General features: G+C 40.3%; 56 protein-coding genes and 1 riboswitch (2 of these 57 running past the window's edge). Of the genes, 44 read left to right on the forward strand and 12 right to left on the reverse strand.

The features are described 5' to 3' along the window. The 11 genes from VK91_RS01900 to VK91_RS01950 form a co-directional block, all read left to right on the forward strand. A protein-coding gene (locus tag VK91_RS01900) for a P1 family peptidase (protein WP_048390224.1) crosses the window boundary here: on the forward strand, positions 1 to 955 show its 3' portion. It extends 104 nt beyond the left edge of the window; 955 of the gene's 1,059 nt are visible here — the last part of the coding sequence; the start codon falls outside the window, past its left edge; its stop codon occupies positions 953 to 955. A gap of 287 nt (positions 956 to 1,242) precedes the next feature. Continuing rightward, entirely contained in the window at positions 1,243 to 1,974 is a 732-nt protein-coding gene (locus VK91_RS01905; protein WP_048390226.1) for a M15 family metallopeptidase, read from the forward strand. Then, positions 1,971 to 2,765, forward strand: a complete 795-nt coding sequence (locus tag VK91_RS01910; protein WP_048390228.1) for a M55 family metallopeptidase — start codon at positions 1,971 to 1,973, stop codon at positions 2,763 to 2,765. Before VK91_RS01905 ends, VK91_RS01910 begins: the two co-directional genes overlap by 4 nt. Positions 2,766 to 3,060: 295 nt before the next feature. After that, on the forward strand, positions 3,061 to 4,890 hold the full coding sequence (locus VK91_RS01915) for a peptide ABC transporter substrate-binding protein (RefSeq protein ID WP_231595544.1): 1,830 nt from the start codon (positions 3,061 to 3,063) through the stop codon (positions 4,888 to 4,890). A gap of 84 nt (positions 4,891 to 4,974) precedes the next feature. Continuing rightward, a complete protein-coding gene (locus tag VK91_RS01920) occupies positions 4,975 to 5,919 on the forward strand; it encodes an ABC transporter permease (RefSeq protein ID WP_048390232.1) in 945 nt (314 codons plus the stop codon). Then, positions 5,919 to 6,893, forward strand: a complete 975-nt coding sequence (locus tag VK91_RS01925) for an ABC transporter permease (RefSeq protein WP_048390234.1) — start codon at positions 5,919 to 5,921, stop codon at positions 6,891 to 6,893. Before VK91_RS01920 ends, VK91_RS01925 begins: the two co-directional genes overlap by 1 nt. Continuing rightward, positions 6,886 to 7,959 (forward strand): ABC transporter ATP-binding protein, encoded by a 1,074-nt coding sequence (locus VK91_RS01930; RefSeq protein WP_048390236.1) that lies wholly within the window; start codon positions 6,886 to 6,888, stop codon positions 7,957 to 7,959. Before VK91_RS01925 ends, VK91_RS01930 begins: the two co-directional genes overlap by 8 nt. Further along, positions 7,952 to 8,899 (forward strand): ATP-binding cassette domain-containing protein, encoded by a 948-nt coding sequence (locus VK91_RS01935; RefSeq protein WP_048390238.1) that lies wholly within the window; start codon positions 7,952 to 7,954, stop codon positions 8,897 to 8,899. The genes VK91_RS01930 and VK91_RS01935 overlap by 8 nt, the downstream gene beginning before the upstream one ends. Then, positions 8,896 to 9,828 (forward strand): LD-carboxypeptidase, encoded by a 933-nt coding sequence (locus VK91_RS01940; RefSeq protein WP_048390240.1) that lies wholly within the window; start codon positions 8,896 to 8,898, stop codon positions 9,826 to 9,828. The genes VK91_RS01935 and VK91_RS01940 overlap by 4 nt, the downstream gene beginning before the upstream one ends. A 7-nt stretch (positions 9,829 to 9,835) precedes the next feature. Beyond that, the gene (locus VK91_RS01945; protein ID WP_048390242.1) at positions 9,836 to 10,648 is read left to right on the forward strand and encodes a serine hydrolase; all 813 of its coding nucleotides are present in this window, start codon (positions 9,836 to 9,838) and stop codon (positions 10,646 to 10,648) included. Then, a complete protein-coding gene (locus VK91_RS01950; RefSeq protein WP_048390244.1) occupies positions 10,617 to 11,447 on the forward strand; it encodes an SH3 domain-containing C40 family peptidase in 831 nt (276 codons plus the stop codon). The genes VK91_RS01945 and VK91_RS01950 overlap by 32 nt, the downstream gene beginning before the upstream one ends. On the opposite strand, the gene VK91_RS01955 is transcribed toward VK91_RS01950, so the two are convergent. The 3 genes from VK91_RS01955 to VK91_RS01965 all read right to left on the reverse strand — a co-directional run bounded on the left by VK91_RS01955 (position 11,444) and on the right by VK91_RS01965 (position 14,244). After that, a complete protein-coding gene (locus VK91_RS01955) occupies positions 11,444 to 11,860 on the reverse strand; it encodes a hypothetical protein (protein ID WP_048390246.1) in 417 nt (138 codons plus the stop codon). The two genes, VK91_RS01950 and VK91_RS01955, sit on opposite strands and share 4 nt — an antisense overlap. Before the next feature lie 106 nt (positions 11,861 to 11,966). Continuing rightward, the gene (locus VK91_RS01960; RefSeq protein WP_048390248.1) at positions 11,967 to 12,725 is read right to left on the reverse strand and encodes a glucosaminidase domain-containing protein; all 759 of its coding nucleotides are present in this window, start codon (positions 12,723 to 12,725) and stop codon (positions 11,967 to 11,969) included. A 130-nt stretch (positions 12,726 to 12,855) separates the two neighbouring features. Beyond that, on the reverse strand, positions 12,856 to 14,244 hold the full coding sequence (locus tag VK91_RS01965; RefSeq protein WP_048390250.1) for a hypothetical protein: 1,389 nt from the start codon (positions 14,242 to 14,244) through the stop codon (positions 12,856 to 12,858). 146 nt (positions 14,245 to 14,390) lie between these two features. Between VK91_RS01965 and VK91_RS01970 the strand changes: the two genes are divergently transcribed. From VK91_RS01970 to VK91_RS22330, 11 genes are all read left to right on the forward strand, one after another. Continuing rightward, positions 14,391 to 15,449, forward strand: coding sequence for an AAA family ATPase (locus VK91_RS01970; RefSeq protein WP_048390252.1), 1,059 nt, complete (start codon positions 14,391 to 14,393; stop codon positions 15,447 to 15,449). Positions 15,450 to 15,452: 3 nt separating this feature from the next. Continuing rightward, on the forward strand, positions 15,453 to 17,249 hold the full coding sequence (locus VK91_RS01975) for a VWA-like domain-containing protein (protein ID WP_048390254.1): 1,797 nt from the start codon (positions 15,453 to 15,455) through the stop codon (positions 17,247 to 17,249). A gap of 93 nt (positions 17,250 to 17,342) precedes the next feature. Then, the gene (locus tag VK91_RS01980; protein WP_048390257.1) at positions 17,343 to 18,299 is read left to right on the forward strand and encodes an ABC transporter ATP-binding protein; all 957 of its coding nucleotides are present in this window, start codon (positions 17,343 to 17,345) and stop codon (positions 18,297 to 18,299) included. Continuing rightward, positions 18,289 to 19,809 (forward strand): osmoprotectant update ABC transporter permease/substrate-binding subunit OpuFB, encoded by a 1,521-nt coding sequence (gene opuFB / locus VK91_RS01985; RefSeq protein WP_048390259.1) that lies wholly within the window; start codon positions 18,289 to 18,291, stop codon positions 19,807 to 19,809. The genes VK91_RS01980 and opuFB overlap by 11 nt, the downstream gene beginning before the upstream one ends. Positions 19,810 to 19,927: 118 nt before the next feature. After that, positions 19,928 to 20,566: a DUF2975 domain-containing protein gene (locus VK91_RS01990; protein WP_048390261.1), complete on the forward strand. Its 639-nt coding sequence runs from the start codon at positions 19,928 to 19,930 to the stop codon at positions 20,564 to 20,566. An 11-nt stretch (positions 20,567 to 20,577) separates the two neighbouring features. Then, positions 20,578 to 20,796: a helix-turn-helix transcriptional regulator gene (locus VK91_RS01995; RefSeq protein ID WP_004229412.1), complete on the forward strand. Its 219-nt coding sequence runs from the start codon at positions 20,578 to 20,580 to the stop codon at positions 20,794 to 20,796. A 25-nt stretch (positions 20,797 to 20,821) separates the two neighbouring features. Beyond that, positions 20,822 to 21,145: a multidrug efflux SMR transporter gene (locus VK91_RS02000; protein ID WP_048390263.1), complete on the forward strand. Its 324-nt coding sequence runs from the start codon at positions 20,822 to 20,824 to the stop codon at positions 21,143 to 21,145. Positions 21,146 to 21,158: 13 nt separating this feature from the next. Then, a complete protein-coding gene (locus tag VK91_RS02005; protein ID WP_048390266.1) occupies positions 21,159 to 21,521 on the forward strand; it encodes a multidrug efflux SMR transporter in 363 nt (120 codons plus the stop codon). 212 nt (positions 21,522 to 21,733) lie between these two features. Beyond that, positions 21,734 to 22,384 carry an HAD family phosphatase gene (locus VK91_RS02010; protein ID WP_048390268.1) on the forward strand — a complete coding sequence of 217 codons (651 nt, stop codon included), beginning with the start codon at positions 21,734 to 21,736 and terminating at the stop codon, positions 22,382 to 22,384. A gap of 149 nt (positions 22,385 to 22,533) precedes the next feature. Then, complete coding sequence (locus VK91_RS02015; RefSeq protein WP_036081468.1) at positions 22,534 to 22,965, forward strand: hypothetical protein; 432 nt, start codon at positions 22,534 to 22,536, stop codon at positions 22,963 to 22,965. A gap of 79 nt (positions 22,966 to 23,044) precedes the next feature. After that, positions 23,045 to 25,237 carry a YheC/YheD family protein gene (locus tag VK91_RS22330; protein WP_082148101.1) on the forward strand — a complete coding sequence of 731 codons (2,193 nt, stop codon included), beginning with the start codon at positions 23,045 to 23,047 and terminating at the stop codon, positions 25,235 to 25,237. A 76-nt stretch (positions 25,238 to 25,313) separates the two neighbouring features. On the opposite strand, the gene VK91_RS02025 is transcribed toward VK91_RS22330, so the two are convergent. Beyond that, positions 25,314 to 26,525 carry an ATP-grasp domain-containing protein gene (locus tag VK91_RS02025; RefSeq protein ID WP_048390271.1) on the reverse strand — a complete coding sequence of 404 codons (1,212 nt, stop codon included), beginning with the start codon at positions 26,523 to 26,525 and terminating at the stop codon, positions 25,314 to 25,316. Positions 26,526 to 26,665: 140 nt separating this feature from the next. On the opposite strand from VK91_RS02025, the gene VK91_RS02030 reads away from it, so the two are divergent. Beyond that, positions 26,666 to 28,060 carry a UDP-N-acetylmuramoyl-tripeptide--D-alanyl-D-alanine ligase gene (locus VK91_RS02030; protein WP_048390274.1) on the forward strand — a complete coding sequence of 465 codons (1,395 nt, stop codon included), beginning with the start codon at positions 26,666 to 26,668 and terminating at the stop codon, positions 28,058 to 28,060. A gap of 141 nt (positions 28,061 to 28,201) precedes the next feature. Then, positions 28,202 to 29,587, forward strand: a complete 1,386-nt coding sequence (murF, locus tag VK91_RS02035; RefSeq protein WP_048390276.1) for a UDP-N-acetylmuramoyl-tripeptide--D-alanyl-D-alanine ligase — start codon at positions 28,202 to 28,204, stop codon at positions 29,585 to 29,587. A gap of 333 nt (positions 29,588 to 29,920) precedes the next feature. Here murF and VK91_RS02040 read toward each other — a convergent pair whose 3' ends face one another. Beyond that, positions 29,921 to 30,862, reverse strand: coding sequence for a C40 family peptidase (locus VK91_RS02040; RefSeq protein WP_231595546.1), 942 nt, complete (start codon positions 30,860 to 30,862; stop codon positions 29,921 to 29,923). Between the two features lie 241 nt (positions 30,863 to 31,103). Next, complete coding sequence (locus VK91_RS02045) at positions 31,104 to 31,469, reverse strand: VOC family protein (RefSeq protein ID WP_048390278.1); 366 nt, start codon at positions 31,467 to 31,469, stop codon at positions 31,104 to 31,106. A 705-nt stretch (positions 31,470 to 32,174) separates the two neighbouring features. Beyond that, positions 32,175 to 32,367, forward strand: a riboswitch (cobalamin riboswitch). A gap of 29 nt (positions 32,368 to 32,396) precedes the next feature. On the opposite strand from VK91_RS02045, the gene VK91_RS23155 reads away from it, so the two are divergent. From VK91_RS23155 to VK91_RS02080, 9 genes are all read left to right on the forward strand, one after another. Continuing rightward, positions 32,397 to 32,519: a hypothetical protein gene (locus tag VK91_RS23155; protein WP_004229388.1), complete on the forward strand. Its 123-nt coding sequence runs from the start codon at positions 32,397 to 32,399 to the stop codon at positions 32,517 to 32,519. A gap of 62 nt (positions 32,520 to 32,581) precedes the next feature. Next, on the forward strand, positions 32,582 to 32,749 hold the full coding sequence (locus VK91_RS22795; RefSeq protein WP_167444835.1) for a hypothetical protein: 168 nt from the start codon (positions 32,582 to 32,584) through the stop codon (positions 32,747 to 32,749). An 85-nt stretch (positions 32,750 to 32,834) separates the two neighbouring features. Further along, the gene (locus tag VK91_RS02050) at positions 32,835 to 33,464 is read left to right on the forward strand and encodes a TetR/AcrR family transcriptional regulator (protein WP_231595547.1); all 630 of its coding nucleotides are present in this window, start codon (positions 32,835 to 32,837) and stop codon (positions 33,462 to 33,464) included. A 15-nt stretch (positions 33,465 to 33,479) separates the two neighbouring features. Further along, positions 33,480 to 34,499, forward strand: coding sequence for a 2,3-butanediol dehydrogenase (locus VK91_RS02055; RefSeq protein ID WP_048390279.1), 1,020 nt, complete (start codon positions 33,480 to 33,482; stop codon positions 34,497 to 34,499). A 177-nt stretch (positions 34,500 to 34,676) separates the two neighbouring features. Then, positions 34,677 to 36,038, forward strand: coding sequence for a PepSY domain-containing protein (locus VK91_RS02060; RefSeq protein WP_048390281.1), 1,362 nt, complete (start codon positions 34,677 to 34,679; stop codon positions 36,036 to 36,038). A 179-nt stretch (positions 36,039 to 36,217) separates the two neighbouring features. Further along, entirely contained in the window at positions 36,218 to 37,696 is a 1,479-nt protein-coding gene (locus VK91_RS02065; protein WP_048390284.1) for a cell wall metabolism sensor histidine kinase WalK, read from the forward strand. Continuing rightward, positions 37,674 to 38,360 (forward strand): response regulator transcription factor, encoded by a 687-nt coding sequence (locus VK91_RS02070; RefSeq protein ID WP_048390285.1) that lies wholly within the window; start codon positions 37,674 to 37,676, stop codon positions 38,358 to 38,360. The genes VK91_RS02065 and VK91_RS02070 overlap by 23 nt, the downstream gene beginning before the upstream one ends. A gap of 115 nt (positions 38,361 to 38,475) precedes the next feature. Beyond that, positions 38,476 to 39,186 carry an ankyrin repeat domain-containing protein gene (locus tag VK91_RS02075; protein WP_082148102.1) on the forward strand — a complete coding sequence of 237 codons (711 nt, stop codon included), beginning with the start codon at positions 38,476 to 38,478 and terminating at the stop codon, positions 39,184 to 39,186. A gap of 697 nt (positions 39,187 to 39,883) precedes the next feature. Further along, complete coding sequence (locus tag VK91_RS02080; RefSeq protein ID WP_048390288.1) at positions 39,884 to 40,966, forward strand: hypothetical protein; 1,083 nt, start codon at positions 39,884 to 39,886, stop codon at positions 40,964 to 40,966. Positions 40,967 to 41,076: 110 nt separating this feature from the next. On the opposite strand, the gene VK91_RS02085 is transcribed toward VK91_RS02080, so the two are convergent. From VK91_RS02085 to VK91_RS02100, 4 genes are all read right to left on the reverse strand, one after another. Beyond that, complete coding sequence (locus VK91_RS02085; RefSeq protein ID WP_004229368.1) at positions 41,077 to 41,682, reverse strand: response regulator transcription factor; 606 nt, start codon at positions 41,680 to 41,682, stop codon at positions 41,077 to 41,079. Then, positions 41,679 to 42,791, reverse strand: coding sequence for a sensor histidine kinase (locus VK91_RS02090; protein ID WP_048390290.1), 1,113 nt, complete (start codon positions 42,789 to 42,791; stop codon positions 41,679 to 41,681). Before VK91_RS02090 ends, VK91_RS02085 begins: the two co-directional genes overlap by 4 nt. 13 nt (positions 42,792 to 42,804) lie before the next feature. After that, positions 42,805 to 43,932, reverse strand: coding sequence for a DUF418 domain-containing protein (locus VK91_RS02095; RefSeq protein WP_048390293.1), 1,128 nt, complete (start codon positions 43,930 to 43,932; stop codon positions 42,805 to 42,807). A gap of 152 nt (positions 43,933 to 44,084) precedes the next feature. Beyond that, the gene (locus tag VK91_RS02100) at positions 44,085 to 44,717 is read right to left on the reverse strand and encodes a class I SAM-dependent methyltransferase (RefSeq protein WP_281217076.1); all 633 of its coding nucleotides are present in this window, start codon (positions 44,715 to 44,717) and stop codon (positions 44,085 to 44,087) included. Positions 44,718 to 44,926: 209 nt separating this feature from the next. Between VK91_RS02100 and VK91_RS02105 the strand changes: the two genes are divergently transcribed. Further along, positions 44,927 to 45,169 carry a hypothetical protein gene (locus VK91_RS02105; RefSeq protein ID WP_004229360.1) on the forward strand — a complete coding sequence of 81 codons (243 nt, stop codon included), beginning with the start codon at positions 44,927 to 44,929 and terminating at the stop codon, positions 45,167 to 45,169. Positions 45,170 to 45,219: 50 nt separating this feature from the next. On the opposite strand, the gene VK91_RS02110 is transcribed toward VK91_RS02105, so the two are convergent. Then, positions 45,220 to 46,269 (reverse strand): NAD(P)/FAD-dependent oxidoreductase, encoded by a 1,050-nt coding sequence (locus VK91_RS02110; RefSeq protein ID WP_048390298.1) that lies wholly within the window; start codon positions 46,267 to 46,269, stop codon positions 45,220 to 45,222. A 147-nt stretch (positions 46,270 to 46,416) separates the two neighbouring features. Here VK91_RS02110 and VK91_RS02115 point away from each other — a divergent pair, with 147 nt between their 5' ends. The 10 genes from VK91_RS02115 to VK91_RS02160 all read left to right on the forward strand — a co-directional run bounded on the left by VK91_RS02115 (position 46,417) and on the right by VK91_RS02160 (position 57,189). Then, a complete protein-coding gene (locus VK91_RS02115; RefSeq protein WP_048390300.1) occupies positions 46,417 to 47,205 on the forward strand; it encodes an ABC transporter ATP-binding protein in 789 nt (262 codons plus the stop codon). A 13-nt stretch (positions 47,206 to 47,218) separates the two neighbouring features. Further along, complete coding sequence (locus tag VK91_RS02120) at positions 47,219 to 48,145, forward strand: iron-hydroxamate ABC transporter substrate-binding protein (RefSeq protein ID WP_048390303.1); 927 nt, start codon at positions 47,219 to 47,221, stop codon at positions 48,143 to 48,145. A gap of 23 nt (positions 48,146 to 48,168) precedes the next feature. Further along, positions 48,169 to 49,170, forward strand: a complete 1,002-nt coding sequence (locus VK91_RS02125; RefSeq protein ID WP_048390305.1) for an iron ABC transporter permease — start codon at positions 48,169 to 48,171, stop codon at positions 49,168 to 49,170. Then, the gene (locus VK91_RS02130) at positions 49,163 to 50,170 is read left to right on the forward strand and encodes an iron ABC transporter permease (RefSeq protein ID WP_048390307.1); all 1,008 of its coding nucleotides are present in this window, start codon (positions 49,163 to 49,165) and stop codon (positions 50,168 to 50,170) included. The genes VK91_RS02125 and VK91_RS02130 overlap by 8 nt, the downstream gene beginning before the upstream one ends. 157 nt (positions 50,171 to 50,327) lie before the next feature. Next, positions 50,328 to 51,269 carry an NERD domain-containing protein gene (locus tag VK91_RS02135; protein WP_048390309.1) on the forward strand — a complete coding sequence of 314 codons (942 nt, stop codon included), beginning with the start codon at positions 50,328 to 50,330 and terminating at the stop codon, positions 51,267 to 51,269. A gap of 298 nt (positions 51,270 to 51,567) precedes the next feature. Then, positions 51,568 to 51,987, forward strand: coding sequence for a MarR family winged helix-turn-helix transcriptional regulator (locus tag VK91_RS02140; RefSeq protein ID WP_048390311.1), 420 nt, complete (start codon positions 51,568 to 51,570; stop codon positions 51,985 to 51,987). Positions 51,988 to 51,998: 11 nt separating this feature from the next. Continuing rightward, positions 51,999 to 53,198 carry an MFS transporter gene (locus VK91_RS02145; protein WP_048390313.1) on the forward strand — a complete coding sequence of 400 codons (1,200 nt, stop codon included), beginning with the start codon at positions 51,999 to 52,001 and terminating at the stop codon, positions 53,196 to 53,198. Positions 53,199 to 53,360: 162 nt separating this feature from the next. Continuing rightward, positions 53,361 to 54,230 (forward strand): iron uptake system protein EfeO, encoded by an 870-nt coding sequence (efeO, locus tag VK91_RS02150; RefSeq protein ID WP_048390316.1) that lies wholly within the window; start codon positions 53,361 to 53,363, stop codon positions 54,228 to 54,230. A 9-nt stretch (positions 54,231 to 54,239) separates the two neighbouring features. Continuing rightward, positions 54,240 to 55,499 carry an iron uptake transporter deferrochelatase/peroxidase subunit gene (gene efeB, locus VK91_RS02155; protein WP_048390318.1) on the forward strand — a complete coding sequence of 420 codons (1,260 nt, stop codon included), beginning with the start codon at positions 54,240 to 54,242 and terminating at the stop codon, positions 55,497 to 55,499. Further along, on the forward strand, positions 55,474 to 57,189 hold the full coding sequence (locus VK91_RS02160) for an FTR1 family protein (RefSeq protein WP_048390319.1): 1,716 nt from the start codon (positions 55,474 to 55,476) through the stop codon (positions 57,187 to 57,189). Before efeB ends, VK91_RS02160 begins: the two co-directional genes overlap by 26 nt. A gap of 41 nt (positions 57,190 to 57,230) precedes the next feature. Here VK91_RS02160 and VK91_RS02165 read toward each other — a convergent pair whose 3' ends face one another. Beyond that, positions 57,231 to 57,671, reverse strand: partial view of a pentapeptide repeat-containing protein gene (locus tag VK91_RS02165; protein ID WP_048390321.1) — the 3' portion only. 414 nt of this gene lie beyond the right edge of the window; only the last 441 of its 855 coding nucleotides appear in the window; the start codon falls outside the window, past its right edge; the stop codon is at positions 57,231 to 57,233.

A 57,671-nucleotide genomic window follows, 5' to 3' on the forward strand; every position in this document is an offset into this window, starting at 1 on the left:
ATTGGATGAGCCATTAGATCAGAATGGGGCCTATGCGTGTACAGGCGTTACAGCTATTTTACCGCATGGAGGCAATGTATTTCAGCAAAAGGTAACAGCGGCAAGCTATGTACTAAATGGCTTTGGGAAAACAACGGGACTTGTGCAAGTGAATGAACTAGGTGTACTGGAATCGCCCATTATGTTAACCAATACTTTTGGCGTACCCGCTGTGACACAAGGTACATTAAGCTATATGCTTGATAGGAATGAAGACATTGGACTGACAACAGGAACCATTAATCTCGTTGTGGGCGAGTGTAATGATAGTTATCTTAATTCGATTCGAGCTTGTCCAGTGACACCTGCGCATGCCATAGAAGCCATTCGTCAAGCCTCTACAAAGACGGCACAGGAAGGCGCTGTTGGTGCAGGAAAAGGGATGATGTGTTTCGGCTACAAAGGAGGAATTGGTTCTTCCTCTCGCATCGTCAAAGTAGAATCAAATGAAGTGAACTATACAGTAGGCTGCCTAGTTCTTAGTAACTTTGGACAAGACAGGGAGTTTTTAGCCGAGCATTACAAAGTCTCAACTATGCAAAACCAATCTACTCTATCACCAACAGATGGCTCCATTATCATTGTCCTTGCGACAGATGCCCCGCTAAGTAATCGACAATTAACACGTGTCATTAAACGCTGTGGTATCGGTTTGGGACGGACAGGCAGTCATTTTTCACATGGTAGTGGCGATATTGTGATTGGCTTCACGACGGCACATTGTATTCCTCATACCGCTGATCAGCTTATTGAGACTAGAACTCAGCTTCGTGAGGATCATCCCATCATGAATCAACTGTTTACAGCCGCAGCGGAAGCGACAGAGGAAGCGATACTAAATTCATTATCCCAAGCTAAGACAACAACTGGCCGCAATGGACATACTGTACAAGCTTACTCCTTTCAACAGGCATAAAAGAAAAGGCTATTGAAACAGCAATTGTGTTTCAATGGCTTTTTTTAGGCCACCAAACAGTTTTCGTTAATTTTTTAGCATGAGCGAGCTATAAGATGAATAAAATCCTTAATTAGAGGATATAAGTGGTTTTTCGACCCGTCAATTGCTGGAATATGTATCATTGTAAGAATATATCCATTATTTTGTAATTATTCTTTTTTTATCTAGTCAATGGTAGAGAGATATGATAACATTCAACTTAAAAAACTGAATTATCTAACTATTTAAAGGAGGGTTCTGTTATTATGAACCTTTTTCAACCGATAGCACCCTCTCTAAATGGAAGCCCCTCGCCATCACCAGTTGTCTGTGAAAACAATGAGCCGCTTATCCAGCTTACAGGTGCTCATCCTAGGATATTTATGGAACCCATCTACTATCAGCAACAGATTTCTAATAGTTTACGAGTTATTCATGTAAGAGAAGGAGTCTATGAGCGTTTGCAACAGGTGTTAACATTATTACCTCAAGAGTATTGCTTATTACTTTATGATGGCTATCGTCCATTTCAAGTACAGCAGCATTTGTTTAGCCATTTTTCTCAGCAATTAGCAAAAAGGATGCCGCAGTTAACATCACAAGAGATTGTGCAGGCGACCAAAAAATATGTAGCATTTCCAAGTAAAGATGCAGCCCATTTAGCCCCCCATTTAACAGGGGGTGCCATCGATGTAACACTGGCTGATGTTCATGGTAAAGCCCTCGATCTTGGGACAGCGTTTGATGAAATGAATGAAAAATCCGCGACCCGTTATTTTGAACAACATACGCATGAAAATCCGCTTGCCTGTCAGTACCGACGTTTGCTGTATAACTGTATGACACTTGCTGGATTTACGAACTATGCGGAGGAATGGTGGCATTATGATTATGGCAATGTGGCATGGGCTAGACGTGTTCAAGCGCAGGCAGCGCATTACGGAGCAGTACACGCAACAATTCAAAATCACCATGTAAAGGAGTTTCGATTTCTATGAAAGTTTATATTAGTGCAGATATTGAAGGGATTACAGGTACAACTTCGTGGAGTGAGACCGAGTTAAACGCACCTGACTATCAGTTTTTCCAAAGACAAATGACACGTGAAGTAGAAGCTGCCATTGAAGGAGCGATAGCGGGGGGCGCAACCGAAATTTTAGTAAAGGACGCACATGATTCAGCCCGCAATCTAGACATTTCCAATTTACCAATCAACTGTAAAGTTATCCGTGGCTGGACATACGACCCTATGTGTATGGTAGCGGGTCTCGATAAAAGCTTCGATCGTGCTATTTTTATCGGCTATCACAGCAAGGGTGGCAGTGAGCGTAACCCACTAGCCCATACACTTTGCACATACGCGGATGTCAAAATCAATGGCGAATATGCGAGTGAATTTCTGATCAATACGTATGCAGCAGCCTTACACGGTGTTCCTGTGTCCTTTGTGAGTGGGGATGTGGGGTTAACAGAAGAGATTCAGGCCGTAAACGAACACATTGTCACATTTGCTACTAAGGAAGGAATCGGCAATGCGACGATTAGTGTCAGTCCACAACTAACTATCATGGAAACCAAGCGACTGGTAGAGTCTTCTATGAAGGTTCCTCGTACCGCATTACAGGTAACGTTGCCAGAACATTTTAGGGTAGAGCTTATTTATCGTGATCATACACGAGCCTATCGTAATTCATTTTATCCAAATGCCAAATTCAAACCGCATAATACCGTGGAGTTCATGACCCATGATTTTTATGAGGTGCTGCGTATCCTGCAATTTTTAACATGATGGAAAGGTTTAGGGGGATTTTACATCAAGTGAGGATGCTAATTCATGAAAGGTGAGAAGTGATCAAAAAAGTGGTGGACCCGCTCAAAAAGCAGTGGGACACGCTGTCTGAGTGGTTTGATAGTTGATAGAACCAAAAATTTAATCTCATAACTGTGACAATGAGTATGTACCGTTGTTCATTTCATCGATAGATGGTCGATTTAGACAGACCTAGCTTATGTTTGAATGATCCTATTGAAGATGCAATCCATCCTACCAATAGGATTTTCATTATAAAAAGATGACTAGGGGGATGCTTGTGAGAAAATATTGGTTGCTGTTCGTATGTCTGGTCGTATTATTTTGTGTAGCCTGTAATGACAAGTCAGCGAGTGAAAAAGCATCGGAATATCGAGTGGTGTATTCAGGGGAAATTAAAACGTTAAATTATTTAAAGACGTCAGAAACAAATGAATTTGCGGTAGCTGCGAATATGGTGGATGGGCTCATTGAATATGACAACTATGGGGTGGTCCAGCCAGGATTAGCGAAAGAGTGGTCTGCGAATGAGGATGCTACGGTGTGGACATTCAAATTGCGTGATGACGCAAAATGGGTGACACATGAGGGCAAGGAATATGCAGATGTTGTGGCACAAGACTTTGTGGATGGCTTACACTATGTGCTTGATGCTAAAAATGAATCGTCGACAGCTTGGATTGCGACGGTGGTGAAAAATGGGGAAGCCTTCTATAATGGCGAGATGAACGATTTCAAGGAAGTAGGCATAAAGGCGCTAGATGAACATACAGTAGAATATACTTTAGAGGCGCCGACACCTTATTTTCTTTCTATGTTGAATTATGTTTGTTTCTTCCCTGTGAATGGCAAGTTCATTGCGGAAAAGGGAGAGGATTTTGGCACAACACGTGAAAACTTCCTCTATAACGGTGCCTATATTTTAGATAAATTTGAGCCACAAAATGAACGCGTTCTTGTGAAAAATGAAACGTACTGGGATAAAGACAAGGTGCTGATTGACCGTATTCGCTATAAATACAATAAAGAAGCGGCAACTGTGGCGCCTGAGCTCTTTTTACGTGGCGAAATCGATTCGGCTAGTATCCCGACCTCCATCATTGATGAATGGTTTAAAGATGAAAAGAAAAAATCTCAGGTTCGTCAAACACAAAATAACTTCTATACCTACTTTTATGCACTCAACTTCAACCCACAATTTGACGCACAATACGAACCTGATAACTGGAAAATCGCCGTCAATAATAAAGATTTCCGCAAATCCTTATTCCATGCGCTTGACCGTGTCTCCGCGATGCTAACGGTTGAGCCATATAATCCAGCAGATTTGCTGAGCAATACCATTACACCGAAAAACTTTGTTGATGTGGAAGGAGTGGATTATACACAACTAGCACCCCTTACATCCATTTCCAATGAGGATTCCTTCAATAAAGAGCTGGCCTTAGAATATAAAGAAAAGGCAAAAACAGCGTTAGCAGGTAAGGCCACATTCCCTGTAAAGGTTTTAATGCCTTATAACGCTGGTATGCCAGATTGGGCTAATCGCTCTCAAGTAGTCGAGCAGCAAATGGAAAAACTACTAGGGACAGATTATGTCGACATTATTGTAGAGGCTGGTCCATCGACAGGCTTCTTATCAGAGGTACGTCGTCCAGGTAAATTTGCGCTCTTAGAGGCGAACTGGGGTCCTGATTTTGCAGATCCATCTACGTATACAGATCCTTTCACAGTAGATGGTACTTACAATAAACCAGAATTAGCAGAGGGCTATAAAGAGGCGAATGGTAAAACAACTTATCAAAATCTTGTGGATCAAGCGAAAGAAACAATTGACACAGCCAAACGCTATGAGCTATTTGCGAAGGCAGAAGCGTTTTTAATTGAGGAAGCCTTTGTTATTCCATATTCAGTTGGTGGTAGTGGCTATATGGCATCTAAATTAAATCCATTCGAGGCGCAATATTCGCCATTTGGTGTAACGGCAGAGAAATTTAAAGGCCAGCAAGTGCTAGAAAAGCCAATGAGTAATGAAGAATTTAAAAAAGCGCTAGCCGAGTGGGAGCAAGAACGTGCGGAAGCACTAGCCAATGCTGAAAAGTAGTAGAATTTCGTAGATGAAAAAAGGAGATACCGAAAAGAATAGTCGGCATCTCCTTTCGTCTTTTTGACAAAGGAGGATGGCGCGATGTTGCAGTATATAGGAAAACGACTCTTACAATCCGTTTTAACCCTTTTTATTATCATCACCATTGTCTTTTCATTATTACGGCTAATGCCAGAGGAAGGCTATTTAGGAGCAGCAGCTGATAAAATGTCACCTGCTCAGCAGGAAGTTTACTTAACAAGTCTCGGCTTGCGAGACCCAATCCTTGTCCAACTGGGGAATTTTTACAAGAATTTACTGCAGGGGGATTTGGGTAAATCAGTGACTTATCGTACCGATGTCCCAGTAGTGACGATTATTGCAGATAAAATCACGTATTCTCTGCTCTTTGGTTTAGGAGCAGTCGCTTTATCACTCCTGATTGGTGTGCCGTTAGGAATAATGATGGCCTATCGTAAGGGACGTTGGCTGGATCGACTTGGGACAGGCTATATCGTATTTGTTGTTGCAGTCCCTGCAGCGGTTTATTACTTAGTTATTCAAATGTATATTACAGAACTCTTTCAATTACCGATGCTGTTTGATGAATACAGGCCGATTACTTGGATTCTTCCACTTACGTCAATGGCATTGGCTCCAACTGCCTCCTACGCGATGTGGATGCGACGCTATATGGTGGATGAACTGAACAAGGACTATATTAAGCTGGCTAGGGCAAAGGGCGTAAAGGAGCGGACACTGATGTTCAAGCATGTATTACGTAATGCCTTTATTCCCATGGCACAATATTTACCTGCAACGATTCTGTTTACGATTACAGGCTCGATTTATATAGAGTCGTTGTATTCCATTCCAGGGATGGGGGGCTTACTTGTGGATGCTATTCAGCGACAGGATAATACGATTGTGCAAGGCCTAGTGTTAGTGTTCTCTTCCCTTGGTATTATTGGCCTTATTTTAGGGGATATTGCCATGGCACTTGTCGACCCTCGTATTAAATTAGGCAAGGGAGGGGGTGTGCGTTAATGGGGATGTATACAGATGAAATCAATAATATTTCAAATAAATCACGTGAAACCTTATTTGAATTTGCCGAAGTGGACGCAAGACAGGCGGAGGAAACGGGCTATTCAAATTATTCTTATTGGCGGTCTACATGGCAATCCTTTTTGAAAAATCGCCTGGCCGTTTTTTTATTAGTTGGGGTGATCATTATTGTTGGCTTTACGATTCTACAACCCTATTTACCCGCGCAAAAATCACCAACTGAAATTTACTTGGATGAACAAACAGGGATGCAGGCACGTAATATTGCACCTAGTGCAGAATTTTGGTTTGGCACGAATTCAATCGGTCAGGATTTATGGTCTCGTATTTGGGCGGGGACGAGAACCTCACTCTTTATTGGCTGTGTTGTCGCCTTAGTGGAGGCAGTGGTGGGCATTACAATTGGCACGCTATGGGGCTTTTCACGGAAATTAGAAGCGCCTATTACACAGCTTTATAATGTTGTCGATAATATCCCCACAACCATTGTGCTCATTTTAATGTCCTATATCTTACGGCCAAGTATTTCAACCATTATTATTGCCATGTGTATTACGGGGTGGGTGGAAATGGCGAGGTTTATCCGCAATCAAATTGTTATTTTGCGTGACCGCGAATACAATCTAGCCTCAAAGTGCTTAGGCACACCTGATTATCGTATTATCCTAAAAAATCTATTACCTTATTTAATTTCTGTCATTATGCTACGCATGAGCTTAGCGATACCCTTTGCAATTGGGGCCGAAGTCTTTTTGACGTATATTGGTTTAGGGCTTCCGATCAGTGAGCCATCCTTAGGAAATTTAATTAATGAAGGACGTGTCCTTATGATGTCACCAGATCTAAGGTATCAACTTATTTTCCCAAGTATTGTGCTAAGCGTTATTACGATCGCATTTTATATTATTGGTAATTCCTTTGCAGATGCAGCAGATCCGAAAAACCATGTATAAGGAGAGGAAGCGAGTGACATTGAAAAAATCAAGCATATTAGGCATCCAAAATTTAGTGATTCAGTTTACGCTACGTGGTCGAATTTTAACAGCGATTCGCGGTATTTCACTCGACCTTTACAAGGGGGAGAGCTTAGCCATTGTGGGTGAATCAGGTTCGGGTAAATCCGTGCTGATGAAATCCATTATGGGCTTGCTCGATAAAAATGGTCGTATTAAGCAGGGGCAAATTATTTACAATGCACAGGATTTAGGAAAGTTCACAACAGAGCAAGAATGGCTAGGGATTCGTGGTAAGGAAATAGCGATGGTGACACAGGATCCGATGACATCGTTAAACCCGCTCAAAACCATTGGAAAGCAAATTGAAGAATGTGTGGTTATGCATCAAGGCTTAAGAGGTAAGGAAGCCTATGCAGAAACACTAAAACTGTTAACAGATGTCGGCATTACCGATGTGCAAAAGCGCTATAAGCAATACCCTCATGAATTTTCAGGAGGGATGCGCCAACGTATCGTTATTGCGATTGCCATTGCGTGTAAGCCGAATATTTTAATATGTGATGAGCCCACAACAGCTTTGGATGTAACCATTCAGGCACAAATTTTACAGCTCTTAAAAAGTCTTCAGCAAAAATACGGCTTAACAATCGTCTATATTACGCACGATTTAGGCGTAGTCGCAAAAGTGGCTGACCGTATTGCCGTGATGTACGCGGGCGATGTCATCGAGGTTGGGGAAACACATGAAATTTTCTTTCATAGTAAGCATCCTTATACGTGGGCGCTTATTTCCTCTTTACCACAGCTTGGCTCAAAAGGGGAACAATTGTATTCCATCAAGGGCACACCTCCGAATCTTTTTCAGGAAATAAAGGGAGATGCCTTTGCCCCACGCAATCCATATGCATTGAAAATTGACTTTATCGAGCGGCCACCTTTTTTTCAGGTCAGTGATACCCACTATGCTCGTACATGGTTATTAGACCCACTTGCACCAAAGGTAGAGCCTCCAGCAGCCTTAAAAGCATTTTTTGCAGAGGGGAGGCAGTATGCGAATGACTGATAAAGAGGTGCTTGTAGAAGTAAAAAATTTATCTGTTGTTTTTGGCAAAGGAAAAAATAAGTTTACAGCCATTGATGATGTCAGCTTTCAAATTTTTAAAGGCGAAACATTTGGCATTGTAGGTGAGTCAGGCTCAGGGAAGACAACGATTGGTCGAGCGATTATGCGCATCAATGAGGTCACAGAGGGACAAATTTTGTACCATGGCAAAAGTATCCAGGGGAAAATCCCGAAAGATTGGGATAGAGAAATTACGCAAAAAATCCAAATGATATTCCAGGACCCTATGGCATCTCTGAATGAACGAGCAAAAGTAGATTATATTGTCTCAGAGGGCTTATACCCTTCGAAAAAATATAAAGATGAGGCAGATCGGCAACAAAAGGTGCGCGATGCGTTATTGGACGTTGGGCTACTTCCAGAGTTCTCAAGCCGCTTTCCGCATGAGTTTTCAGGAGGTCAACGACAACGTATTGGCATTGCTCGTGCGTTAGTGATGGAGCCAGAGTTTATCATTGCAGATGAGCCAATATCCGCCTTAGACGTATCCATTCGAGCGCAAGTATTAAATTTATTAGCAAGCCTTCAACAGCGAAATCATTTAACGTATTTATTTATTGCCCATGATTTATCGATTGTCCGTTTTATTACGGATCGTACGGCGGTCATTTATAAGGGGAAGATTGTGGAGCTAGCGGAAACAGAAAAGCTTTTCGCTCATCCGCTGCATCCATATACAAGGGCTTTGTTATCAGCAGTACCAGAGCCGAATCCCTATAAAGAGCGGGAGAAAGTTGTAGAAGTGTATGATCCGTCACAGCATCGCTATGAGGAAAATCCCCCCTCATTTGTTGAAATAGAGGAAGGTCATTTTATTTTAGCCAATGAAGAGGAACTGACCCATTATCGTACTTCACTGAAAAGGGAGGAAAAGATATGATTTGTCCAAAGGCATTGAAAAAGGGTGACACAATTGGTCTTATTAGTGCTTCTGGAGCAACGCCACCCGAAAAGCTGCAACCTGCTATTGCTAGTATCGAAAAGCTAGGGCTCAATGTGGTCGTTGGGGAGACCTGTCACGCAAGACATGGCTATTTAGCAGGCACAGATGATTTACGGGTAGCAGATGTTCATCGTATGTTTGATGATCCGATGATTGATGGTGTTTTTTGTATACGTGGGGGCTATGGTGCGACGAAAATTTTAGCTCAATTAGACTTTGACTTGATAAGTGCCAATCCAAAAGTATTTGCTGGCTATAGTGATGTGACCGCTCTACATATAGCTTTTAATCAGCTATGTGGCTTTGTAACCTATCATACGCCGATGCCATCCACAGAATTTATTAGACAGGAGATGGATGACTATACTTGGCAGTCGTTCATTCAGCTGATTATGGAGAATGAAAGAAAGGCGTACTACTTAAATAATCCTTCTCACCAGCCCATGTCTACACTGGTTCCTGGGAGCGCTTCAGGTCAACTCATCGGTGGCAATTTAACATTAGTGACAGCTTCACTTGGCACACCCTATGAAATTGATACACGAGGTAAAATTCTGTTTTTAGAAGATATCGATGAAACGGAGCAACGGGTGGATCGTATGCTGACACAATTAAAACTGGCAGGAAAGCTAGATGACGTGGCAGGCATTTTATTGGGCGCTTGGACAAATTGCGAACCTGAAAATCCCGAAAAGCCAGCTCATAGCTTATCATTACAAACTATTTTTCAAGAAATTCTAGTGCCTTTAGGGAAGCCTATGATTGCAGATTTGGCATGTGGTCATTGTTTACCAACGATGTCGCTTCCTTTAGGAAGAAGCGTCAAGATGGATGCGGACAATCAGCGTATCCATGTAGTTGGATAGGTGGTCTATGGAGCAGAGAATTACTACACTTATTCAAGAATCGCCCTACAACGTACATTTGTTTATTAAAAATCTAACAACGAATCAGTTGCTCATCAGTCATCAGCTAGAGACTTCATTTTCAAGTGCAAGTTTAATCAAAGTGCCGATTCTGTTAGCCTTGCTCTCATATATAGAGAAAAACAAATTATCACTTAATTCTACGCTCACGATTTCACCAACTGACTGGGTGGATTTTAGTGTGATTAGTGAACAAAGACTTACACAAAGCACTTTCTATGATCTGCTATTGTGGATGATTATTACTAGCGATAATACAGCTACGAACGTCTTAATCGATGTAGTTGGCATGGAATATTTGAATGTCTATTTTCAGCATATCGGTTTACAGGACACACTGCTACAGCGAAAAATGATGGATGTGGAGCGGCTAGCAAAGGGCATAGATAATCGCACATCAGCAAGGGATATGGCACATCTTTATACGCAAATCTATCAGCAAGAGCTTTTATCGCCTCCCTACAATAAACTAGTCATTGATATTTTAAGCCGTCAGCGTATACATGACTCCCTAAAGCGCTATCTAGTAGAGGATGTAAGGCTGGCACATAAAACAGGCGGCCTGGATACAGTCGATCATGATGTGGGGATATTTTACACGAATGCAGTCGATTATAGTATGGGTGTTTTTATAACAAATGTAACGGACAATGATCAGGCACGCCAACTCATTGGTCGTCTATCAAAAGTTGTCTATGACCAGCTGGTGAAGCGGAAGGGGGAGAAGGATGAAGGCTATCGTTACAGCCATGATTGCTAGCTTGCATGCCATGCCAGATAAAGCTTCTGAACTAGTCGATGAAGTGCTTTATGGGATGACCGTAGAGATCATCAGGGATGTCAATGAAGATTGGGTTTCTATTCAAACGGCCTATCGTTACGAGGGTTATTGTCAGAAGGCAGACTTACTGCAAGAGGAAGCACTTGCATCTACATGGCAACAAGATGCACAGTATGTAGTGTGTCAAAGCTTTGCAGATGTTTTGCAGCAGCCACGTATTCAAAGTACAAAGCTGCTAACGCTTGTTAGAGGCTCTTCCATTCGTGTCATGTCAGACGATGCAGTACCTGAAGAATGGTCAGCCGTACAGCTAGTGGCAGGGCAAATAGGGTACGTTCGAACAAAATGGCTACAGCCTAAAATAACAGTACAGTCATTATCAGAGCAGCAGTTCCGAGAAAATGTGGTGGACACAGCGCTCAGCTATTTAACGGCCCCTTATCGCTGGGGCGGCAAATCGCCACTGGGTATTGATTGCTCTGGTTTATGTTCAATGGCCTATATGTTAAACGGTGTCTATATTTATCGTGATGCCCGAATAGTAGAGGGCTTCCCTATCGTTAACATAGACCAAGACCAAATGCAGAAGGGTGATTTAATCTATTTTCCAGGTCATATTGCTCTATACATGGGTGATGATTTGTATGTCCATTCATCGTTAGGTGGTAATGAAGTAACCATTAATAGTCTAGATGCCAAACATCCTCTCTATCGACAGGATTTAGCCACGACCATACTAGCAGTAGGTACTTTATATAACTCACAGAAGACTAGTTAAGCTTTTTTTAAGGTCAGTCCCATCTTGAGGATGATAAATGTACTGAGATGGATCAGTGCTAACACGATAAACTGCCAGAGCCCAATTAAAAATGTACTCATGCATAAATCAAACACTGCTTCACCTGGGGGCATATCTGGATAGGGCTCTAGTTGCCCATAATGCCACACAAAATAACAGGCTATAGAAGTGCCTTGTCCCACATAGATAAAAGTCCAATGGATAGAGGCTGCTACTCTTTGCCAACTACAACATAGTAAGAGGTTCGATAAAATAATAAGAGTGGGCAAAATAATAAGATAAAAGGAACCCTCTGCTATTTTTGTTATGAAATATAGGTGGTAGCTAAGCTGAATCAATGGCAATAGCACAAGGTTAACGGCGAGAAGACTGAGCAATTGTGTACGCTTCACTGTGTTCCTATCCTTTCCGTATTTTTACATTAAGACGTTTTGACAAACGAATTAGTTTCATGAGAAAAAACGTCCATACTCCTTGATGAGTCATGGACGTTTTATGTTAATAATGATAAATATTGAGTTGCTGGCCTGCTTCAAGTCGTTCTGTTCGAAGTTGATTCCACTGCTTAAGTGATGTCACTTTCACATTATAGGCTTCGGCAATCTTCATAAGTGAATCTCCATCAGCCACCGTGATGGTTTTCTTATCTTTTACAGGACTATCATATTGTTGAAGGTCATATTTTGCGATCAATGTATTTAATTTTTCATTGTAAGCCGAATCAGTTGCATAGGAGCCTGTTAAAAACTTGGTCGCATCTGTATAGGTAGTTGTGTTGCTTTTGAAAACGCCTGCGTAAAAATCTTTATTCCATGACACGCCATTACGCATTAATTTTACATAATCCTGCATGGATGCTTCATAGGAAGGGTATTTGCGAAAGTCAGCCATGATGGTAGAAAGGTTGCCTGACCCATCATCCTCTGTGGTTTCGAGTGTGACGGAATTATTTTGGTAGCTGCCTTTCATTCCAAAAAGATTATAATTAGGGGCAGAGCCAAGTCCACTTTGCCCATGCTCACTTTCTAGAATCGCCTGAGCAATCATCACGGATGCATATAAGTCATTGTCAGCACCAAGATCTCGTGCGGTCTCTGCAATCTCACCGATAAACTCTTCCACACTTGGACGATCATCAATAACCACAGACTCTTCTCTTTCAGTCGTATTAAATAACTGTGTCACCATATAAAACGAAATACAAATAACAACAACGGCAATCATAAGTCCTTTAAAAAAGTTTAGCACGTATTTCATTGTAGCTGGATGTTGGTCGTGACCACATCTCCCTCCCTTCTATTAAAAGTTTAGTTATCTCTCATTATTACAGAGAGTGAAAGAGATGTATAGTTGAATAGACTTCATCATTAATAGAACGTTTCTTGCCTTAATTAGTTCCTAAATCTATCTTAAAATTCTGAGACATAAATTGTTTGAATCTCTCAAAATATCGCTCGGACGCTTCCCATTGAATCGTGTTTAAATAAGATAGCTCTTGTCGACCAAAAACGTTAGGAGGCTGATAGTGGCGAGCAACATAGGATTGATTTTCGAGCGTATAAAAATAATACGCTTCATCAGGCGTCATAATTTCAATGCGAGCATGTATCCTATCGCCTTCATCATCCAAATAGGTTTGACGGAAGCTATAGCATTTGGAACCATCCCACAATCCATCATGTTCATCGTCTAAATCCAGAATCGTAGGATGCTGGAGAATTTGTTGTACATCTCGCACCTCGATACTATGCAAGTAAAGTTCTGCTACATTGATGCAGGTTAACAACATCAGCCAGTGCTGTTGTAAATCCACTAAATCCTCCTGGGGGGATGCTGTAATATCCCACCATTCAGCTTCTTCATCTAGTGTTTTTGTCAAGAGAGAGACGGATTGATCCTCATTAAGCCAAATAAAATAATGACACTGCGAGGTCAATATATAAATACTATCATTGCGTACATCTCCATCAGCATTGGTATGTGCGCGTTGGATCATAAAATAAACATCCTGTTCCGTCAAATCGAAAGAAGGTTTGTCAGGTGTCATCAGAATACATGAAGTCAGTTTCAGTATGTTTTCCGCATTGATCGAATGGTGCGTGAAATAAATAGGAGCTGCTATTGTCCTTTGAGGAACGCTTGTAAATTGAGTGAGTGCAGAACGCCCTTGTTTTAGAATTTCCACGAGTGAAGTGAAGGAAAAGCCGATGTCATCCTCATCCTCAGGTAAAAATATCTCGTCTACTAATACATCTTCAATACGGATAGGGAGCTCCTGAAAAACGCCATCTCCGTGCCATATATTTACGATACAAGGAATCGACTTCTGACCCTTTACGTTGATGCGATACTCATCATCTTGAACCAAAATTGCTGCCTGAAGATTGCCATTAACGATCGTTTCGCCATGATTGTAGGAGCCACATAATATATTCTCGACTGTCAGATGCCCGTGCACATAGATTTCCTGACCACCAACAGCTATATTTTTAGAAAGTACATTGCCCATCACTATCAGCCCAATTGCCCCATCTGTCTCTAAATTATAGAGGGTGTCTACGGTTAGATGACCATTGATGAAAATGAGAATGGTTTTGTCCTGTTGTGGGAATGGCATATCCCAGTCCAAATCAAGAGAGGGAAGTGTTAAATCCCCCTCATAGTACGCTACTAGATCATCCTCACTAAAATCCTTGTAAAACTTTGCCCACCAAGAGTCTGCTGGAAACCTTTTTGCTAGTTGTGAAATCGCCAAAAACTGAAAGCCATTATGCATAGGTCACGACCTCTCTACTACAATTTTTATTATTTTCTCACAGCTAGTAATTGGCAGTCAATTTCATAGAATGGTAGAGACAAGATTAATTTCATAGAAAATGGTATTATTAACCTTTAAAACAATGAGTTGAAAGGGCGTTTTGATTGAATACAATTTTTAATGTGACACAAAAACAGCTATATGATTTTCTGCTGAATGTAGCGACAATAAGACCAGTTTTTATTTGGGGAGCACCTGGCATTGGGAAATCAGCGATTGTTGAAAATTTTGCTAGTGAATTAGGGCTACATTGTGTATCGTTATTGGGCAGTCAGCTAGCACCTGAGGATATTATTGGTGTTCCGCAGATTAAGGATGGCTACAGTGTTTTTTGTCCACCCAAAATGATTGCACGCGATGAACCTTATTGCCTTTTTTTAGATGAATTAAATGCTTGCTCACAGGAAGTACAAAAAGCGTTTTATAGTCTTATTCATGAACGCAGAATTGGAGAGTTTACATTGCCAGAGGGTACGATTGTTATTGGTGCAGGCAATCGGGCTCAGGATAACGCGATTGTTAAGCCGATGTCCTCCGCATTAATCAATCGGATGGTTCATGTTCAGCTTAGGGCATCGCATAAAGATTGGCTTGAATGGGCCTATGCACATGAAATACATCCATATGTGATTGAGTATATTCAAATGCGTCCCGATCATTTATGGAACGAACCACCGAAAACAGAAGAACCCTTCTCCACGCCTCGTTCATGGCATATGTTAAGTGATTGTTTGTATGCATATGGCAATAGCTTACAAGAACAAACAATTGATCTATTAGCAAGTAGCTGCCTATCCGCGCATACTGCCAGTCAATTTAAAGCCTTTATCAAGCAAGTGCAAAGTAAATATGATCTCGCTAAAATTATTCAAGGAGAATTACGTTGGCCCGATCAACCTGATGAAAGAGATTTGCTTTATTTCATGGCACAATCCTTCCGGGCTCAGTTACTGAAGGAGCTTCCGAACGAGCATACCACATTGAAGGGCAATCAACGGCAATTAGCCTTTCGTGCCAAAGACTTGATCAAGGACCTATCATCCATCAGCTTAGAAATTGCACAGATGGTTGTGTCAGAGCAAAAGGGTGAAGCCTTACCTGCCTGGTTTATGCTTGAGGTTATCCGAGATTTACCGCGTTTAGTAGCCAAAAAGGAAGGGTAGCTTATGGCCAAAAAGAAGAAAGCATCACAGCAGGAGCATAAAAATGAGAAAGCCATCGCACGTGGGCATGACATTGTCTGTACACATCCCCTGTTCGAGGCGTTGTGTCATGCTGTTTACATGCAATACGAAAGCATGCCCCAAAAGGATTGGGCTTACGTTACAAGCGCAGGTGTTATTTATGTGAATCAGGATAAAAAAGGTCAGCCAAATGAATGGGCTTATGTGATAGCGCATTGCTTGCTACACCTAGGCTTACATCATCATCAACCAAAAGAGCAGCAGGAGCTGTGGAATATTGCCTGTGACTGCTATATAACAAAATTTTTAGCAGAGCTAAAATTTGGTCAAGCACCAAAGGAAATGAGTAATCCTCTTTTTGAGGCCATTAGCTCTGAGGAAAAATTATATGAAAGATTTTTACGCGAAGGTGTGCCAGATGATTTGAAAGGCTATAGTACAATGCCAGGTCAAGTGGACTTTGTTATATCACAAAATCAAACAGGCTATCTTTATCGAGGGAATAGTAATTTCGCTGCTTTATTTGCACAAGGTTTATCGAAAGCCGTGCAAGGTGCCATACGAGTAGCGGGAGGGGTAGAAAATACATTGGGAGGCACAACGAGGGTAACACAAGCACAGCGCGCAAAGGCTTGGTTTATGAGCTCCTATCCCTTATTTGGTGCTTTGGCAGCAGATTTTACGATCATTGAAGACCCACTTATTTGCACAAGAATGGATATTTCGGTCGCAGCCATTGCAGTCGAAACAAAGGAGATTTATTTGAATACAGCAGTGGGAATGACCGATGAGGAAATGCGGTTTCTCATGGCACACGAATTGCTTCATGCAGGTTTAAGCCATGCGACCCGCAGACAAGGACGTGATCCTTACTTATGGAATGTTGCTTGTGATTATGTTATCAATGGCTGGCTCATCGATATGCAAATCGGCGAGATGCCAGCATTTGGCGGGCTATATGATCCAGCATTAAAGGGACTTTCAGCTGAATCTATTTATGATCGTATAGTTACAGATATTAGGATGTATCGCAAATTAAGAACCTTTCGAGGGCAGGGCATCGGAGATATGATCGAAACGAATCCACCAGATTTTTGGGAAGGCAAGGTTGGCGTGGATTTAGATGCTTTTTATAGAAGGGCATTGAGTCAAGGGTTAAGCTATCATATGACCCAAGAGAGAGGATATTTGCCACAAGGGCTCATTGAGGAAATTCGTAGCCTAGCACAGCCTCCTATTGCCTGGGATGTGGCATTAGCCAAATGGTTTGATCGGATGTTTCAACCGATAGAGAAAGTTAGAACGTATACCCGCCCCAGTAGAAGGCAAGCATCGACACCTGATATAGCTAGACCAAGATGGATTCATCAAAGCGGTGAGGAAGATGGACGTACTTTCGCAGTCCTTATTGATACATCAGGCTCCATGGACCGTCTCTTACTAGGAAAAGCACTCGGCACAATAGCGAGCTATAGCATCGCTAGAGATGTCCCCTTTGTTCGCGTTATATTTTGTGATGCTGTTGCCTATGACGCGGGCTATCTAGCACCTGAAGAACTATTAACGAAAGTGAAGGTAAGAGGTAGAGGAGGCACAGTGTTACAGCCTGGTATACAGCTACTTGAAGCCGCACAGGATTTTCCAAAGGATGGTCCTATCCTGATTATTACAGATGGACAATGTGATCGTTTAGCCATTAAAAGACAGCATGCCTTCGTACTACCACAGGGGGCCAAGCTACCGTTTGTGCCCAAAGGCGAGGTATTTAGAATGAAATAGTTGCATCTATCTACAAATGTTTGAAATGATTTTTGTTGGTGAAATATAAAAAGTGAACGCATTTCATGAGCACATTTTTAAAGGAGATGACAGATGATTACATTTGACAATGTCTCAAAACAATATGATAACAACCAAATAGCTGTCAAAGCGCTAAATGTAGAAATTAAAAAGGGTGAATTCTTTGTTATTATTGGCCCTAGTGGATGCGGCAAAACTACTTTGTTGAAGATGATTAATCGATTAATACCCTTAACAGCAGGCACCATCTGGATCAATGATAAAAGAATTAGCGATTATAATATCCATGAGCTGCGTTGGAGTATTGGCTATGTACTACAGCAAATCGCCCTATTTCCGCATATGACAATAGAGGAAAATATTGCGGTTGTTCCAGAACTGAAGAAATGGAGTAAAACGAAAATCCATCAGCGTGTAGACGAACTATTAGCGTTGGTGGGGCTGGAGCCAGCGAAATATCGTCAGCGTAAGCCAAAGGAGCTGTCAGGAGGCGAACAGCAAAGGGTTGGCGTTGTTCGTGCCTTGGCAGCTGACCCAGAAATTATTTTAATGGATGAGCCCTTTAGTGCGCTAGACCCTATTAGTCGCACCAAACTACAGGATGATCTACTAGAGATGCAGCGTACCATCCAGAAAACCATTGTATTTGTATCACATGATATGCAGGAAGCACTGAAATTAGGAGATCGTCTCTGTATTATGAAAGATGGCGAAATTGTTCAGATAGGCACTCCACAGCAATTGCTACAAAATCCTGTAAATGATTTTGTCCAACAGTTTATTGGAGGTAAGCAGTCGGATCAATTGTTTACGATCCATGATGTGTTACAGCCAATCACAGTGACAAACGACTTTGGGCATACCATTCCTGTTGATGCCCCATTTCCGACGATTCTTGAAAAATTAGCCGAGCATGACTTGTTAGGTGTCGAAGAAAATGGCAAGCTCATTGGCATGGTGACAAGAGCTTCCACGCTTCGTTATTTAGCAGCGGATTCTAAGAAAAGAGGGCATGTGCATGGTGGCTAATGTGGTAGATGTATTTCAGGAACGGAAGGCACAGCTGTTGGCTGCATTACTAGAGCATATCCAACTCTCTTTTATTGCGCTATTTTTTGCTGTCCTCATCGCTATTCCCCTAGGTATCTATTTAACCAATAAAAAGAAAATAGCTGAGAGTATTATTGGAATCAGTGCTGTGCTGCAAACGATTCCTTCATTAGCGTTGCTCGGCTTATTAATCCCTTTATTCGGTATTGGGAAAGTTCCCGCAATTATTGCGTTAGTGGTCTATGCGTTGCTGCCTATTCTACGAAACACCTATACTGGGATTAATGAAGTTGACCCATCACTGAAAGAAGCGGCATTAGCTATGGGAATGAATCGATCAAAGCGTTTAGTAAAGGTTGAGCTACCACTTGCTATGCCTGTTATGATGGCTGGTATTCGGACAGCAATGGTGCTGATTGTGGGGACAGCAACATTAGCTGCTTTAATTGGTGCAGGAGGCTTAGGAGATATTATATTACTTGGGATTGACCGAAATAACACGGCACTCATTCTTATAGGAGCCATTCCCGCTGCTATTTTAGCCCTGATTTTTGATGTGGCGCTTAAAAAGTTAGAATCTCTGTCCTTTAAAAAAACAATAACGACGTTGAGTCTCATTAGTTTAGCGGCACTGGTAATGATTTTCTTCCCGCTCCTAAGCAGTAAACAGCAAGATGAAATAGTCATTGCAGGAAAGCTTGGTGCGGAGCCTGAGATTCTCATCAATATGTATAAATTATTAATTGAGCAGGAGACCGATTTAACGGTGACATTAAAGCCAGGGCTTGGTAAAACTTCATTTGTATTTAATGCATTGAAATCGGGCAGCATTGATATTTACCCTGAATTTACAGGCACCGCTATTTCGGAGTTTTTAAAGGAAGAAGCCATTAATAAAAACCAAGAGGACGTCTATCTTCAGGCAAAAGAGGGGATGCAGGAGCAATTTGATATGGTCATGCTAAGCCCCATGAACTATAACAATACGTATGCACTCGCTGTATCAGAGGAGCTGGCTGAGAGCTATCAACTGCAAAAAATCTCTGATCTTAAACCGATAGAGCAGAAGGTGAAAGCAGGCTTTACATTAGAATTTAATGACCGTGAGGATGGCTATGTTGGCATACAAAAACGGTATGGGATAGCCTTTACGACACTTGCAACGATGGAGCCAAAGCTTCGCTATCAGGCAATACAATCAGGTGATATTAATTTGCTAGATGCTTATTCAACGGATAGTGAAATTCGTCAATACAAGCTACGTGTATTGGAGGACGATCAAGCATTATTCCCACCATACCAGGGAGCGCCTTTACTAAGGAAAGAAACGCTGATTGACTATCCAGAGATTGGAGAAGCGTTAAATCAACTAGCTGATCACATTACAGATGATGAAATGCGAGAAATGAATTATCAGGTGAATGTAGAAGGAAAGCTTGCAGCAGAAGTAGCAAAAGAATATTTAGTAAAGATAGGATTATTAAAATAAACCCTCTACCTTTAGAGGGTTTATCTTTATCAATAATTTATTAATGATAAACATTAAAAAATTATTGATAAAGATAAAATGGTATGTATAATAGAGAGAAGGGAGGAAGAGGTTGATAATGGGGCAAACAATTCAAAGTAAAGAATTTCGATGGATGACAAAGGGGCTTCGTACCGCTTTTACCATCATCATGGTGATGATGATTTTTGTCTTGACGATGCTCGCGATATTTATGGTGGGAGCAATGGTGGTATCAGAGCAACAAGTGAATCATTTATTAGCAAAGGGCAGTGTGACCGCTGCCGTTCAGTTAGAAGGATTGGAAATGAAGCTGGCAGACCATGTGACAAGGGACATTCACTATTCAAAAAAAGATGTCATGACCTTTCTATTTACTGCTACAATATACATAGCTATTTTATTAATGATTATTGTACAAGTGAGGAATATATTAAGTAACTTATCAAAAGGTATTGTATTTTCACTCGCTAATAGTAAAAAAATGGAGAGAATTGCCTACTGTGTGATTGTATTGAGCTTGACAGTAAATGCATTTCGTACATATACCGTCTATCTGATTATGCAACAATTCCAATTGGAGTCCCGATTTGTAGAGACGGGTTTGATCAAGGGGATTAGCTATCATTTTACAGGCATTCACTGGACTCTTTTACTATGTGGTGTGGTGATTTGGACCTTTGCACGTATTTTCCGATACGGTGCATTCCTTCAGGATGAATATGAGGCAACAGCTTAGGAAGTGAAAACATGACCATAATTATTCGATTAGATCGTATGCTAGCGGATCGTAAAATGCAGCTGAGTGAACTTGCAGAGAGGGTAGATGTTTCGATTGTCAATCTCTCTAATTTAAAAACAGGCAAAGTAAGAGCCGTACGTTTTTCTACATTAAATGCCATTTGTAAAGCTTTGGGCTGCCAGCCAGGAGATATATTGGAGTATGTAGAGGAAGAAGATGACATCTAGAAGCAAAGCAGAAAGGATTTTTTGAATGACGGCTTTTAGTTTTTTAATGCTCGCTATTATAGCAGAGGTTTTTGCCAGTTCCTTGCTCAAGCGTACGGAGGGCTTCACACGAATTGGGCCATCAATTGGCGTAGTAGTAGGCTATGGAACGGCATTTTATTGTTTAGCCTTAACATTAAAAGTGATTCCTATTGGCACAGCCTATGCAATTTGGGCAGGTTTAGGGACAGCGTTAACCGCTATTGTGGGAGTTGTCCTCTATAAGGAACGATTTAATCGCAAGAAAGTATTAGGGATTCTATGCATTATCTTGGGTGTTGTGGTACTCAATCTTGCTGGTGGTCATTAGGAGGCTGAACAGGATGAAAGGCTATTTATTTTTAACACTATCGATTATAAGCGAGGTCTTTGCAACAACCATGCTGAAGTTCTCAGACGGCTTTACTGTCCTCGTTCCATCCTTGGCGGTAGCAATTGGCTATGGTATTTCGTTTTATAGCCTATCCCTCTGCTTAAAAACCATGCCATTAAGCTTGGCCTACGCTATCTGGTCAGGTGTCGGCACAGCTTTAACCGTTCTGGTAGGCATTGTCATTTGGCACGATATTTTTACTGTTTATTCTGCGATCGGTATTGTCCTCATTATAGGAGGCGTTATCTTGTTGAATCAGGGGGATAAAGATGAAGAAGTGGTGGATAGCCTAGCAAAAGGGTCAGATCTGTGAGGATAGGCGGATAGAGATGCGAAAGTAGTGGATAGCGGGTCTAAATTGATGGATAGGATTAGCAAAGTGATGGATAGCTTTGCAAAAGAGTTGGATGCTTGAGGATAGGCGGATAGAGATGCGAAAGTAATGGATAGGATTAGAAAATCGATGGAGAGGTCTGCCAAAACCTAGGCTTAGTTCAGCGCAAACCAATAGAATGGGGGAATTTGATGATAAAAGCTCTAATTTTTGATTTTGACGGTACAATCATTGATACGGAAACAGCATGGTATAACGTTTTTAAGGATGCCTATGCACAATATGGTGTTGAATTATCGTTAGCAACCTATGCTGAGTGCCTTGGGACCAATCTTCAAACCTTTAATCCCTATACATATCTTGTTACACATCATCACATACAACTGGATGTGGAGGCTTTTCAAACATCCATTCAGCAACGCCATGCACAATGGATGGAAACGGAAACGCTAAGACCTGGTATTTTAACATTGCTACAGCAGGCAAAGGAAGCGGGTTTGAAGATTGGACTTGCTAGTAGCTCCAGTCGTCAATGGATTGATGTGTATATGGATCGGCTGGGTATCCGACATTACTTTGATTGCTTTTGTAGCGCTGACACGGTGACAAATGTTAAGCCTGATCCAGAGCTTTACTTGCAGGCGCTTGAACAATTAGGAGTAGAGGCTGATGAGGCCATGGCAATTGAGGATTCACCGAATGGCGCACAAGCCGCTGTAGCAGCGGGACTTTATACAGTGGTCATTCCGAACGAGATTACCAAGCAATTACCATTCAATACAAAACACCATACCGTTTCTGCATTAGAACAATATACAATACATGATCTCCTCGTAACATAAGCTTTTGAAAAAGCCTCCCCCTCATTGGTGGAGGTTTTTTTAGTTTCTTTAGGAAGAAGTCGCCATATTTTTTGTCGCAACATATGATAACGAGAGGGCAACTTACACGGATCAAATCGTATAGTCAAACTAAGGGAGGGGGCTACGAATTGAATAGTGATAAGAAAAGAAATCACTTTTTATGTGAAGCTTTAAGTGATTTAAAGGATCTTCAGGATATTATGATGAATTTTCATTCTAAATATTTTGGTCAGTTACTTATTAAAATTGTCGGGAGTGATACGATTCCATTTTTTTTAATTACACATAGTGGTGCTCATTTAAGCTTATTGGATACAGTGAAACAGTTTGAGACAGAGTTTTTCCGCATTGAGGCTGTTGATAGAGAGCGTTGCCGTGGCACAGTATCGTTGTTGCGTGCTTTTGATTATGAAGGAAACGATACAAATTCGATTGCAGATGTGGTGAGGTTAGAAAAAACAAGTACAAAGAAATCTATTGAACTCAGTGGTATATCGGCCATTCAGCTCTTAAAGCCAGACATGTTGAAGGGGAAATTTATCATAGAGCCGAAATGGTAGTACCATATTAAACTACTAAAGCTAGAGCATCTGTCTATATGCAAGGGATACAAAGTGAATGTAATAGAGAGAGAATCTAATGAAAGGAAGTTTAGCTATGACGATTATTGGTATGCTGCATCATCGACTTGATCCAACAACAGTACTCAAGTCCTATGCCTTTGCAGCAGTTGCGAAAGCTGAAGGCGCAACATTTTTTTACTTCACACCTAAAAGTGTGGACTTTGCCAAACGTTCTATTCGAGCAAAGGTCTATGAGAATGGACAATGGCAAGAGAAAACAATGCCCTTTCCTGATGTTATCTATAATGCAGGAAGCCCTGAGAAATTATCTGTCTCGAAGGAGATTATTGACCGTTTAAAAGAGGAGATTCCATTCACAACCCATTCAATCGGGAACAAATGGAATGTGATGAAACGATTAAAGGAAGCGAAGGAATTTGAACAGTATTTGATTCCCTCTGAAATTGTAAAGGATGCCGATTTATTTCATAAGTTCGTTAATTATTATAAACGAGTGGTGTTTAAGCCAATTGATGGACGAAAAGGGAAGGGTATTTATTTTATAACGAAGGCGGGAGCCAAATATTTTGAGGTGCGAAAGGATAGCACCACGACAACCTATACAAAGCCACAATTGGATGCATTGATAAAGGAGCAACTTGCGTCTGGCACCTTTATTATGCAGCCGTATATTCAATCTGTTACAAAATCTGGTCAGGTCTATGATTTCCGCCTGCATGTTCAAAAAAATGGAGAAGGTAAATGGGTAGTGACAACGGTGTATCCACGCATTGCACCGAATGGCTCCATCATACCGAATATTAATAACGGTGGCTATACCAATTATTTAGATCCTTTTTTGGAGCAGGAGTTTAAGGATGAGGCCTATAATATTCGGCGAATGCTTGAGCATTTTTCACTGGCGCTGGCACATCATCTGGATGAAATTCAAATGGCGAAATTTGGGGAAGTTATTGATGAAATTGGCATTGATGTAGGGTTAGATCAAAATCAAAAAATTTGGATGTATGAGGTTAATTGGCGCCCAGGCTGTCCTCCTGCCTTTTACTTGGAATTAGATGTGGTCATTCATTCCATCCGTTATGCCATGTATCTTGCCAAAAATCAAAAACCAATGAAAAAGAAAATTGTCCAACAAAAAACGAAGCAGGTGGAGGCAAAGAAAACCCTACCTATTATTGCGATTACAGGAAGTGCAGGGAAAACCACAACAAAGGCATTTGTGGGTTCGATCTTATCGAAAAAGTGGAATGTATTTGAATCAAAGGATTATTGGAATACGACGGAGCATACGAAAAAGCATAAGGAAGAAATCAATGATACACATCAGGCCGTTGTATTAGAGTATGGTATGGCTTACCCAGGCATTATTACCAATCACTGTAGCATCATCCAGCCGAATATTAGTATTGTAACGAATATAGGCTTAGCCCATGTTGGGAACTTTGATGGAGATGTAAGGGGTGTTGCCAAGGCAAAATCGGAATTGATTCATGGCATGGATCAACAGGGATTACTCATTGTCAATCAAGATGATGACAATTCAAGATACTTAGAGACACAGCAATTTAAAGGGAAAATCATCACGGTAGGCATTAAAAAAGAAGCGGATTACCGTGCATATGATTTGCAATATAAAGATGTCGGCATGTCCTTTAAAATGATGCTGCATGGGCAAGAAATAGAATTATATATTCCTATTTTAGGAGAACATCATGTATACAACGCATTGAATGCAGTGGCAGTGGCTGATCTTTTAGGATTTAGTCCACTTGATATTCAGGCAGGGCTCAACTTTAAAAAACCACCAAGACGTTTAACGATTTATAATTGCCGTGATGATATAACGGTTATTGATGATACCGTACACTCTCATCCGCAGGGGGTTCGTGCTGCGCTCGATGTACTGAAGAATATCGCTACAAATCGCAAGGTAGCCATTATTGGGCAAATGCGAGAACTTGGTGTCTTGAGGGAAGAGGAATATCGTAAGGTTGGAGAGTACGTGTATGAGATCGGCATCGATGAATTTATTACCTATGGCTTTAGGACAGATGAAATGAGTAATGCTGCCATCGCGAAGGGCATGGACCCATCCAGAGTACATCATTTTATTAATAAAGATCAATTGCATGCCCTCCTTGAAAAGCTCATTAAGCCCCATGATACCATTCTTGTGAAGGGTGCAAGTAAAACCAATATGTTTGAAACCGTGAAGTTTTTAGATCAAACGTTTAAAGAAGAATAATTGTTTACGACTTATGAAGATAAAAAAGCCCGAGTAACTGTCCACTGGCAAGCGGCAATTATTCGGGTTATTTTTTTCAAACTCTCAAAATGAATTTTATTTCCTTCGCTGCAGTGATTGCGTGATTTCTTGCTTCTTTCAAGGTTGCTCCCTCTGCTATGACATAGGCGTAACGATGACCCATCGATAAAGGTGGGGTAAGGAGGGTGCCTCTTCTTGGTTTGACATATACTTCAACGACGCCAGTTGATCTTGTCGCTCTTGCCTTGCCAATAACCTTTTCTAAAATACCTCTACTTTCCACAATGACATATTTTGTATACACAAATTTCTTGTGTCTTGGTTGCAGATTAGGCTGTTCTCCTAGCAAAATCTTTAGTGTTTCTTCTACTAAACTAAAACCTAGAGCTGCTTGTAGCATATTATTCATAGCGCCACCTGAAATTCGAGGATTGATCTCGATAAGTTTCCAACCATTTTGGGTTAATCGAAGCTCTAAGTGAAGTGCCCCATTCTCAATACCAAAGGCTTTCACGATGGAATGGAGTACCTCCTCGATGCCTGATTGGATGTCTTTAGGGGCTTTCACTAGAACACCATAGCCAGTAATGATAAATCGTTTTCCTTGGGTAATTTCTTGCTCAATTATACCAATGACATGTGGTTGTCGTTGATAAACAACCGCCTCTACTAAATATTGAGGGCCATCTAGATATTCTTCAATCATGATGGTTTCATAGGGATTTTTACTGCGTAGTGCTTTGAGGTGGTTATTGAGCTGGTCGGCATCCGTTGCTAGTAAGACATCTTTTGAGCCAGTTGATTTAGGAGATTTTACGATTAATGGAAAGGTTAAATTTTTAGCTATAGGTTCGTTCGGTTTCATGAGCGAAAATTTTGGTGAGTATGGTTGGTCTTGTAAAAACTTTCTTGTTTTTTCTTTATCCTCCATAGTTTCAATGGCACTGGAGGATGTATAGTTCTGACAAAATTCATCACATAGTATTGAAGCAATATGGACAAATGGATCAACAAAACTAACGATACTTTTAATATTTAATCCAGCTTTTCCTAGTTTCTCAATTTCATCTTTCATGCTCTCGATATCAAAAGTATCAATGAGTATCATTTTATGGATGTCGGGGTAGGCTCTGCGCTGCTGAAGTTGTTTTTCATTATTTGTGAAAAGTACTGTGAAGTAGCCTAATTTTTCTGCTGCCCTTGTTGCTTCACGACTAGACCCAGATTTGTTTGTACCGATAAATACAATGGCTTTCAGGTATATCACTCCTTCTATTGGTACTTAGATACTTAATCACCTTTATATATATGCAATGAAATAGATTTCCTCTAGTTATGTATCTTGTCTACATCCAAGCAACTTTTAAAAGGTTACATATACTAGAAAAGAAAGGAGGGAGAAAAGATATGAAGCCTCTTTCGGTGAAAAATTTAGCAATGATTACGGCAGGCTATCTAGTGCACGGGTCAGAGGATACACTGATTCAGCATGGGGCTTATCGATTAAAGCAAGTGAAAAAGTCCAATACGGCCCTTTTTACAAGTAAACGTATTGTTAATTGGAAAAATCTTGAGCCACTTTCTCCTCTAGTGCTAGTGACCGATAGAGCTTATCGGCCAACTGATATTCCCAATCATGTCATTATGATACAGGTAGCGAATGCAGAAGAGGCCTATTGGAAATTTGTCCATTTTTATCGCAGCCAGTTTCATATTCCGATTGTCGCAATCACAGGTACATCAGGCAAAACAACGACAAAAGAGATGATTAAACATATTCTTTCGGCTGATCGGAAAGTGACTGCGACGACATTGAGCAGCAATTCTAGAACGGCTTCTTTGCAATATTTACTGGGCATTGAGGATGAAACCGAGGCTGCCGTTTTTGAAACAGCAGTGGGCTCACCTGGAGACGTTACGAATGCAGGAAGATATTTCAAACCGACAATCGGTATTATTACGAATATCGGAGCCCATCATTTAAATTATTGCAAAACATTAGAAGGCTATATTCAAGCAAAGGGAGAAATGCTAGATATCGTTCATCCAAAAGGTACATTAATTATCAATGCTGAAGATATGAATACGAAAAAAATAGATGTTTCGAGATTTCGTGGGCGTTTGATTAGGGTAGGAAAGCATGACTCCTGTGATTTTCGCGCAAGCCATATCCACTACTATCAAAAAGGGATGAAATTTATTCTGCATCATGATAGAAAAAGCTATGACATACTTGTACCAGGGTTTGGAGAGCATCAGGTTTATAATGCTCTTGCTGCCATTGCCGCGGTCCATGATATGGGGATCCCTATTCCAGTCGCAGCACAACAGCTTCAATCATTCCGTCAATTAAAAAAACAACTGCAACTCTTTGAGGGCATTAATCATTCCATGTTATTGGATGATACATGGAGTATTACAACCACTTCCTTAGAGGCTGCCTTAAAAGTGTTGAATGAATTAGGTGACGGAAAGAAAAAGATTGCGGTTATTGGTACGATTACCGATTTAGGTTCGTGGGGCTACATTATTCACGAACAGGCGGGTGAATTAATTCAACGTATTGGCGTGGATGTCCTGATTACCATTGGAGAACACGCAAGGATTATGGCTGATCATGCAGTAAAGCTAGGATTTAGCGCGCCTGTTTATACATTTAAAAATAGTACGCTAGTCTATCCGTTATTGCAGAAGATTGTGGATGAAAATACCATCATTCTCATAAAGGGAGATATGTATAGCAAACAGGTCTCTAAACTAGCAACGGAGCTAAAGCTAAAGCCTCCACCACCTGCTGATTAGCTTTTTTAATATAGGATATTGACTGTGCCACATAGAAGAGCTTTCTAATAAGGTATAGTAATTGATCAAAAAGCAGCACGCTAGATCAAGAGAAGAAATAAGTCATCTACAAGATTGATAAAGAGAGGAGGCGTAGTACACTTGCAATCCATTAGTGTGCAGAAACTTAGGAATGTCCTACAGGGAAAGCTCATTCACGGATCTGAACAATGGTCTGTTAAGCAGGCGATCTACTATAATCGGCATGATTTAACAAAGAGCCATTCGCTCCTGTTTGTTAGTCGAAACGATCAAATCAATTGGCAAGAGATTGATCGGAAAGGTCCGTCTCTTATCATATCCGATAAACCGTCTACAGAGTTAAAAAATGCACTGGAGAATACAACCGTTTTACAAGTGAAAAGTGTTGCACAGGCATATTGGACATTTATCGAGTATTATCGTGGGCTCTTTGAAATTCCCGTTGTGGCTTTAACAGGAACTTGTGGGAAAACAACGACAAAAGAGATGTTAAAACATATTGCTAGTAAGCATTGGCAAGTGCAAGCATCCATCAGTAGTAAAAACGAGCCAAGGCAATCATTACCTTATTTAACAGGCATTGACGATAAAACACAAGCCGCTATCTTTGAATTAGGCTTAGGGAATACGGGGAATATTAAACATCAATGTATGATCTATCAGCCAACTATTGGCATCATTACAAACATTGGTGTGCATCATCTAGATGGCTGTCTCAATTTGGAGGGCTATATTAAGGCCAAGGCAGAAATTGTGGAAGGCATTAAAGAAGATGGCACGTTAATCATCAATGCTGATGATGCCAATACTAAAAAAATCTCATTGAAAAGATTTAAAGGGAAGATTATCAAGTTTGGCTTACAGGATACGGCAGATTACAAGGCTTCGAAAGTGGAGTTTGCCAATACGGGCATGAAATTTGTTTTAGAGGTAGCGGATGAAACATACAATGTGTTTGTCCCAGGCTATGGAGAGCATCAGGTCTATAATGCCTTAGCCGCGATTGCAGCTAGCCATGAAATGGGGCTGACCATTCGTCAGGCAATCGCAGGACTAAGAACATTTAAACAGATGGCAAGACATTTAGAATTTACGACAGGACTTGGTGACAGTACGATTATTGATGATACATGGACAAATAACCCAACATCTGTAGAGGCAGCCTTAAAAGTGCTAGATACGGTGGGAAAAGACAAAAAGGTCATTCTTGTTTTAGGGGATATAAAGCGATTAGGCAATTTTGAAGAAAAATATCATCGCGAAATCGGCTCCATGGTAGCAGTAAGAAAGATCGATACATTGATTACCATCGGCAAAAGGGCAGAGAAGATTGCCGATCAAGCGCAAAAGGATGGAACCAGCGCAGAGGTTCATACGTTTAAAGAGGTAGCAGGCGTTTTAGAATTATTGAAACCAAAGCTAGATGCGGACACGATAGTTTTAATTAAGGGACCGATGTCTAGTAGATCCATGATCGAATTTGCCAATAAACTAAAAAACGCATAGAAAAAGGGTGTCTCAAAATGAATGAGACACCCAATTCTTACTTATTTTAAAACACGCCGAGCTGTTACCCATGTTATGCTTAAACTTTGTTTCACAACAGTTCTTAGTCATATTAATATATTGATTACTCCCTATAATAGATCCTCGTTTGTGTGATTTCTATTGGTAGAGATGAATAATAAATCTACTTTTTGAAACTGAGATTTTTGAATACGTTTACCAACTAAAGCTTGTGTTTGCTAATTTATTCTTCAACTCAATACCATGTTTCTTAAAGACATAGTAAGTAAAACCTGTACTTGTAAAAGTCAGTGCACTTAACAGGGCGTAGAGTTATTTAGTAGAGATAACGCGCTTCGCAGTAATATAGTGTTGAGCATAATAATCAACAAATAATACTCTTGTCATGACACCATCGGAATTAGGGATGATGATACGGTGATCGCCTGCATAAATCCCTACAAGAGAAGGTTTTTTTGAACCTTTCACACTATTAAAGAAGACTAAATCACCCTTTTTCAAATTAGCACGCGCTACAGTTGATCCTTTGCTCATTAAACCGCTTAAAGAAGTTGATCCGAGTTTAACGCCACTTTTACGGTAGATGAAATCGACAAATGCTGGAGCGGTAAAGCGTAGACTTGACTCATTTGTTGTCGAGCTAATCGATACTTTATTTTTATAAGTCAGCGCATTCTCAACAATTTTATCGCCTTTTGTTGCAGGGTTGGCTGATAGCAGAGTAGGTAATACTCTACGTGCCGATACATAGTTTTCTTTATAATACGGCTTACTATTTAAATCAGAGATAACTATATTTTGTTTGGTATCAGCCATATGGATGATTTTATTGTCGCCAATATACATACCGACATGATCGGGATCAGTTCCCGTTTTTTTACTTTTAAAGAACACTAAATCGCCTTTTTGTAATTGGTTTCTCGCTACATAAGTCCCTTGCTGAATCATATAATTTTCATTATACGTACCAAGGTCTACCCCGTTTTTCTCGAAGATGTACATTAAAAATGAAGCACAAGAAAATTTGTATGGGTATGTAGGCTTGTAAACCGAATTGCTGTATGTTGCTTGCCCCATTAAGCTTTTACCAGTCTGAATTAATTGGTCTGCTTTTGCAGCTACCGCCTGTGCGTTGTTCTGAGCATTTGTAGTCGCAGCCTCTACTTGTATTGGCTGGATCGCTGTTTGCACCATTCCAAATGAACTAAATCCAATTGTTAATGCAAGTGTTGTAGATAAAAATCGTTTATTCATGTTGTGTAACCTCCTAAAGCATCTAGTAGGATTTCTCCTGTATACCTTTGCCATGGAAATAATCGTAGCATGAAAAAGTAGGGCTTCTGGGCGGTAAATGTTACCAGGGTAACTGAAGGGAGGGCTTCAACACTTGCTATAAAAGGCTTTATCAAGGGAATTTACAGTTTTATTACAAATGTTTCAGTAAGATGTAATATGGAACAATTCCATGAAAAAAGCTGCCCCAAAACGAGGCAGCCTACACGATTTTCTGTATCATTTCTACACGATTACCAAAGGGATCACGGAATTCAAAACGCTCGTAATGAGGAATAGGCACAGAATCGAGTATCTTGATTTGATGAGCTGCGAGTTTCTTCCGCCAATACTGAATATCCGCTACTTGATATGCAATATGCGCCTTTGTGGTCAAACGATCGAAGCCATCCTCTGTCCCTACATGGACCTCCTGTTGACCAAGCTGTAACCAAAATCCCCCACGTCCTTTAAGAGAATCAGGCTTCTCTAATTCTTGAAGTCCTAAGACATGACAATAAAAATCCTTCCCTTGCTCCTCACAACCTTTCGGAATTGTTATTTGCACATGATGTAAACCCATAATCATCTCAGACCGCCCCCTTTTTTTTCTTAATTATAGAGTAATTTCTAAATATTTGAAATGGATGGGAGGATAGAGTTTAAACTGGTGGATAGAATTCAAAAACTGGTGGATAGAATCATTAAATGGAAGGATAGAGTTTAAACTAGCGGATAGCGCTCCAAAAGTGGAGGATAGAATTCTAAAACTGGTGGATAGAATCATCAAATGGAAGGATAGAATTTAAACTGGCGGATAGAATTTCAAAAGTAGAGGATAGAATTCTAAAACTGGCGGATAGAATCATCAAATGGAAGGATAGAGTTTAAACTAGCGGATAGCGCTCCAAAAGTAGAGGATAGAATTCAAAAACTGGCGGATAGAATCATCAAATGGAAGGATAGAGTTTAAACTAGCGGATAGAATTTCAAAAGTAGTTGATAGAATTCAAAAACTGGTGGATAGAATTATCAAATTGAAGGATAGAGTTTAAACTGGTGGATAGAATTTCAAAAGTAGTTGATAGAATTCAAAAACTGGTGGATAGAATCATCAAATGGAAGGATAGGGTTTAAACTGGTGGATAGAACTTTAAAAGTGGAGGATAGCGCTTCAAATTAAGTGGATAAAACCTCAAAAGAGAGGGATAGAGCTCTAAATCTAATCTTTAGAACTTCAAAAGCCCAACATTTCTATTCTGTTAAGATTTAATACTATGGTATAATAATAAAAACGGAATAATAGGATAGAGGTACAAATTAGATTTTTTAATTTGTTTAAAAGGGAAGATCGGTGTGAATCCGACGCTGTCCCGCAACTGTAAATGGGAGCACATTTCAAAAGGCCACTGTTACGAGTCGTAATGGGAAGGTGAAAGGTGTGATGAACATAAGCCAGGAGACCTGCCTTTATCTAGTACAGCCAAAAAACCTACGCGGATAGGGGGTGTTGAGTGTGACTAGAGAATTTCTCCTGCATGCTCATAGTACGATGATTGCTAAAAAGGGTGCTTCTATGTTTAATAGAAAGCTTCTTTCCATCTGGCAATCACCGTATTATGTCGTGTATTTGTCATAGTAGACATCTTTCTGATGAGGGAAAGATGTTTTTTTATGTAAAAAATTAAAGGAGCGGTCCACATGAATCCACAAGTTGTTGAGTACTATGAAAGCTTATTCAAATTTGAAATTATGCAAGAGCCTAAACCCTTAAAGGAGCTTGTCGAACAATATGTTGGGCATGATGCTTCACATGAGCAATCTATTTTAGCAGCGTACGCAAATGTTTTGAAAGAATTAAGAGGATAGATGTTTGGCTACTTCGAAAAATGAAGTAGCCATTTTTTAATAAGCGCATGCTTTGACAATTAATAATAGTAGGCGTACAATTTCGTTGAACAATTGTTTTGAACGTTTGTTCAAAAAAGAGGTGAGAACTATCGATCAAAAAGAAAAAAATAAAGAGGTAAAGGATCAAATTTTACAAGCGGCAAAAACCTTGTTTTCATCAAGGGGCTTTGATGGCACCACGGTGAGACAAATTTGTGAAGAAGCAGATGTGTCACTTGCACTTGTTTCCTATCATTTTGGTGGCAAGGAAAATGTCTTTAATGCATTATTTGAACCGCTACGCCACACCTTTATGAATGCTCATTATGACGTTCAAGATTCAATCGGTGCGCTTCGTAGCTTTTGTCGTAACTTTGTTCTTTACCGAATCCAGGAGCATGAGTTAATTGATATATTACAGCAAGAAATAGTCATGAATAGTCCTAGGCTTGAGATGCTAAAGGATGTGTTTTTACCTTCCTGGGAGCAACTTCGGACAATTTTATTGGCTTGTCAGGAGCAACAGACCATTTACTTCGAGTCACTTGATGTTGCACTGAACTTTATTATGGGAACGTTAATGTATTCGTTGAACAATCCCTTTTTAAACCGTTCTTCATTACAAGCAACACCTGATCAGATTGCGGAGCTTGCAGTGAACTTCGTGTTACATGGTCTTCAAACAAACTTATAAAAAGAAGGTAATAGAATGAAAGCAGCAAAATTTTACGGTGTAAAAGATATTCGAGTAGAGGAGGCACAACTGCCAGCACTAGAACCAGGCATGGTGAAAGTAAAAGTTGCCTTTGCCGGAATTTGTGGTAGTGATTTACATGAATATGTTGGTGGGGCTTATGCATTCCGTACACAACCCGTATTAGGGCATGAATTTGCAGGTGTCGTTGTAGAGGTTGCAAAAAGCGTTACACAGACAAAAGTAGGAGATCGTGTGGCAGTGGAGCCACCAATTCCATGTGGTAAATGTGATAATTGTCGACGTGGCTATTCCAACTTATGTAAACGTGGTCAATCTTATGGCTATACAATTTCTGGCGGATTTGCAGAATATGCAGTTGTACAAGAAGAAAATATTCACCTTCTTCCTGACAATATGAGCCTAGAACTAGGCGCACTTGTTGAACCTACAGCAGTCGCGGTTCACGCAGTTCGTCAAAGTCAATTAAAGCTTGGCGATACAGCTGCTATTTTTGGTGCGGGTCCTATTGGTTTATTGGTCTTGCAGGCTGTGAAGGCTGCGGGAGCAAGTGAAATTTTTGTCGTAGAGGTTTCCGATGAACGACGCCAAAAAGCACTTGAATTAGGTGCAACGTATGTCATTAATCCAATTGATACGGATGCAGTAGCGTTTATACGTGAAAAAACAACTGGTGGGGTAGATGTTGCGTATGATGCAGCAGGTGTGCAAGCAACATTTACAAGCGGAGTTAGTGCTGTTCATCCAGGTGGCGAATTTAAAATCGTCAGCGTTTGGGAAAGACCTGTAGAATTTAACCCTAATGCGGTGGTTTCTCCAGAGGTAAAAATCAGTGGCTCGTTTGCCTATGTGAATATTTTCCCAGAAGTGATTCGATTACTTGCTCGTGGTGTAATTGATGGACAAGCTGTTATCACAAGCCAGATTGCAATAGAGGATATCGTGGAAAAAGGTTTTGAAGCTTTAACAAAGGATCGTAGCCAATGTAAAATTCTTGTGAATATGAGCATGTAATTGTCTGAAATCATAGCCGAACTTGAGGTTTGGCTATGATTTTTTGGGCCACCTTAATAACATAATACCAATTGGAATACATTTGTTTGTCATAAAACTGCCTTTAGGACTTCATTCATATTTCACTTTTTACTTATATAATTAATCTGCTATAAATAGAGAGATTGGAGATTAAATATGAAAAATTTGCTTTATTCTAGGTTTTGGCGACTTCATTTTTTCGCAGCACTTTTTATTACGCCTTTATTGCTGTCTCTCACATTAAGTGGGATTGGTTATTTGTTTTTTACAGATGTAGAAAATCGATTATATGACGATTATTTCTTTGGTGAGAGCCATAAGGAAGAGGTCTTAACAATTGATGATGCCGTGGAAAAAGCGGAGGCTGCATTTGCAGGATACTCTACTACGAAAGTGATTATGTTGGAGGAGCCATATAATACGCGTTTAACTTTATCAAATGGCACTAAACAAAAGTACGTATTTTTAGATGATCACAATCAAATGGTTGGTAGTCAGGACGCCGATTATACATTTTCAAATATTATGAGAAATACGCATAGCTCCCTCTTTATTGGTGGTACCTTTGTAAACTATTTAGTAGAGCTAGCAGCTTGTTGGACGATCTTTTTATTACTGTCAGGTCTTTATATGACATTCAAAGGAAATCTCCTAAAGAAGGGCAAGTCGGAGAATAAGAGGCAAAAAAGTAAGAGATTACATGCACTTGTTGGGACAATTATTACCATTCCAATGGTGATGTTTATTTCGACTGGGCTATTATGGTCTGCTTTTCAAGGTTCCATGCTTGCAGATATAGCGTCAGAAAATCCTACTTTTGGGTATCCATTACTCCAACAAAAGCTACCAACATCTGATGTCTCTGAAATACCATGGGCCACTCGTCAATTAGAGGCACCGACATCAGAAGGAGAACATGCCCAACATCATGGCGGTGGAGCTGTCCGTTATACGAACGATAGCCAAATGACGATTGCTCAGCTTGAAAAAGAAATCAATTCGATGAACATTGCTAAGCCTTACTCTATAATTTATCCGACAAACGGTGAGGGCGTCTATACAGTGGCGAAGGCTAGTAATTCTGGTGTAACAGGGCTAGATGTAAAACCTACAGCGGAAGCCACAATGTATTTTGATCAGTATAGTGGCAAGTTTATCGATCAAGTGAATTATGACGATTATGGCCCATTAGCTAAATTCTTTACATGGGGAATACCATTACATGAGGGGCATTTATTCGGCTGGCCGAATAAGCTTTTAAACTTAGTGGTTTGTCTAGCCTTCTTAGCCGTAATCGTGTGGGGCATTCGCACTTGGATTTTACGTAGAAAAAAAGGGGAGCTGTCTGCACCACCGCAAATTTCTCATAAAATATCCATGCCATTCATTATTTTCCTTGTCATATTAGGGATTATGATGCCGCTATTTGGTGCGTCATTAATCGCTGTGGTAGTAATTGAATTTATCCTTTTAGGTTGGCAAACAAAGAAGAAGCTAAGAGCACAAGAAACTAAATAAAGCAAAGATGATACGGCACAGCGGGTTTGTGCCGTATCTTTTTTTGTTTATTTCATTTATAGGAACGCAATACTATACTGAAGCGGCAAAAATGTTTATAGATTTTTCAGCATGATTTTATAAAGTTTTAAGATTTGTATGGTACATTGCTAGTAGTTTCAGCTTATGGGGGTATGTAAATGTCAATAAAAACAAGGTTTTTGCTATCTTATGTGGGTGTCATCATCATTGCCATCACACTATTACTAGCAGCGGTTTTTCTTTTTTCCTTTGCCATTACAGGTGATGTCAAAGCGATTGAGCATTTTTATAAAAAATCTTATGTCCAAAAGCCTTTGACGACAGTAGAGGAAAATGCGTTTCTAGATTTAAAATTACTAGCTAAAAAAAGTCCCCAGCAGCTTTTAGATCTCGAACAGCTTGAACAAATCAATGCGCCTTCGATAGAGATTGTGGTACGAAAAGATCATCAAATCGTGTATTCAACACAGAAAGAGCATAAACAATTATTGCTTCAAAGCTTACCTAGCTTTGAAGCGACCAATATTAATTCTCGTGACACCATCATGATAAATCGAGCCTTTTATACGTATGTTAAATTTGATTTTTATTTTCCAGATCAAACAGAGGGCAGTATTTTCGTATTGAGAGAGGTTAGTTCCCATGCAGAGGTAACGAGGGAACTGCTACCGATTCTTTTAGGTATTTTATTTGTCCTGTTTATGATGATTATTGGCTTTTTAAATTATTTAGTATCAAGAAGTATTATTAAACCGATTTCGGCATTAAAGGAAGGGGCAGAACGAATTAAATCGGGCGACTTGGATTTTGAAATTGCGACCCACTCGAAGGATGAAATTGGTCAGCTGAATCGGTCATTCGAGGAAATGAGAGTCAAATTAAAAGAATCTATCCAGCTTCAGCTTCAATATGAGGAAAATCGAAAGGAGCTCATCTCCAATATCTCCCATGATTTAAAAACGCCGATGACTTCCATTATCGGCTATGTGGAGGGCATTAAAGATGGTGTGGCAAATACAGAGGAAAAGATGGATAAATATTTAACTACTATCTATACAAAGGCAAAGGATATGGATGTATTAATTGATGAGCTATTCTTATTTTCTAAATTGGATTTAAAAAAGATTCCCTTCCAATTGGAAAGCATCAATCTCCACCAATATATGCATGATTATGTAGAGGATGCAAGCTTTGATTTTATTGCACGAGATATTCATTTACAATATCTATCAGCAGGCTCGCCGCTTTTGGCAATGGTGGACCGAGATAAATTAAGACGTGTCCTGACGAACCTTTTAAGTAATAGCGAAAAATATATGGATAAGCCATATAAGCAAATCATTATTTCCTTGCATGAGCGAGCAGAGGATGCGATTATTCAGGTAACAGATAATGGTGCAGGCATTGATCCTGTCGCATTGCCCTATATTTTTGATCGATTTTACCGTGCGGAGCCTTCACGTAATTCGCAAACAGGAGGCAGTGGCTTAGGGTTAGCCATTGCCAAACAAATCGTTGTTGAAATGGGTGGCGATATTTGGGCAAAGAGTGAATTAGCAAAGGGGACGAGCATATTCATTTCATTGAAAAAGGCTGAGGAGAAGGTGAATCATCATGAAAAAAATTCTGCTAATTGAAGACGAAGTGAGCATAGCTGAGCTTCAACGAGATTATTTAGAGATTAATGGCTTTACAGTAGATATCCAACATCATGGAGAGGATGGGCTACAGCAGGCACTTAAAGGTAATTATGATTTAATCATTTTGGATATTATGCTACCAGGGATAAGTGGCTTTGACATTTGTAAACAGATTCGAGCGGTACACAATATTCCCATTTTATTTGTTTCAGCTAAAAAGGAGGATATTGATAAAATTCGTGGTCTTGGACTAGGGGCGGATGATTATATTACAAAACCATTTAGTCCGAGTGAATTAGTGGCAAGGGTCAAGGCCCATTTGTCGAGATATGAGCGTCTGGCGACCCATCAACAAACAAATCATATGATGTCCATTCATGGTATTACAATCGATACTTCGGCTAGAAAGGTGTTTGTTAATGGTGAGGAGATTGCCTTTACAACGAAGGAATTTGATTTACTTGTCTTTTTTGTTAGACACCCCAATCAAGTATTAAGTAAGGAACAGCTATATGAGCGAAACTGGGGCTATGAATCAGCTGCAGACGTTTCGACTGTCACTGTTCATATACGAAAGCTACGTGAAAAAATTGAACGAGAGCCAGCGCATCCCAAGTTTTTGGAAACAGTATGGGGTGCAGGCTATCGCTTCAATGTTTAAGTAAAACTACCTCGTCCTTGTGGCGGGGTAGTTTTTTTAGACTTTTTTAAGAATTCGTTAATGGGCAATTTAGCATTACCGCTTACACTGAGGAAAGAAAGGCGGTGTATTAAAATTGAAAAAAAGGCAGGCAGTTATCATTGCATTAACATTTTTACTTCAAGGGTGTGCCTCAATCGATACAGAAACAATACAGCATGATAAAGGTGGGAGTGAAGTGGTGGGAACAGAATGGGCGAGTGAGTTGCTCAAGGCAGCTGAAAGGGGAGATATCGATGGGCTTCAACATGCTTTGAAACAAAAAGGGGACATCAATGTACAAGATTCAAATAATCGAACAGCTTTGATGATAGCTACCTATAATCAGGATATAGAGGCAGTTAAATTATTAATAGATGCAGGAGCAGATGTTAATATTCAGGATAATCAGCAAAATACGCCATTTCTCTATGCAGGTGCGGAGGGCTATCTGGCTATTTTAAAGATGACCATTCAAGCTGGTGCTGATCCGACTATTTTAAATCGATATGGGGGGACAGCACTCATACCAGCAGCAGAGCATGGTCATGTGGAGGTCATCGAGGAGCTATTGAGCAATACCGATATTGACGTCAATCATGTGAATCATTTAGGCTGGACAGCCCTTATGGAGGCGATTGTCTTAAATAACGGCAATCCAACACAGCAAACCGTAATACAACGACTAATTGAACATGGTGCTGATGTAAATATTCCCGATCAAAATAACGTGACACCTCTGCAACATGCAAAACAACGAGGATTTAAAGCAATCGAGCAAATTCTACTTGCAGCAGGCGCAAAGTAACCCAAACTGTAGAGACGGCTCTCTACAGTTTTCTTAGTGTTGAAAAACAAAACAGTCAATTGAAAGGTAGAAATGGATTTCCGTTGCAGGCTACTTGCTTTCCTGTGGGCGAGCGCCGAATCACTTCCTCCGCTACCGCTCCATTTAGAGTTTCGCCTGTCTTGCTATCCCACGGGAGTCAAGCAGCCTTCCACTCCAACCCACTAACTTATTAGCAAAGGTTTTCAAATAAAGTGAAGGTGTTCACTACTCTTTATGAAGAGGTGTTGTCATGCATCACTTCTCCACATTGAAAATAACAACTTATCCCCTCTAAGAATACAGTTAATGGACGATTTGTTACTATAAAAAAGTAAAGACACTTTGCAGAATGGTTGATTGGAGTGGAGCCAGCGTCACAGAGGAGACCCTGGAGCGAACGTAAGTGAGTGAAGCGGCTCATCGGACGCCCCCTGGAAAGGACGCTGGTGTAACGGAAATCAACCCCTCGACTTGCAAAGTTGCTTTTTTTTGGCGTTGACATCATCTTTTTTCAACAACATGCAAACTGTAGAGACAGCTCTCTACAGTTTTTTGTTCTTAAATTATTTTTCCTATTTTTTAATTCTTTTTTAATAGTTTATTTATTAGCAGTTTAGATATGGACTTTATGATAAATTTTGTAAACCAAATTACACCATAAAGGAGAGTTCAACAAATGAAATTAAGAAAACGTATTGTCCCAGCAGCATTGGCTTTATCCGTAGTATCAGCAGGTCTAGTAACCATAGGCGAGCCATTAAATGCAGATGCGGCAAGCAATAAAGCAGTAGTAGCGGAAAACGAGCAAGTAGCTAAAATTACAAACATCAAGCCATTAAATACAATGACACTACAAATTACATTTAATCAGCCATTAGCAGCAGCTGATGTAGACCTAAATCATTTAGATGCTATAAAAAAACATTTTACGTTTAATGGAGATTTAGAGATTGTCAATGTGCCACGCTTAATGACAGGCTCTAAGAGTACATATATTGTACCAACAACTTTCCAAGAAGATGATTTTATCTATACATTGAGCTATAAAGAGCAACGCAATAAAGTTTTTGAGGGCACAGATGAAAAGGTATATGTACGCAATGTGGAGCAAGTCACAAATGATACATTTACATTGGAATCCTTTCAGGAGGATGGCGTAGTAGATTATGCTAATATTATTGAAGCCTATCGCGCAGGCCGTGGAGATTTAGCATTTAGCTTAGATGGTCATAATCGAGATGCTAGCGGCAAACGCTTTGATGTTATTTCTTCCTTACGTGATCGCTATGTGACGGTGAGAACAAGTGAGGGAGAAGAGTTTGTTGCTAATTATGTACCATTTACACAAGCAGCTGATGGCAGACAGGCTCCTCAATTTAGACTCCCTGCTGGCAAGGTTTTAAAACCAGGTGTGACTTACCGTGTGTATGCACAATGGGCGGAAATAGATGTAAGGAGCTTTGTAGCGAAAGAAATCGCGCCAATCACTCTGCAAACAGCAAAAGCAATGGATGAAAAATCCTTTGAATTACAATTAAGAAACGATCCGCAATCTGATTTACTTGCTGGCCGAAGTGTAGCGTTAAAAGGCAGTGATGGGAGTACATTGCAAGCACAATATCGTTATTCATCACGTAAAGGTGCTGTGGGCATTTTTGATCTAACGAATGGTGGTACGTTAAAAGCAAATGTCAGCTATACCGTAATCTCATTAAACAACTGGGCTATAGCAACAGATTTAGTTCTACAAGGAAAATAAATGTTCTTTTGCTTAATAAAATAATGAATCTGTCATTTGAAGCTTAAATAAATGGAACGTATTTTATGCTAACATTGTAAAAATCTCGTCACAGCTGTGGCGAGATTTTTTTATAGCCAGCCTTTTTCACCTGCTACCTGAGCGGCTTGCTGTCTAGATTCAACTTGTAGCTTTTGAATAGAGGTAGATAAATAATTGCGAATCGTGCCCTTCGTTAAAAATAACTGCTTACTGATTTCGTTTGTGGTCAAGCCTTTTTTGACTAGCTGAAGCACCGCAATTTCTCGTTCATTTAAAGGGTTTTGCTCCTTCATAAATAAGGAGGCGGCTAAATCCTTGCTGACCACCTTTTCTCCTTGCATGATTTTTCGAATAGTAGCAATTAAATAATCGATGGGTTCATCTTTCAATAGATAGCCGTGTACCTCGCAATCCATTGCCTTCTGCAAATAACCAGGGCGTGCAAAGGTTGTTACAATCATTACCTTGCAAGGGAGGTTGGCTTGTTTAATTTTTTCAGCAAGCTCAAGCCCTGATAGATGGGGCATTTCAATATCGACTAGGCAAATATCTGGTGGCTCCTGCTGGATCAATTCCCATGCTTGTTGTCCATCTGCAACCTCAGCTATGACCTCAATATCAGGCTCAAACGCTAGTAGCGAAGTTAGGGCACCACGTAACATTTGTTGGTCTTCTGCTAGTAATACACGTATCATGTTAGAGGCTCCTTTCCATCTTGAATTGGTAGAGTGAGGGTGACGCTGGTGCCTACTGGTGTGTCACTTTCAATCAGGGCAAAGCCTTGCAGCATATGCATTCTTTCTTTTATGGAGTGGATGCCATTCCCACGTCCTTGTGACTGTAAACCGATGCCATCGTCTTTCATCACAAGTGTATAGTGTCCAGCACAACATTGAATGGCGAAATGACATTTTTTTGCCTGACTATGCTTGAGAATATTCGTAGTCGTCTCTCGTACACATAGAGCAAGCATCGTTTCCTCCACACTAGAAAGTACGATTTGAGGACATTGATTGTCAAGGGTTGTCGTAATATTCGCGCTTTGTAAAAGCTGTTGGCAATGGATAAGCTCCGTTTGCAACGAAATAAAATTCATATCAGACACAAGCTCACGTACTTGTTTTAAGGCGGTACGGGTAGTGGCTAATATGTCATGTAGCTCAGGCTTCACGCTTGAAGGATCTCGGTCAATCAGTTTGGTCGTTAGTTCGGTTTTTACTTTAATCATTGTGAGCGTATGGCCAATTGTATCATGAAGGTCTCTAGCGATCCGTTGTCGTTCCTCTTGCTGAACAAGCTGTGTATTTACGTCTGCCAGCTCAGCCTGCAGATTTTTCGACTTTTCCACAAAATAAATGAGAATCGGGAGCACCAGTTGAAACATCATAATCGGCACTAGTACCTGTGATTCCCTTGGTAAAAGGGAATCTGTTGTCATGTACAAAACCGTCAAAAACATGACAGCGATGGCTACAATCCCACAGGCAATATGCCATTTTGATTTTGCACGTCCTAGTAAATCGGCAAAGGTAAAGCCAAAAATAAGCATAAAAGGATCGACAATTATGCTAAGTAAGGTGATAAGGATAAAGGCTACTAGAGATGCAGTAAGTAGCGTCCAATCTCGATGCCATAAAGCAATGTAGAAGGCTATTAGGTATAAAAGGAGCACTGTTATTTTCATAGCTAAGGGAAGGGAATGAGACCCTAATACTAATGCGAATAGGAAAATGACAGAAGCTGCATCAATGATTAAATAATGCTTAATTTGTTCTCTAGGATATATTTTTATTACTAGCACCATCCTTTATTGCTGATTACTGTGTCATCGCTTGAAGGGCTTTTTTACGAATCCATTCCATAGGGCCCATTTGAAATTTCTGTAACCAAGCGAATGCTATAACAAGTTGTAAGATTGATAGAGATAGCCAAATACCAATGACAGTGAAGCTATTGACTTGCCCACCTAAGCCAAGCCCCCAGCCATAAAAAATAATCGACGCAAGCACATTTTGGAGGACATAGCAGCTTAAAGACATTTTACCAACATGAGCAAAGCGCTGCCAAAGCCAGTCTAGCCTCTTATATTCTACCAGTTTACCTAAAATTCCAATATAGCCAATGGATAGAAGAGGGGCACAAAGATAGCGAACAGGTAAATCAAAAAGCCCACCAGGAATAAAAATAAGCAGATTGATAGGAAAGCCAACGAATACACCGATATTAAAGAGCTTTTGTCGAGTTTGACGTCCTTTGTCTGTTGGTGAAAATACCTCATTACGCATGAACTTCACGCCAAGTAAAAATAAAAAGACATTCATCGGGATAATAAATATAGCTTCTGAGCGATAAAATAAAAAGTTTGTGAGACGATGCTGCACCTGCGCAAACCATGTGCCATGTTCATAGAGCTCAGAAACGGATGCCATACCATTTAATGAAACACCAGCTCCTTGTAAGGTACTGGTAAAAATAAGCAGAATCATTAGGATGTGAAAGCCACCAAAAAAATAAAAGGCTCCTGTCATGACCTTATCACCCAAACGTACAATAAAAGCGACTATGAATGCTGTGACAGCATAGCTCATTAAAATATCATACTCCATCACAAGCGTGTAGTGCAGTAGCCCCTCTAACCCTAAGAAGACGATAGTCCACAAGTACACTCCTGGCCAGGCTGTACCTCTCCGTAAGGCTTGCTGATATTTTAATTGCAGGCCAACTCCAAACATAATTGTTAACAATCCAAGCAGCTTGCCATTAACGAAAAATAATACGACCATACGTAAAAAATCATTGAAGGACCACCAACCAGAATAATCACTTGTTGTTATATATGATAAATCACCAAGATAAGCAAAAATCCAAATATTTGTGCCAAGCGTTCCTAAGACGGCAAAGCCTCTTAACATATCGATAAAGGGAAGTCTTTGTTGTGTTTGCATTAGTTCGATCACTCTTTCTTTGTTTTCTTACCTTAAGGATAAGAAAATTTCAAGAGAAAACCTATTCACACCAGTCAAAGAATCTTGATGACAGGTGTCATAAAGTATGCTGAGACAGCACAAAAACCAGCAAAGTTTTTGCTGCCGGCTCATTATTTTGTACAGGTATAGATGCGATAGTCTAAAATGTCTTCGTATTTTTCATTCATGGCAATATGCTGATCCATGATTTTATAGAATTTGGATTCCATATCTGTGGAAACTTGAAATTCAGGCTTGGATGAGATGGATTTGTTTTTTTGTATATGGATATCATAAAAACCAGCCTGTTGCAGTAGTCTTACCCAATCCTTTTTCCTGAGGAGAGACTGAAAGCCGTAAAATTGTTGGAGGTCGTCTGCAAGTTCGGTACGAAGTGTTTGAGGAATGGTAAATTCGATAGCAATGAAGCGGCCACCTTTTTTCAATAAACGATAAATTTCCTGCAAAGCCTGCTGCAAATTAACAAAGGCCAGAACCGACTCAGCTAGAATCAAGTCAAATGTCTCGTTCGCTAACGAGGTTTGTTCAATAGAGCCTTGCAGAAGTTTAACAGGTAGACGCGCTTTATGCATTCGCTGACGAGCCTTTTCTATCATGATGGGCTGAATATCGAGACCTGTGACGTTTGCTTGATAGGAAGATGCTAAATAAGCAGCCGTTTGCCCTGTACCACATCCCACATCTAAAATATGTGTGTTTTGCTCGATATTCTCCGCTTGCAAAACAGCCTTTGATAGATTAATGCCCCCAGGATGTGCGCCTCCGACCCCGAACTTAGCTAAAAAGGTAAGATAATGAGAGTCTTGTATAGTACCACCTTCTTTTCTCTTATAGTATGACAGGGAAACTAGTATGGTTCCCTTATTATTTTTAACCTCTTCTTCAAAAGTCTAATTCGCTATAAAAATTTTTACATATACTAGTGAGAAGCTTTCAGATAGGGGGTGTATAAATGCCATATTTTCAGCCGAATGCTAGAAGAGGTCCATATCCGCCAAACAATAGGCAATATTTTGGCCCACCTTTTCGAGGTAGGATGGTGCAACCATACTATTCTCCCAATCAACAACAGCAAGGTCCTAGATTAGGAAATTTACCAGATCATTTAAATACAATTATGGGGCATGCTGGGACGATTACAAATGGAGTAAATATGTTGAGACAGATGGGAGCGTTATTAAGTTTATTTAGATAAAAACTAGAAACCCTCTTAAGATCAGGCTCTTAAGAGGGTTATATTTAGGTTTAATGGGCTGGTGCAAATTGCTTTTCGATAATAGAGCGATTTTTCTCTTTAAATAGCTCATTATGAGAGGACACCATGCCATGACGATAGGCAGTTGGTTCTAAATACGTTTTAATAGAATTGACTGCATTGGCGGCATCTTGGAATGTGCCAAGTAGCAAATTAATTTTTCCATCAAATGATAAAATATCACCTGCTGCAAAAATACCTGGCTGTGCTGTTTCACCTGTTGCCTTTCCTTCAACATAATAATCATCCTTTTTCGGAATGGCAATGGCCTCATCAAATGCAAGAGACGCCTCACGATTATAGCCATGACTGACGATTACCTCATCGATTTGACGCGTATAACTTTGCTTCGTTATCGTATTCTCACATGTGACTAATTGAATAGCCGTTTTATCAATATTTGCGGAAAGCTTTGTAATCGTTGTATTACATTCAATGCGCACACCTGCATCCAGTGCTTCCTGTACAGTGGCTTCGTGTGCTGATAGATTCTCTTTGCGGTAAACAACCGTTACGCTTTTGGCAATCGGACTTAATTCAACAGCCCAATCGATGGCTGCATTACCACCGCCTGAGATCATGATATCCTTATCGACAAAACGTTTATACGATTGCACAGTGTAATGTAGATTGGCCATTTCATATTTTTCAGCGCCCTCAAGTGTTAGCTTTTGAGGGCTAATAATGCCGCCACCTACAGCTAACAGTACCGTTTTAGAATAATGCTTTTCACCAGCTGCTGTATGAATGACAAAAATATCATTGTGACGTTCAATTAAATCTACTTTTGTACCTGTCAAAATTGTAGGATCAAATGTTTTGGCTTGCTCGATTAATTGTTTAACAAATTGTTCACCCAAAACGGGAGGATGTCCCCCAATATCCCATATCAGCTTTTCAGGATAAAGTAATACTTTACCGCCAAGCTGTGGTTGACTTTCTAATAATTTTGTTTTTAAACCCCGTAAACCACTATAAAAGGCACTATATAAGCCAGCTGGGCCACCGCCAATAATTGTCACATCATACACATGCTGCATTTTTATTGCCACATCCTTAACAAATAGTAAAAAAGTAATTGACAAAATCTTATCAGGTAACTAGACTAATTCTAGTGATAATGATTATCATTTTTAGCTTTGAATATCATAGCATGGAAAGAAGTAAAAAGAAAGTGAGGGTCCGATTTGCGTTTAGAAGTTGAATCGATTCGTGTTGGTTATGAGAATAAAACGATTGTGCATGACTTATCGCTGCAAATTCCTGATGGCAAAATCACGACAATCATTGGTTCAAATGGTTGTGGAAAATCAACCTTGTTAAAAGCTATCACACGGATTTTAAAGCATGAGAGTGGACAGGTCATATTAGACGGTCAAAATATTTCCAAGATGAAAACAAAAGAATTAGCAAAAGAACTGGCAATCTTACCACAGAGTCCAGAAAGTGCACATGGTTTAACAGTGGAAGAGCTTGTATCCTACGGTCGATTTCCTTATCAAAAGGGCTTCGGGAATTTATCACAAAAAGATAAAGATGTTATTGGCTGGGCTTTACAGGTAACCAAAACAGAAGAATTCCGTTTACAATCTGTAGATGCTTTATCAGGTGGACAACGTCAGCGCGTATGGATTGCGATGGCCTTGGCCCAAGAAACCGACATTATCTTTTTAGATGAACCGACAACTTATTTAGATATGGCTCATCAGCTAGAAGTTTTAGAGCTACTTTACAGGCTGAATGAAGAACAGGGGCGCACGATTGTCATGGTCCTCCATGATTTAAATCAAGCGGCACGTTTTTCAGATTATATTGTAGCGCTTTCACAAGGTGAGCTTGTAAAATTCGGAACGGCTGAAGAAGTGATGGTTCCAGAAGTATTGAAAAAAGTATTTAATATAGATGCAGTTATTGGCAAAGATCCACGAACGAACAAACCAATGTGCATTACATATGACTTATTACAAACCATTTAAAAGGAGAATAACAATGAAAAAGTGGCTATTACCAATGTTTATGATGCTTGTGCTAGTACTTGCAGCATGTGGCAGTAAGGAAGAAAAAACAGAGAAGGCTGATGAAGGCTCAAAAGAGGAAGCTTCAACAGAAACAATCACATATCAATCAGAGTCAGGTCCTGTAGAAGTACCAGCAAATCCGAAACGTGTTGTTGTACTATCTTCTTTTGTAGGAAGCTTATTACAGCTTGATGTAAATGTTGTTGGTGTGGATGCATGGGCAGCAAAAAATCCCAACTTCGAAGATGCGATTAAAGATGCTGTTGTAGTTGAAAATACAGATATTGAAAAAATTCTTGAGCTAGAACCAGATTTAATTATTGGCTTAAATGGTATTGAAAATGCTGATAAATTAGCAGAAATCGCGCCAACTGTATTATTTACGTATGGTAAAGTAGACTATTTACAGCAGTTCATCGAAATCGGTAAAGTGGTAAATAAAGAAAAAGAAGCAACTGCTTGGGTAGAAGATTTTAAAACACGTGCAGCAGAAGCTGGTAAAAAGATTAAAGAAAAAATCGGTGAAGATGCGACTGTAACAGTAGCAGAGAACTTTAATAAACAGTTCTATATTTATGGCGATAACTGGGGTCGTGGAACAGAGATTTTATATCAAGAAATGGGCTTGAAAATGCCTGAGAAAGTAAAAGAAACAGCGTTAGAGCCTGGCTACTATGCTATTTCTCAAGAAGTTTTAGGGGAATATGCAGGTGACTACGTGATCTTCAGTATGTTCCAAGATCAAGATAATTCCTTTACAGATGCAGCATGGTTTAAAGATTTAGAAGCAGTGAAAAATGGTCATTTATTTGAAGTGAATGCAAATGCCTTCTATTTCAATGACCCTATCACATTAGAACATCAACTGAAGTTCTTTGAAGAGAAATTTTTACAATAATTAGTAGAGAGTAGCGAAGGCGAATGACAAAGTTTCGAAAGCTTCCATTTTGGCTTCAAGTATTGCTTGCATTGCTTGTATTAATTGGTACTGCCAGTATCTCGCTGTGCTTAGGGGCAGCGAATACAAGCATTCAAGATGTCTTTCAAGCAATTGTCGGACAAAGTGGAGGTAAACATTACACGATTTTACGTGAAATTCGATTTCCTCGTATCATTGCAGCTATTTTTGTTGGGAGTGCCCTCGCAGTCGCTGGGGCGATTATGCAAGGGGTTACACGGAACCCATTAGCTGATCCAGGGCTGCTTGGTTTAACGGCAGGGGCAAATGCTGCCCTTGCTTTAACTATGGCATTTATCCCTAAATTCTCGTATTATACGTTAATTTTAGCCTGCTTTGTTGGGGCGGGAATCGGTATGATGTTAGTTTATGGGATTGGTGCTTCTACTAAAAAAGGCTTTTCCCCTTTAAAGCTTGTTTTAGCTGGTGCGGCTGTCACAGCCTTATTACAGGCAATTGCTGAAGGGACGGGCATTTTATTTCAAATTTCCAAAGATGTTTCGATGTGGACAAGTGGCGGTTTCATTGGCACAACATGGCAGGCATTATTGATCGTACCCGTTATTATTATTGGCTTACTGCTTTCATTTGCTTTTAGTCGTCAATTAACGATTTTAAGCTTAAATGAAGAAGTAGCAGTGGGTGTCGGACAAAATACTACGCTCGTAAAGGGTGTAATGATGTTCGTTGTGGTTATTCTGGCTGGCTCTGCTGTGGCCCTAGTCGGAAATCTAGCTTTCGTTGGCTTAATGGTACCGCATATTGTCCGCGCGTTTGTTGGGACAGACTATCGTTTTGTCTTACCGATGAGTGCCATTGTTGGTGGCTGGTTCATGGTGTTGGCTGATTTCGCAGGGCGCATGATTAACGCACCTTATGAAACGCCAGTTGTCGCTATTATTTCGATTTTAGGTCTTCCATTCTTCCTATTATTAGTGCGGAAGGGAGGACGTCAATTTGTTTAAAGAAGGTCGCAAAAAACAGCGTAAATGGTTACTCATATGGCTTGTGGTAACCTTGTTCATTTTTATTTTAGGGATTTCATTAGGTGCTGCTTCGGTTTCTATTGACCGAATTCTTCCAACCTTACTGGGCGATGGTAGTTTTAAAGAGTCCTTTGTACTCTTTTCAGTCCGTTTACCTAGAATGTTTGTGCTAGCGGCTGCGGGTATGGCATTAGCACTGGCAGGGGCCGTATTACAGGGCGTAACCCGCAATGATTTAGCAGACCCAGGAATTATAGGTATCAGTGCTGGCGCAGGTGTTGGGATTACTGTCTTTTATTTGCTAGTAGATGGCGACCTTCCTCACTTTGCCTATATTTTACCGATTGTCGGCTTTTGTAGTGCCTTAGTGACAGCACTGGGTATTTACTTTTTCTCTTATCAGCGTAATAAGGGTGTCCATCCCGTACAGTTTATTTTAGTAGGGGTAGGCGTAGCATCAGCCTTATCAGGGGTCATGATGGTATTAATATCCTCTGCTGAGCGGAGCGATGTACAATTTATTGCACAATGGCTAGCCGGAAATGTATGGGGCACAGATTGGCCATTTTTCTGGGCGCTAATGCCTTGGCTTGTACTGGGCATCCCTTACATTTTCTATAAAGCCAACGTTTTAAATGTCTTGGCCATGACGGAGCAAACAGCAGTCGGTCTTGGTATGAACATTGGGCGAGAACGTTTCCGATTATTAATTGTTGCGGTTGCACTAGCGGCTGCCGCGGTATCCGTAACAGGGGGAGTAGCCTTCATCGGTTTGATGGCTCCCCATATTGCAAAACAGCTCGTTGGTCCACGCTACCAATTCTTTTTACCATTGACGCTATTCATTGGCGCAAGCTTGCTAATGCTTGCTGATACCATTGGACGTGTTGCTATTGCAAGTGCAACGGTTCCTGCTGGGATTGTTGTTGCATTTATTGGCGCACCTTATTTTCTATATTTATTACGGAAGAATGTCTAGAAAAGTACTAATCAAAATTGAATGATGCTCGAAAGAAAAGTCTTTTGTTCTAGCGAAAATAGGGGAATTTTTATTTTAGGCATTCTATATGGTAAGTTTTTAGGAACCTCATTCATTGAGGTTCTTTTTTTATATAATCATGGCAGGAGGTGATTAGATGATTTTATTAGAACGTCAAACATCAGAGACGCAAAAGATGCTAGAGGCACTTGTACAAAGACTTCCTATATCCCATAGTAAATACACATTATATTGTGAGCATTTAAGGCGCCTACAAGCAGGATTCGCTGGTGAACAGTTCGTTGATGCAAAATGGCTTGAACTTGACTTACCATTCCCCCACTATTTTCTGCATGACTTTCAAACAATGAATGACTTCGGTTCTACCCATCAAATGGACACCGTCTTTCTCTGTCCTCACTTTTTACTCATCCTAGAAATCAAAAATATTACAGGCAAACTTTCATACGATGCTTCGTTCGCTCAATTAACACGTACGACCGCAGATGATACGGTCGAAGGCATGACGGATCCATTTCTTCAGCTGGAACGGCATGTAGTATGGATGAAGAGGCTATTACAGAAGGAACGCATCGATTTACCAGTTTTGCATGCGGTGGTATTGGCAACGAAAAATGGTATTTTGACAAAGGGATTTGACGGGCTGCCTATCTTTCATGTGGCAGGGTTACGATTTTATTTACAAAAATGGATGGAGCGGCATCAACCTAGAGTAAGAGTAGACCTTTTGCGATTCGCCAACCTTTTATTATCCCTGCAAACTAAGTTGAAAAAAGAAGTAGAGGTGCCGTTCAAGGAAATAGTGAAAGGTGTGCTATGTCCACAGTGTGGCTCGGGGCAACGTTTAAAATATCACTATAAGAAATGGATTTGCCCTCGTTGTGGATTGGTGGATCGAGATGCTTTGATACGATCATTGGAAGAGTATCGATTACTAGTCGGGCAGCAGGTAACCAATCGAAGCTTCCGCGAATTCTTTGGCATTGACTCTCCCGATTTAGCGTACAAGTTGATGCAACAACTCCCTTTGAAAGCGGAGGGTGTCAAAAAGCATCGGAAATATTGGATTAAGGAATAGCGAACTAAGCGTTACAATTCAAGCGGTCTGAATTGTAGCTTTTAGTGCTGTAGAGAGAAAGGGCGCTTGAAGTAGGTGGATAGAATGCTGAAAGTGACGGATAGAACAAGGAAAGTAGCGGATAGAACGCGCAAAGTGATGGATAGAACAGAGAAAGTGTAGGATACGCCTCGTTTAAGTGGATAGAGCAGGATACCACTCACTCCCAAGAGCGATGTTTCGCTTATTTCCTACTAGACAAATAGAGTTTTTAGGTATATAGTTAGCTAGGCTAACTAATATAAAAGGAAGTGATAGTGTGACAATTGAACAGGAATTTTTTAATCAGTATCGCTTAATGTATCGGCCGTTTATTAATCAGTTGAATATGCAGCTTGAACCCTATCAGTTATATAGCTCACAGTGGGCAGTGCTTCGTTTCTTGAATGATAAGGGTCCACATTCATTTGTAGATATCGCGAATTTCATGTCTATAGAGAAGCCAAGTGTCACGAAGCTTGTACATAAACTGGTGGAGCTAGGCTATGTGGAAACGATGACGGGCAAGGATAAGCGTGAAAAGCTGGTACACCTATCAAAGCATGGGGAAGAGCTTGTGCAGGAAATAAAGTCGCATCTAAATCCATTTTTTGAGCAGGCTTTGGCAGGCGTGCCAAAACAAGATATTGACATTGCGACACAGGTTTTAGCAAGAATTTGTATGAATATTAATCAATAGGAGAGAGCAGCGTGGAAGCAACCAGAAAGAAACTATGGACAAAAGATTTTTTAATTGTCTCACTTATTAATTTTACCATTACGTTAATCTTTTATTTATTAATGGTTACGATAGCAGCATATGCGGTGGAGCATTTTAATGCCTCTACAAGTACAGCGGGGCTTGTATCGAGTATTTTTATTATCGGGACACTATTAGGTCGTCTTGGAACAGGGCGTATTATTGGAGACTGGGGTAGCAAAAAAACATTATTTTGTGGACTATTATTATTTATGTTATCAACAATGTCTTATTTTATAGCAGGCAATTTACCACTGCTGATGATCAATCGTTTAGTACAGGGGATTGCACTAGGGATTGCCAGTACAGCAACAGGTACCATTATTGCACAAATTTTACCAGCTGAGCGTCGTGGAGAAGGGATTGGTTATTATAGCTTAAGCGCTATTCTAGCCACAGCCATTGGCCCATTCATTGGAATATTATTAACACAGCTATTTGCAGATTATCGTATGATTTTTGCAGTAGATTCTGTGTTAGCGATTATTTGTTTCTTTATGTATTACATTGTGACCGTGCCAGATGCACCGAAAAAAGCAAAGGATACAGCTGTAAAGGCTGGGTTTAAAGTGACGAACTTTATTGAAATGCGTGCAGTACCGATTGCCTTTGTGGCACTTGTGATTGGCTTTGCTTATTCAGGTGTGATGTCGTTTATGACGTTTTATGCAAAGGAGTTAGATTTAGTATCAGCAGGTAGCTACTTCTTTATTATCTATGCTATTGTCATTTTGGCTACACGTCCATTTACAGGGAAATTGCTTGATACAAGAGGGGCAAATATCATTATCTATCCATGCTTAGTGTTGTTTGCAATAGGCATGTATGCCTTTAGCTCAGCAACAACTACGATTGCTTTTTTAATCGCTGCCGCTTGTATCGGGATTGGCTATGGAAACTTCAACTCGGTGGCACAGGCAATTGCCATCAAAGTAACACCAAATGAGCGTTTAGGACTTGCGACATCTACGTATTTTATTTTTTATGATTTAGGCTTAGGTGTCGGGCCTTATTTCTTAGGTTTATTTATACCATCTATGGGCTACAGCTCGATTTTCTTCTCGATGGTCTTTGTTATTTTAGTGTCGATTGTGCTTTATTATCTTTTACATGGAAAACATGAAAATTTGAAACAAGCAAAAATTTCATAGATTAGAATCATTATATTGTAGAAAAAACGTCTTTTTTCTAGTTGTTCGTAAAGAATAACTGAAAAATGACGTTTTTTTCTATTTACAAAAATAGTTGTTGCAATAGATGATGATAATCATTATCATCACAATATAAAACAAATTCGGAAGTAGGTACGAAGTATGAAAAACAAATCATTTTTGTCGGTATTAGTAGCAGGAGGCATTTTAATGGCTGGCTGTGGCAATACAGAAGAAGTAAAAAAAGAAGATAAGCCAGCAACAGAACAGGCAGAGCAAGCTACAAAAGAGGTGGATTTATCTTCTGAATTATCAGCCTATCAACAATTTGCGTTAGAGCAAATGGATCAATTTTTACTAGATACAGAGAAATTTGTGAACCTATTCAAAGCAGGCGATATTGAAGGGGCAAAGGCAGCGTATGCGCCAGCACGTATGTATTTTGAACGTTCTGAGCCAATTGCGGAAAGCTTCGGTGATCTTGACCCTCGCATCGATGGACGTTTAGCAGATATTCAAGAAGAAGGTAAGGGTGAGGAAGAATGGTCAGGCTACCATAAGCTTGAGTATGCGCTTTGGGAAGAAAATACAACAAAAGGTTATGAGGCTGTAGCAGATCAGCTTCTTGCAGATGCGAAGGAATTGCATGCACTTGTGCAAACAGTGGAAGTGACACCTGACTTAATGATTACAGGTGCAGTAGATTTATTAAATGAAGTATCAACATCTAAAATTACAGGTGAGGAAGAAATTTACTCTCATACAGACCTTTATGATTTTAAAGCGAATATTGAAGGCGCAGAAAAAATCTTTGAGATTTTACGCTCAAAATTAGAAGCAAAAGATTCTACATTAGTGGCAACACTTGATGAAAAATTCAAAGCAGTAGACGATTTATTAGCACAGCATACAACGGCTGATGGTGGCTATATATCTTACGAAGAATTAACGGAGGAAAACACAAAAGCACTGGCAGCAGCGGTGAATCAGCTTGGAGAACCATTAAGTCAAATGGGTATCATTTTGGAGTGAACATAAACAATGACAACGTCAAACGAGGAAAAATTTATAAATAAAAAAATTTCTAGACGTGATATGTTAAAGCTAACAGGTATCGGTGTGGCAGGTGTTGCCATCGGTGCCTCTGGCTTGGGTGGTGTCATGAAAGCAATGGGCTATGATGTCTTTGAGCCAGTAGCAGATAGCACGACGGCTAGTAATAAGGTCAATTTCTATGGCAAGCATCAGTCAGGTATTGTGACACCTGTACAGACGAATATTTATTTTGCTTCTTTAGATGTATTAGTGACATCAAAGAAGGAACTACAAGCGTTGTTCCAGCAATGGACACCCCTTGTTGTGCGTTTAATGAATGGTGAAGTCATGGTCGATGTATCGACAAATACAAGAGTGCCAACTGGCGATACTGGAGAGGCAGAGGGCTTAGATGCATCTAATCTATCCATTACCATTGGTGTCGGGCCTTCATTATTCGATAAACTGGGCATCCAGCATTTAAAACCAGCGGAGCTAAAGGATTTACCACATTTCCCTAAAGATCAGCTACAGAAAGAATACACAGGTGGTGATTTGTGTATTCAGGCTTGTGCAGATGATCCGCAGGTGGCCTTCCATGCTGTTCGTAATCTAGTACGAGCTGCTTCAGGTAAAGTAGAAATAAAATGGTCACAGGCGGGCTTTAACTCGTTTCCAGCTAGTGGAGGGACACCACGAAACCTCTTCGCCTTTAAGGACGGTACTGTAAATCCAGCCATTACGGATGAAAAAGACTTAAATGAGGTCGTGTGGGTGGATAAAGGCTGGTTAAAGGGTGGCTCTTATTTAATTGCGCGTAAAGTTCAAATGCATCTTGAAACTTGGGATCGTACATCATTGAAAGATCAAGAGGCAACATTTGGCCGTTACCGCGACAGTGGGGCACCTTTTGGCAAAACAAAGGAATTCGATGATTTTGATGTAGAGGCAAAGGATGATAAGGGCAATTATATTATGCCTGATACATCACATGTCCATTTGGCACGGAAATCAGGTGCTCGTATTTTGCGACGCTCTTATTCTTATGCGTCAGGCGTGATGTCGAATACAGGGACCCATGATGCGGGGCTAATCTTTATCTCTTTTCAAAAAGACCCAGCCCAATTTACAACCATCCAAAATAGCTTAGGGCGTATGGATAAAATGAATGAGTACATTACCCATCGAGGCAGTGCCGTGTTTGCTTGCTTCCCTGGTGTACAAAAGGGGAGTTATTTAGGTGAAGCACTTTTTAACGCGCTGTAGTATCGTGTTTGCCCTTATGCTGACTTTAGCTTTACCTGTGCAAGCTGCGCAGTCCTATAGTCATCTCTATATTGCGATTAGTGATGCACTGATGAATACAAAGCAGGATAAAGAGGCGGAGGCCAAGCAGGCACTTGAACAATTTGCTATTGATTGGGCTAAAGTATCTTCAGAGCAGAAAGAGGCAAAAGCAAAGGTTGATGAAATCCTTGCACAGGCTACTGAGGCAACGTCCAAGGATGAACGTTTAGAGGCGCTATCAGCACTATCCAATGCATTGCGTGCATTAGAAAAGCTTGAAAATCCAGTGGATGAAGCGGCACAACGAGCAGAGTTTGGACAAAAATTTAAGCCGATAATGGCAGACTTTGAAAAAGCTTTAGCAAGTGGTGATATTCAGGCCATTGATGAAGCCTACAAAGATTTTAATAGTAAATGGAATAAAAATGAGCGACCTGTGCGTGAACAAAGTATCGCAATGTACGGGCAAATCGAAACACAAATGGCATTTCTTCGTATCTCTATTTCTGCTGAGGAGCCTGATGTAGCGCTTATGCAATCTCAATTTGCTGCTTTAAAGCAAACGATTGAGGATTTTGTAGCTGGTAAAGAAACAGCCGAAGTGGTAGAGGGAGAGTATTCATTAGCGACATTAATTGCCTATATAGATGAGGCCAATGATTTTGTCAATGCTGGTGATTACCAGGCAGCTTCAAATAAAATACGTGAGTTTATTACCATTTGGCCAAGCGTAGAAATTGAAATCTCCACACGTAATGGTAGTCTTTACACGAAAATTGAAAGTGATATGCCGATTATCGCGAGTGATTTATTAAAATCCAACGTCGATCAGCAAGCTATTACCAAACAATTAAATACATTCCGTACGGAAATTGAGCTAATTCAAGGGGATTCCGATTACACAATTTGGGACGCTGCGTTAATTTTATTACGCGAAGGACTAGAGGCATTACTGATTATTTTAGCCTTAGTGTCATTCCTTAATAAATCAGGACAAAACAAGATGCGCAAATGGATTTATGTCGGAGCGTTTGTCGGCGTTCTATTATCCGCCGTAGCTGCCATCCTTATGTCGACGATTTTAAATTCGGCAACGATGGATACGAATCGCGAGTTAATGGAAGGCTATGTAGGGTTAATTGCTGCAGCGATGATGATCGGTGTTGGTATTTGGCTGCATAGTAAATCAAGTGTGGTCAGTTGGAATCGCTATATTTCCAAACAAATGGGTAATGCCATTTCGAGTGGCTCTATTTTTGCGATGGCTATGATTAGCTTTTTATCGGTCTTCCGTGAAGGTGCAGAAACACTAGTCTTTTATGCAGGGATTGCACCTAAAATGGAAACGTCGCAGTTTATTCTTGGAATTGTGGTGGCACTGCTCATTCTTGCTGTACTTGCAGTTGTGTTATTTAAAGCAAGTGGCAAAATTCCAATTCACAAATTTTTTGCAGTAGCAACTATTTTAATTTATGTGCTAGCCTTTAAAATTATTGGTGTCAGTCTGCATACTTTGCAGCTGACAGATAATCTGTCCACAACGATTGTTGATGGCTTACCTGTTATTAGCTTGATTGGCTTCTATCCAACGGTGGAAACAATCATAGGACAGTCTATTTTACTTGTGTTAGTGGCGGCTACTGTGCTTTATAAAAAGAAACAAGCCTAATGAAAAAGGGTAGATGAGCGTAAAACGCCATCTACCTTTTTTTATTGCCAATGAGCAGGTCGTTTTATATAGGAAGGTAATTTAGTCGAACGATCCCCCTGTGCGGCGTTGATTTGCATTTGGGTTAAAAACAGACTTGTTGAAAGATCAGCACCGCGTAAATTGGTATCTCGCAAATCAGCCCCGATGAAATCTACTCCCTGTAAATTCGCATCTTGAAGATTAGCTGCGATTAAATAACTCCCCCTTAGATAAGTCGCTCGTAAATCCTTGCCTTTTAAATTTTTGCCCATCCAATTAGCCCCACGCTGATTCAAGTTTCTAGAAGCCTTTCCCTTCACACTGTGCTGGCGAATTTGTTCGCTAGTTTGGAGCAATAGTGCATTGATCGGCATACGAATAGCTACCATATCCAATGCTAATAAGGTATCTGCATCCTGAGCTATTGTCTGCTGTAGGTGCTTCAATTGAGCAATTAGCTG

This window comes from Lysinibacillus sp. LK3, from assembly GCF_001043675.1.
Taxonomy (GTDB): Bacteria; Bacillota; Bacilli; order Bacillales_A; family Planococcaceae; genus Lysinibacillus; species Lysinibacillus capsici.

Coding starts and splice junctions, on each gene's coding strand:
- VK91_RS01905 (WP_048390226.1), top strand. CDS start 1,243: ATGAACCTTTTTCAACCGATAGCACCCTCTCTAAATGGAAGCCCCTCG.
- VK91_RS01910 (WP_048390228.1), top strand. CDS start 1,971: ATGAAAGTTTATATTAGTGCAGATATTGAAGGGATTACAGGTACAACT.
- VK91_RS01915 (WP_231595544.1), top strand. CDS start 3,061: ATGCTTGTGAGAAAATATTGGTTGCTGTTCGTATGTCTGGTCGTATTA.
- VK91_RS01920 (WP_048390232.1), top strand. CDS start 4,975: ATGTTGCAGTATATAGGAAAACGACTCTTACAATCCGTTTTAACCCTT.
- VK91_RS01925 (WP_048390234.1), top strand. CDS start 5,919: ATGGGGATGTATACAGATGAAATCAATAATATTTCAAATAAATCACGT.
- VK91_RS01930 (WP_048390236.1), top strand. CDS start 6,886: ATGTATAAGGAGAGGAAGCGAGTGACATTGAAAAAATCAAGCATATTA.
- VK91_RS01935 (WP_048390238.1), top strand. CDS start 7,952: ATGACTGATAAAGAGGTGCTTGTAGAAGTAAAAAATTTATCTGTTGTT.
- VK91_RS01940 (WP_048390240.1), top strand. CDS start 8,896: ATGATTTGTCCAAAGGCATTGAAAAAGGGTGACACAATTGGTCTTATT.
- VK91_RS01945 (WP_048390242.1), top strand. CDS start 9,836: ATGGAGCAGAGAATTACTACACTTATTCAAGAATCGCCCTACAACGTA.
- VK91_RS01950 (WP_048390244.1), top strand. CDS start 10,617: ATGAAGGCTATCGTTACAGCCATGATTGCTAGCTTGCATGCCATGCCA.
- VK91_RS01960 (WP_048390248.1), bottom strand. CDS start 12,725: ATGAAATACGTGCTAAACTTTTTTAAAGGACTTATGATTGCCGTTGTT.
- VK91_RS01965 (WP_048390250.1), bottom strand. CDS start 14,244: ATGCATAATGGCTTTCAGTTTTTGGCGATTTCACAACTAGCAAAAAGG.
- VK91_RS01975 (WP_048390254.1), top strand. CDS start 15,453: ATGGCCAAAAAGAAGAAAGCATCACAGCAGGAGCATAAAAATGAGAAA.
- VK91_RS01980 (WP_048390257.1), top strand. CDS start 17,343: ATGATTACATTTGACAATGTCTCAAAACAATATGATAACAACCAAATA.
- opuFB (WP_048390259.1), top strand. CDS start 18,289: ATGGTGGCTAATGTGGTAGATGTATTTCAGGAACGGAAGGCACAGCTG.
- VK91_RS01990 (WP_048390261.1), top strand. CDS start 19,928: ATGGGGCAAACAATTCAAAGTAAAGAATTTCGATGGATGACAAAGGGG.
- VK91_RS01995 (WP_004229412.1), top strand. CDS start 20,578: ATGACCATAATTATTCGATTAGATCGTATGCTAGCGGATCGTAAAATG.
- VK91_RS02000 (WP_048390263.1), top strand. CDS start 20,822: ATGACGGCTTTTAGTTTTTTAATGCTCGCTATTATAGCAGAGGTTTTT.
- VK91_RS02005 (WP_048390266.1), top strand. CDS start 21,159: ATGAAAGGCTATTTATTTTTAACACTATCGATTATAAGCGAGGTCTTT.
- VK91_RS02010 (WP_048390268.1), top strand. CDS start 21,734: ATGATAAAAGCTCTAATTTTTGATTTTGACGGTACAATCATTGATACG.
- VK91_RS22330 (WP_082148101.1), top strand. CDS start 23,045: ATGAAAGGAAGTTTAGCTATGACGATTATTGGTATGCTGCATCATCGA.
- VK91_RS02030 (WP_048390274.1), top strand. CDS start 26,666: ATGAAGCCTCTTTCGGTGAAAAATTTAGCAATGATTACGGCAGGCTAT.
- VK91_RS02040 (WP_231595546.1), bottom strand. CDS start 30,862: ATGAATAAACGATTTTTATCTACAACACTTGCATTAACAATTGGATTT.
- VK91_RS02045 (WP_048390278.1), bottom strand. CDS start 31,469: ATGATTATGGGTTTACATCATGTGCAAATAACAATTCCGAAAGGTTGT.
- VK91_RS22795 (WP_167444835.1), top strand. CDS start 32,582: ATGAATCCACAAGTTGTTGAGTACTATGAAAGCTTATTCAAATTTGAA.
- VK91_RS02055 (WP_048390279.1), top strand. CDS start 33,480: ATGAAAGCAGCAAAATTTTACGGTGTAAAAGATATTCGAGTAGAGGAG.
- VK91_RS02060 (WP_048390281.1), top strand. CDS start 34,677: ATGAAAAATTTGCTTTATTCTAGGTTTTGGCGACTTCATTTTTTCGCA.
- VK91_RS02065 (WP_048390284.1), top strand. CDS start 36,218: ATGTCAATAAAAACAAGGTTTTTGCTATCTTATGTGGGTGTCATCATC.
- VK91_RS02070 (WP_048390285.1), top strand. CDS start 37,674: ATGAAAAAAATTCTGCTAATTGAAGACGAAGTGAGCATAGCTGAGCTT.
- VK91_RS02080 (WP_048390288.1), top strand. CDS start 39,884: ATGAAATTAAGAAAACGTATTGTCCCAGCAGCATTGGCTTTATCCGTA.
- VK91_RS02085 (WP_004229368.1), bottom strand. CDS start 41,682: ATGATACGTGTATTACTAGCAGAAGACCAACAAATGTTACGTGGTGCC.
- VK91_RS02090 (WP_048390290.1), bottom strand. CDS start 42,791: ATGGTGCTAGTAATAAAAATATATCCTAGAGAACAAATTAAGCATTAT.
- VK91_RS02095 (WP_048390293.1), bottom strand. CDS start 43,932: ATGCAAACACAACAAAGACTTCCCTTTATCGATATGTTAAGAGGCTTT.
- VK91_RS02105 (WP_004229360.1), top strand. CDS start 44,927: ATGCCATATTTTCAGCCGAATGCTAGAAGAGGTCCATATCCGCCAAAC.
- VK91_RS02110 (WP_048390298.1), bottom strand. CDS start 46,269: ATGCAGCATGTGTATGATGTGACAATTATTGGCGGTGGCCCAGCTGGC.
- VK91_RS02120 (WP_048390303.1), top strand. CDS start 47,219: ATGAAAAAGTGGCTATTACCAATGTTTATGATGCTTGTGCTAGTACTT.
- VK91_RS02125 (WP_048390305.1), top strand. CDS start 48,169: ATGACAAAGTTTCGAAAGCTTCCATTTTGGCTTCAAGTATTGCTTGCA.
- VK91_RS02135 (WP_048390309.1), top strand. CDS start 50,328: ATGATTTTATTAGAACGTCAAACATCAGAGACGCAAAAGATGCTAGAG.
- efeO (WP_048390316.1), top strand. CDS start 53,361: ATGAAAAACAAATCATTTTTGTCGGTATTAGTAGCAGGAGGCATTTTA.
- efeB (WP_048390318.1), top strand. CDS start 54,240: ATGACAACGTCAAACGAGGAAAAATTTATAAATAAAAAAATTTCTAGA.